This window comes from Roseateles sp. GW821-FHT09G03 (genome assembly GCF_059416045.1).
This window is the reverse complement of sequence record NZ_JBWKOK010000001.1, coordinates 1208934-1264638: the sequence shown is the minus strand read 5'-3', so window position 1 is coordinate 1264638 and position 55705 is coordinate 1208934. Positions and strand designations below refer to the sequence as shown.

The 55705-nt window shown below is 67.1% G+C and carries 50 protein-coding genes (1 of these 50 running past the window's edge); 21 read left to right on the top strand and 29 right to left on the bottom strand.

Features of this window, described 5'->3' with window-relative positions:
• From AC07OZ_RS05620 to AC07OZ_RS05610, 3 genes are all read left to right on the top strand, one after another.
• Positions 1 to 238, top strand: partial view of a hypothetical protein gene (locus AC07OZ_RS05620; RefSeq protein ID WP_495466167.1) — the 3' end only. It extends 683 nt beyond the left edge of the window; the window shows 238 of its 921 coding nt (coding positions 684–921); its start codon lies off the left edge, out of view; its stop codon occupies positions 236 to 238.
• 52 nt (positions 239 to 290) lie between these two features.
• Positions 291 to 584: a hypothetical protein gene (locus tag AC07OZ_RS05615; RefSeq protein WP_495466166.1), complete on the top strand. Its 294-nt coding sequence runs from the start codon at positions 291 to 293 to the stop codon at positions 582 to 584.
• A gap of 207 nt (positions 585 to 791) precedes the next feature.
• A complete protein-coding gene (locus tag AC07OZ_RS05610; RefSeq protein ID WP_495466165.1) occupies positions 792 to 1742 on the top strand; it encodes a hypothetical protein in 951 nt (316 codons plus the stop codon).
• 39 nt (positions 1743 to 1781) lie between these two features.
• On the opposite strand, the gene AC07OZ_RS05605 is transcribed toward AC07OZ_RS05610, so the two are convergent.
• The 6 genes from AC07OZ_RS05605 to AC07OZ_RS05580 form a co-directional block, all read right to left on the bottom strand.
• Positions 1782 to 2051: a UBP-type zinc finger domain-containing protein gene (locus AC07OZ_RS05605; RefSeq protein WP_495466164.1), complete on the bottom strand. Its 270-nt coding sequence runs from the start codon at positions 2049 to 2051 to the stop codon at positions 1782 to 1784.
• A 174-nt stretch (positions 2052 to 2225) separates the two neighbouring features.
• Entirely contained in the window at positions 2226 to 3032 is an 807-nt protein-coding gene (locus tag AC07OZ_RS05600) for a bestrophin-like domain (protein ID WP_495466163.1), read from the bottom strand.
• A complete protein-coding gene (locus AC07OZ_RS05595) occupies positions 3023 to 3697 on the bottom strand; it encodes a response regulator (RefSeq protein WP_495466162.1) in 675 nt (224 codons plus the stop codon). The genes AC07OZ_RS05600 and AC07OZ_RS05595 overlap by 10 nt, the downstream gene beginning before the upstream one ends.
• Before the next feature lie 40 nt (positions 3698 to 3737).
• Positions 3738 to 4505 carry a sensor histidine kinase gene (locus AC07OZ_RS05590; protein WP_495466161.1) on the bottom strand — a complete coding sequence of 256 codons (768 nt, stop codon included), beginning with the start codon at positions 4503 to 4505 and terminating at the stop codon, positions 3738 to 3740.
• 143 nt (positions 4506 to 4648) lie between these two features.
• The gene (locus AC07OZ_RS05585) at positions 4649 to 5284 is read right to left on the bottom strand and encodes a hypothetical protein (RefSeq protein ID WP_495466160.1); all 636 of its coding nucleotides are present in this window, start codon (positions 5282 to 5284) and stop codon (positions 4649 to 4651) included.
• Complete coding sequence (locus tag AC07OZ_RS05580) at positions 5281 to 6213, bottom strand: DUF2272 domain-containing protein (RefSeq protein ID WP_495466159.1); 933 nt, start codon at positions 6211 to 6213, stop codon at positions 5281 to 5283. The genes AC07OZ_RS05585 and AC07OZ_RS05580 overlap by 4 nt, the downstream gene beginning before the upstream one ends.
• Before the next feature lie 312 nt (positions 6214 to 6525).
• On the opposite strand from AC07OZ_RS05580, the gene AC07OZ_RS05575 reads away from it, so the two are divergent.
• The 3 genes from AC07OZ_RS05575 (at position 6526) to AC07OZ_RS05565 (ending at position 10395) form a co-directional block, all read left to right on the top strand.
• On the top strand, positions 6526 to 8073 hold the full coding sequence (locus tag AC07OZ_RS05575; protein ID WP_495466158.1) for a methyl-accepting chemotaxis protein: 1548 nt from the start codon (positions 6526 to 6528) through the stop codon (positions 8071 to 8073).
• Between the two features lie 77 nt (positions 8074 to 8150).
• On the top strand, positions 8151 to 8771 hold the full coding sequence (locus tag AC07OZ_RS05570; protein WP_495466157.1) for a hypothetical protein: 621 nt from the start codon (positions 8151 to 8153) through the stop codon (positions 8769 to 8771).
• A gap of 253 nt (positions 8772 to 9024) precedes the next feature.
• Positions 9025 to 10395, top strand: a complete 1371-nt coding sequence (locus AC07OZ_RS05565) for an MFS transporter (protein ID WP_495466156.1) — start codon at positions 9025 to 9027, stop codon at positions 10393 to 10395.
• 73 nt (positions 10396 to 10468) lie between these two features.
• Here the strand turns inward: AC07OZ_RS05565 and AC07OZ_RS05560 are convergent, their stop codons facing one another.
• Positions 10469 to 10870, bottom strand: coding sequence for an ankyrin repeat domain-containing protein (locus tag AC07OZ_RS05560; protein WP_495466155.1), 402 nt, complete (start codon positions 10868 to 10870; stop codon positions 10469 to 10471).
• A 385-nt stretch (positions 10871 to 11255) separates the two neighbouring features.
• Here AC07OZ_RS05560 and AC07OZ_RS05555 point away from each other — a divergent pair, with 385 nt between their 5' ends.
• Positions 11256 to 11633, top strand: a complete 378-nt coding sequence (locus AC07OZ_RS05555) for a hypothetical protein (RefSeq protein WP_495466154.1) — start codon at positions 11256 to 11258, stop codon at positions 11631 to 11633.
• Positions 11634 to 11741: 108 nt separating this feature from the next.
• Here the strand turns inward: AC07OZ_RS05555 and AC07OZ_RS05550 are convergent, their stop codons facing one another.
• Both AC07OZ_RS05550 and AC07OZ_RS05545 read right to left on the bottom strand, forming a co-directional pair.
• A complete protein-coding gene (locus AC07OZ_RS05550; protein ID WP_495466153.1) occupies positions 11742 to 13301 on the bottom strand; it encodes a hypothetical protein in 1560 nt (519 codons plus the stop codon).
• Positions 13302 to 13386: 85 nt separating this feature from the next.
• Positions 13387 to 15255 (bottom strand): DNA/RNA non-specific endonuclease, encoded by a 1869-nt coding sequence (locus tag AC07OZ_RS05545; protein WP_495466152.1) that lies wholly within the window; start codon positions 15253 to 15255, stop codon positions 13387 to 13389.
• Between the two features lie 297 nt (positions 15256 to 15552).
• On the opposite strand from AC07OZ_RS05545, the gene AC07OZ_RS05540 reads away from it, so the two are divergent.
• A complete protein-coding gene (locus AC07OZ_RS05540; RefSeq protein ID WP_495466151.1) occupies positions 15553 to 15693 on the top strand; it encodes a type II toxin-antitoxin system antitoxin SocA domain-containing protein in 141 nt (46 codons plus the stop codon).
• A 307-nt stretch (positions 15694 to 16000) separates the two neighbouring features.
• Here AC07OZ_RS05540 and AC07OZ_RS05535 read toward each other — a convergent pair whose 3' ends face one another.
• The 9 genes from AC07OZ_RS05535 to AC07OZ_RS05495 form a co-directional block, all read right to left on the bottom strand.
• Positions 16001 to 17158, bottom strand: a complete 1158-nt coding sequence (locus AC07OZ_RS05535) for a hypothetical protein (RefSeq protein WP_495466150.1) — start codon at positions 17156 to 17158, stop codon at positions 16001 to 16003.
• A gap of 174 nt (positions 17159 to 17332) precedes the next feature.
• Positions 17333 to 18451 carry a serine hydrolase domain-containing protein gene (locus tag AC07OZ_RS05530; protein WP_495466149.1) on the bottom strand — a complete coding sequence of 373 codons (1119 nt, stop codon included), beginning with the start codon at positions 18449 to 18451 and terminating at the stop codon, positions 17333 to 17335.
• A gap of 34 nt (positions 18452 to 18485) precedes the next feature.
• Positions 18486 to 19310, bottom strand: coding sequence for a helix-turn-helix transcriptional regulator (locus AC07OZ_RS05525; protein ID WP_495466148.1), 825 nt, complete (start codon positions 19308 to 19310; stop codon positions 18486 to 18488).
• A gap of 123 nt (positions 19311 to 19433) precedes the next feature.
• On the bottom strand, positions 19434 to 20645 hold the full coding sequence (locus AC07OZ_RS05520) for a hypothetical protein (RefSeq protein ID WP_495466147.1): 1212 nt from the start codon (positions 20643 to 20645) through the stop codon (positions 19434 to 19436).
• A gap of 182 nt (positions 20646 to 20827) precedes the next feature.
• Positions 20828 to 22336 carry a hypothetical protein gene (locus tag AC07OZ_RS05515; RefSeq protein ID WP_495466146.1) on the bottom strand — a complete coding sequence of 503 codons (1509 nt, stop codon included), beginning with the start codon at positions 22334 to 22336 and terminating at the stop codon, positions 20828 to 20830.
• A gap of 204 nt (positions 22337 to 22540) precedes the next feature.
• Positions 22541 to 22831, bottom strand: a complete 291-nt coding sequence (locus tag AC07OZ_RS05510) for a hypothetical protein (RefSeq protein WP_495466145.1) — start codon at positions 22829 to 22831, stop codon at positions 22541 to 22543.
• Between the two features lie 241 nt (positions 22832 to 23072).
• Positions 23073 to 23318: a hypothetical protein gene (locus AC07OZ_RS05505; RefSeq protein ID WP_495466144.1), complete on the bottom strand. Its 246-nt coding sequence runs from the start codon at positions 23316 to 23318 to the stop codon at positions 23073 to 23075.
• Between the two features lie 52 nt (positions 23319 to 23370).
• The gene (locus AC07OZ_RS05500; protein ID WP_495466143.1) at positions 23371 to 24777 is read right to left on the bottom strand and encodes a S8 family serine peptidase; all 1407 of its coding nucleotides are present in this window, start codon (positions 24775 to 24777) and stop codon (positions 23371 to 23373) included.
• 268 nt (positions 24778 to 25045) lie between these two features.
• Positions 25046 to 25657 carry a hypothetical protein gene (locus AC07OZ_RS05495; RefSeq protein ID WP_495466142.1) on the bottom strand — a complete coding sequence of 204 codons (612 nt, stop codon included), beginning with the start codon at positions 25655 to 25657 and terminating at the stop codon, positions 25046 to 25048.
• Positions 25658 to 25721: 64 nt separating this feature from the next.
• Here AC07OZ_RS05495 and AC07OZ_RS05490 point away from each other — a divergent pair, with 64 nt between their 5' ends.
• The gene (locus AC07OZ_RS05490; protein ID WP_495466141.1) at positions 25722 to 26177 is read left to right on the top strand and encodes a hypothetical protein; all 456 of its coding nucleotides are present in this window, start codon (positions 25722 to 25724) and stop codon (positions 26175 to 26177) included.
• A 13-nt stretch (positions 26178 to 26190) separates the two neighbouring features.
• Here AC07OZ_RS05490 and AC07OZ_RS05485 read toward each other — a convergent pair whose 3' ends face one another.
• Positions 26191 to 26565, bottom strand: coding sequence for a hypothetical protein (locus AC07OZ_RS05485; RefSeq protein WP_495466140.1), 375 nt, complete (start codon positions 26563 to 26565; stop codon positions 26191 to 26193).
• A 158-nt stretch (positions 26566 to 26723) separates the two neighbouring features.
• Between AC07OZ_RS05485 and AC07OZ_RS05480 the strand changes: the two genes are divergently transcribed.
• Genes AC07OZ_RS05480 through AC07OZ_RS05470 form a run of 3 tightly spaced genes read left to right on the top strand, consistent with a single transcriptional unit; the run spans position 26724 to position 28561 of the window.
• A complete protein-coding gene (locus AC07OZ_RS05480; RefSeq protein ID WP_495466139.1) occupies positions 26724 to 27524 on the top strand; it encodes a DUF4198 domain-containing protein in 801 nt (266 codons plus the stop codon).
• Positions 27521 to 28018, top strand: coding sequence for an EF-hand domain-containing protein (locus AC07OZ_RS05475; RefSeq protein ID WP_495466138.1), 498 nt, complete (start codon positions 27521 to 27523; stop codon positions 28016 to 28018). The genes AC07OZ_RS05480 and AC07OZ_RS05475 overlap by 4 nt, the downstream gene beginning before the upstream one ends.
• 9 nt (positions 28019 to 28027) lie before the next feature.
• On the top strand, positions 28028 to 28561 hold the full coding sequence (locus AC07OZ_RS05470; protein ID WP_495466137.1) for a hypothetical protein: 534 nt from the start codon (positions 28028 to 28030) through the stop codon (positions 28559 to 28561).
• Between the two features lie 20 nt (positions 28562 to 28581).
• Here the strand turns inward: AC07OZ_RS05470 and AC07OZ_RS05465 are convergent, their stop codons facing one another.
• From AC07OZ_RS05465 to AC07OZ_RS05455, 3 genes are read right to left on the bottom strand one after another with little or no spacing between them, the layout of a single operon-like run.
• The gene (locus AC07OZ_RS05465; RefSeq protein WP_495466136.1) at positions 28582 to 29205 is read right to left on the bottom strand and encodes a hypothetical protein; all 624 of its coding nucleotides are present in this window, start codon (positions 29203 to 29205) and stop codon (positions 28582 to 28584) included.
• Positions 29202 to 30014 (bottom strand): ethanolamine ammonia-lyase subunit EutC, encoded by an 813-nt coding sequence (gene eutC / locus AC07OZ_RS05460; protein ID WP_495466135.1) that lies wholly within the window; start codon positions 30012 to 30014, stop codon positions 29202 to 29204. Before eutC ends, AC07OZ_RS05465 begins: the two co-directional genes overlap by 4 nt.
• 8 nt (positions 30015 to 30022) lie before the next feature.
• Positions 30023 to 31453 (bottom strand): ethanolamine ammonia-lyase subunit EutB, encoded by a 1431-nt coding sequence (locus AC07OZ_RS05455; RefSeq protein ID WP_495466134.1) that lies wholly within the window; start codon positions 31451 to 31453, stop codon positions 30023 to 30025.
• A gap of 136 nt (positions 31454 to 31589) precedes the next feature.
• On the opposite strand from AC07OZ_RS05455, the gene AC07OZ_RS05450 reads away from it, so the two are divergent.
• Positions 31590 to 32192 (top strand): hypothetical protein, encoded by a 603-nt coding sequence (locus AC07OZ_RS05450; protein ID WP_495466133.1) that lies wholly within the window; start codon positions 31590 to 31592, stop codon positions 32190 to 32192.
• A gap of 75 nt (positions 32193 to 32267) precedes the next feature.
• On the opposite strand, the gene AC07OZ_RS05445 is transcribed toward AC07OZ_RS05450, so the two are convergent.
• Positions 32268 to 36110 (bottom strand): hypothetical protein, encoded by a 3843-nt coding sequence (locus tag AC07OZ_RS05445; RefSeq protein ID WP_495466132.1) that lies wholly within the window; start codon positions 36108 to 36110, stop codon positions 32268 to 32270.
• Between the two features lie 311 nt (positions 36111 to 36421).
• Complete coding sequence (locus AC07OZ_RS05440) at positions 36422 to 37513, bottom strand: pirin family protein (protein ID WP_495466131.1); 1092 nt, start codon at positions 37511 to 37513, stop codon at positions 36422 to 36424.
• A gap of 238 nt (positions 37514 to 37751) precedes the next feature.
• Between AC07OZ_RS05440 and AC07OZ_RS05435 the strand changes: the two genes are divergently transcribed.
• The 3 genes from AC07OZ_RS05435 (at position 37752) to AC07OZ_RS05425 (ending at position 42966) form a co-directional block, all read left to right on the top strand.
• Positions 37752 to 39698 (top strand): sensor domain-containing diguanylate cyclase, encoded by a 1947-nt coding sequence (locus tag AC07OZ_RS05435; RefSeq protein ID WP_495466130.1) that lies wholly within the window; start codon positions 37752 to 37754, stop codon positions 39696 to 39698.
• Positions 39699 to 39810: 112 nt separating this feature from the next.
• The gene (locus tag AC07OZ_RS05430; RefSeq protein WP_495466129.1) at positions 39811 to 41307 is read left to right on the top strand and encodes an ATPase domain-containing protein; all 1497 of its coding nucleotides are present in this window, start codon (positions 39811 to 39813) and stop codon (positions 41305 to 41307) included.
• Complete coding sequence (locus AC07OZ_RS05425; RefSeq protein WP_495466128.1) at positions 41308 to 42966, top strand: ATP-binding protein; 1659 nt, start codon at positions 41308 to 41310, stop codon at positions 42964 to 42966. It abuts the gene before it with no gap.
• Between the two features lie 91 nt (positions 42967 to 43057).
• On the opposite strand, the gene AC07OZ_RS05420 is transcribed toward AC07OZ_RS05425, so the two are convergent.
• Together AC07OZ_RS05420 and AC07OZ_RS05415 are read right to left on the bottom strand one after the other, a co-directional pair.
• Positions 43058 to 43756 carry a lysozyme inhibitor LprI family protein gene (locus AC07OZ_RS05420; RefSeq protein ID WP_495466127.1) on the bottom strand — a complete coding sequence of 233 codons (699 nt, stop codon included), beginning with the start codon at positions 43754 to 43756 and terminating at the stop codon, positions 43058 to 43060.
• Between the two features lie 87 nt (positions 43757 to 43843).
• Positions 43844 to 44185, bottom strand: coding sequence for a YciI family protein (locus AC07OZ_RS05415; RefSeq protein WP_495466126.1), 342 nt, complete (start codon positions 44183 to 44185; stop codon positions 43844 to 43846).
• A 212-nt stretch (positions 44186 to 44397) separates the two neighbouring features.
• Here AC07OZ_RS05415 and AC07OZ_RS05410 point away from each other — a divergent pair, with 212 nt between their 5' ends.
• From AC07OZ_RS05410 to AC07OZ_RS05395, 4 genes are all read left to right on the top strand, one after another.
• Positions 44398 to 44820, top strand: a complete 423-nt coding sequence (locus AC07OZ_RS05410) for a GNAT family N-acetyltransferase (RefSeq protein WP_495466489.1) — start codon at positions 44398 to 44400, stop codon at positions 44818 to 44820.
• On the top strand, positions 44817 to 45470 hold the full coding sequence (locus tag AC07OZ_RS05405; protein WP_495466125.1) for an AraC family transcriptional regulator: 654 nt from the start codon (positions 44817 to 44819) through the stop codon (positions 45468 to 45470). Before AC07OZ_RS05410 ends, AC07OZ_RS05405 begins: the two co-directional genes overlap by 4 nt.
• Before the next feature lie 43 nt (positions 45471 to 45513).
• The gene (locus AC07OZ_RS05400; protein ID WP_495466124.1) at positions 45514 to 46695 is read left to right on the top strand and encodes a hypothetical protein; all 1182 of its coding nucleotides are present in this window, start codon (positions 45514 to 45516) and stop codon (positions 46693 to 46695) included.
• A gap of 87 nt (positions 46696 to 46782) precedes the next feature.
• Entirely contained in the window at positions 46783 to 47835 is a 1053-nt protein-coding gene (locus AC07OZ_RS05395) for a hypothetical protein (RefSeq protein ID WP_495466123.1), read from the top strand.
• Positions 47836 to 47860: 25 nt separating this feature from the next.
• Here the strand turns inward: AC07OZ_RS05395 and AC07OZ_RS05390 are convergent, their stop codons facing one another.
• A complete protein-coding gene (locus AC07OZ_RS05390) occupies positions 47861 to 48895 on the bottom strand; it encodes a heme-binding protein (RefSeq protein WP_495466122.1) in 1035 nt (344 codons plus the stop codon).
• A gap of 206 nt (positions 48896 to 49101) precedes the next feature.
• Here AC07OZ_RS05390 and AC07OZ_RS05385 point away from each other — a divergent pair, with 206 nt between their 5' ends.
• Positions 49102 to 49824: a helix-turn-helix transcriptional regulator gene (locus tag AC07OZ_RS05385; RefSeq protein WP_495466121.1), complete on the top strand. Its 723-nt coding sequence runs from the start codon at positions 49102 to 49104 to the stop codon at positions 49822 to 49824.
• Between the two features lie 58 nt (positions 49825 to 49882).
• Here the strand turns inward: AC07OZ_RS05385 and AC07OZ_RS05380 are convergent, their stop codons facing one another.
• The gene (locus AC07OZ_RS05380) at positions 49883 to 52390 is read right to left on the bottom strand and encodes an ATP-binding protein (RefSeq protein ID WP_495466120.1); all 2508 of its coding nucleotides are present in this window, start codon (positions 52388 to 52390) and stop codon (positions 49883 to 49885) included.
• Between the two features lie 10 nt (positions 52391 to 52400).
• Entirely contained in the window at positions 52401 to 55547 is a 3147-nt protein-coding gene (locus tag AC07OZ_RS05375; protein ID WP_495466119.1) for a cytochrome P450, read from the bottom strand.
• Positions 55548 to 55705 lie beyond the last annotated feature (158 nt).

The following is a 55705-nucleotide window of genomic DNA, read 5'->3' as shown; positions in this document are numbered from 1 at the left end:
AGAGTTGGAAGAGAGGTTTGGTCCTGACGCCCTGTGGCGTTGCGTGGATTATGCGGCAGACCGCTTCCTCGAAACGTACGCGATGAAAGACACCCGCCGGATGCGGTTAGAAGATTTTCCAGCGTTACGGGCGTTGTATTTTGATCTTCAGGTTCGTTACGGTGAAAGTGACGAGGAGCTCTTTCGACATCTCTATGAATTTCTGAAGACACCGGACGAAGATGAAGAAGCGTCCTGATTGGCAGCATCGAATTGCATAATCGCTGATGAGACCAAACTGGAAGTTTCTGATGCGCGAGATTCCACCCTTCAAGCTGGTCCCCGAGCCCCTAAATGAAGAAGCGGCCGCGCTTGCGCCATTCCAATGGGCTGGAGACGACATTGGCAAGCGCCATCGAATCGGAGGGCGCCCTGACTTCATTCAGCCGCCGAACGTTCCGAAGTGCTCCTGCGGCAAAGACATGACGTTCTATGCGCAGCTCGACTCGATCAATGACGAGTTCGTTCTCGCTGACTGCGGGATGATCTACGTTTTTGTCTGCTTCGATTGCTTCGAAACGAAGTCGGTATTGCAATCGTATTGAGCAGACGATCAGCGAAGACCGTTCGACCATGCCGGTGGTCGGCCCTCTGATTGAAGGTCTGGCGCAATGCGTGGCAGCCAAGACTTGGCAAAGAGGTCGCCAGACCGTGCTCACTTGACCAGTCCAACAACTGCCATCTGGTCGACGTCATTCCCATGTGCAGCTTTGACGAGATCACGCTTGTTGGCGAGTTGAAGGCGCTTTCCCATGAAGCTCGGCGCCCACCCCGCACGTCTCGCGGAGGAACTAGGGATGTCCGTCCTCGCTGGCTGGTGCACGATCCACCTGCACAGGGAGGAGACCAAGATGGCTCGTTCAATCATCCGCATGCGGGCGTGGGCCTTGGCAATCGCCGTGGCATCCATGGTCGCCCCTGCCTGGGCCGCGCTCACCGTGGGCAAGGACGCCGCTTGCGGCAAGGATCAGTGGGTCACAGGCCTCAAGGGGAAAGCCGGTCTCTGGATCGATGCCGTCGGGCCGACCTGCGCCGGCTGGAACGAGCGGACCCACCTTCCCGTCGATGGACGGGCAGGCCGCCCCGTTGGCGGAAACGGCGGCGGGGTGGTCACGCAGAGCTGTCCCGCGGGCTCTGCCGTCAGCGCGTGGGAAGTCGCGAAGGTGCTTCAGGGAGACGCCGCGTTTGCCGACAGAGTGACCCTGCAGTGCAGCACGCTCGCACCGCCGCAGACGGTGACCGGCTCGGCCATCGCTTTCGGAGGAAGCAACAACCTCCCGCGTGGCAAAGGCAGACCGAACAAGGGCAGGTGCCCGGCCGGCGAATTGGCGACCTCGTTGTCGGTCTGGACCTCCAGCGACGGGCGCTTCGTGACGGACGTGAACATGAGGTGCGCCCGCGCGCCGCGCGCGTATTCGCAGATGTCGACGCAGCGCGCGGCGGATGGCTCCCTCACCGTCTTCGCTCCGGAACTGAAGCTCAAGAGCGGCGACAGCGTCCAGCTCGACTGGTGCCGGGAGTGGGCGACCAATTGCGGCAAGCCGGCCGCGGACGCGTATTGCGCATCGAAGGGCTTGGGGCCATCGAGCAATGAAGTCGCCAAGCCGAACTACGGTCTGACCGTCGTGATCTCCGATCAGCGGATCTGCAATGGCCGCGACTGCACGTCTTTCCAGCAACTCACCTGCGGTCCCCGCCCTTAGGAGAGGACAGCCGAGACAGGATTCGGGGAAGGAGCATCGCTACAGGTACTTCGGGATCGGGCCATCCTGTGGTGTCGTGTCCGCGCCCAGGTCCACGATGGTCTTGTCGACGAAGCACCATCCCCATCCCTCTGGCGGGTCGTAGCCCTCGATGATGGGATGCTGGGTCGCGGTGAAGTGGGCTCGCGCATGCCGATGGGGCGAGTCATCGCAGCATCCGACGTGCCCACAGGTGCGGCAGATGCGCAGATGCACCCATTCGCTGCCCATCTTGAGGCATTCCTCGCAGCCTCGCGCGCTGGGAATCACCGTTCGAATGCTGTCCCGGTGTGTGCAAGTACGTGCCACTGTGGTCTCCTCAGAGTCGCCTTTGAACTGCGAGGTGATCCTAGCAGTGGCCCCTGGCGTCGGAGCTCTCTAGGCCCACTTGGGTTGTCCACCATCGGGAAACACTGCGTTCCACGATCGGGACCGGCGAGACCGCTACCGCCCTGCCACCGGCAGACTCCTCGCATCCCACCGCTGCATATTGGTGAGCGCGTTCTCGATCGGATCCGAGGTGACGCGTTCCGCGCCGAGGAAGGGTCTGTCCATGGCCGCCACGAAGTGGAAGACGAGTCCCAATGCGAGGGCGAGCACCACGATCGCGCTTCGACTGCAGGCGGTCACCGGCAGCACCGCCACCGGCGCCAAGGTGAGCAGCGAGCTCACCAGCACCACCACCCACAGCGTCACCGGCACCTTCCCATTGCTCGCCTCCAGCCTGGCGCGGCGTTGCGTCAGCAGGTCGTTCACCTGTCCCCACATCTGGTCGAGCAACGCCGACTCCGCCGCGGTCGTCGGATGCAGGTTGCCGAGCGACCGGTAGACGTCGTCGAACGCATCCAGCGTCGGCTGGCTGGGCTGGTCATGCTGCATCGCTTCCCACTCCTTGCCGATCACGCTGCGGCCATAGCCGCGCAGCCGCTCGCGCGCGAGTTTCGATTCCGGCGTGTCGTAGATCGCCAGCGAGCGCCCCAACTGCGCCATCGCTGTCGCCTCGCGGCTCACCGCCTGCTCCGCCGCGCTGAACGAGTCCCACACCGACACTGCCGAGAACGCCAGCAGCAGCGAGTTGATCGTCGCGATCACGCCCAGCGACGCGAGCGCGACGTTCCTGTCCGACTCCGACGCGCGCTCACGCCATCGCCGCGGGAACAGCGCCTGCGCCCCCAGCCCGATCACCACCCATGCCAGCACCAGCGACAGCCCCAGCACCCAGTTCGGCCAGTCATAAACGATCAGCGGCATGACAGGGCTCCCTCGCTCAGGCCTTCGCTCAGCGCATACCGCGTCATGCCCGCCACGCCGCGCACGCCCAGCTTGCGCGTCACGTTCTCGCGGTGCGTCGCGACCGTCTTCGCGCTCAGCTTGAGCCGGTCCGCGATCTCCTGCGTGCTCAGGTCTTCGGCGAAGAGCTGGACGATCTCGCGCTCGCGCGCCGTCAGCGCCGGGCCCGCCGGAATCGGCGTGCCCGCCTCCGGCAACCGGTGCCTCGCGCGGATCTCATCCACCAGACCGCCCATCAGGCCGGGGCTCAGATAGATCCGACCGCCGGCCACCTCGCGCACCGCGCGCAGCAGCTCCTCGCTCGACGCATCCTTGAGCACGTAGCCCGATGCGCCCGCCTGCAGCGCCGTCACCACGCTGCGCTGATCCCCGTGCATCGACAGGCAGATCGCCTGCACCGACGGATGGTGGGCGCGGACGCGCCGCGTCGCCTCGATGCCGTTGAGCCCGGGCATCGCGATGTCCGTGATCAGCAGATCCGGCTGCAGGTGGCGCACGAGCTTGACGGCGGCGGCGCCGTCCTCGGCCAGCCCGACGACGTCCAGCCCCGCGTCCCGGGACAGGAGCGCGCGCAGGCCTTCGCGCACGAGTTGATGGTCGTCCGCGAGGACGATGCGAAGCGTCATGGTGTTCTCCCTGAAGATGAACGTGGAGGAAGGCGGCGGGTCACGCGGGATCCAGCGGAATCAGCAAGGTCGCGCAGGTGCCGCGGCCGGGCTCCGAGCGCAGCACCAGCGCGCCGCCCAGCGCCTGCAGCTGCGCGCGCGCGCCGCTCAGGCCGAGCCCGCGCGCGTCGGTGTCGCCCCGGCCGGTGGGGAAGCCGCGCCCGTCGTCGCGCACGCGGACGCTCAGCCACCCGCCGTCGACCTTCGACTCGATGTCGACGCGGGAGGCCGAGGCGTGTTTCTGGACATTCAGGCAGAGCTCCCGCACCACGCGGCAGGCGACGGCGCGATGCGCGGCCGGGATCTCGCACGTCCCCGGGACCCCCATCGCGCTGCCGTCGACGTGGATAGACAACGGTCCCATCAGTCCCAGCTCCGCCGCCAGGGCCTTCAGCGCCGTCGGCAGGTCGCCGTGCCAGTCCGGCGGTGCCAGCGCGAAGGTCAGCGTGCGGACCGTCATCGACAGTTCGCCGAGCAGCGCGGTGACCTGCGCCAGCGCCGGGTCCGTGCCGGCGGTCTCGGCCGCGCCCTGGCGCCACTCCCCGAACGCCAGCCGCAGCCGGACGATCAAGCCGCCGACCTGGTCGTGCAGCAGCTGGGCGACGCGCTCGCGCTCGCGCAGCTCGGCGTCGGCGTGTGCTTCCGCGAGCGTCATCTGCAGCCGGGTCAGCCGCTCCAGCCGGTGCTCGCGGGTGAGCCTGCCGGTCGGGCCGCCGGCGCGGGGCCGGGCCGGCGGCTGGGAAGGGGGACGGTGAGGGGTGAGGTTCATGCGAGCTCCCTGTGCGCCTGTGCGGCGTCGTCGTGTGGATACCGACCCGGGGGATCGGTGCCGCAGACGGTAGGCGGCGCAGCCTGGCGCGACCTTCCGGAAACCTTCCGGCGGCTCCGGAAGGTGCCGGAAGGTCTGGCGGCTCATGGGCGCGGACAGTGCGGACGCTCGTGCGGCGTGCGACGGCTGAGGTCGTAGCAGCTCTTCAGGTAGTCGATGTTGGCGCCCAGGTCCGGCAGCGGCCGTCCGATGCCTTTCCAGTGCTCGGCCAGCGCCTTGCGCAGCGGGTCGACGGCCGCCATGTAGTCGTCAGGGAAGGGCACGACCTCGTAGACCAGCGGGAACTCGATGTACTCCAGCTTCACCAGCGCGCCGAGCTGCTCGTAATGGAAGTGCACGGCGGCGAAGTTCTCCATGTCCTGGCTCAGGTAGAGATCCTCGCCCGAACCGGCCAGGCGGATCAGCTCCTGCGCTTTCGGTCCGATCTCGGGCAGCAGCTCGCGCTGGAACGCGCGGGCACGCAGCCGGATGCGCTCGTCGCGCTCCAGCAGGTGGGCCACGTGTTGCAGCGATTGCAGCCGCTCGGTCAGGTTGGCGCGCTTGCTGTCGTCCACCCATTCGACGAGCTGGGTCACCGAGATCAGCACGCCGACGATGACGCTCAACCCCGTCGCGAGCCCGACCGCCGCCTGCCAGTAGCCGAGCACCGCCGCCCGGCGGTCGCGCGGCATCCTGACGCTGGCGGACTCGCTCGAGGAGTCGCTCGGGGACTCGATCAAGGCAGCGCTCCCTTCTGGCGCAGGACGACGGTCCAGGCACGGTCCGGCGTCGCGATCAGCCGCCCGCCGGCATCCAGTGGCGTACGCGTCCAGCTGACGCTCTCGCTGACGTTGCCGCCGATGGCGCCCAGCTCGCCGCCGTCCACCTGCACGACCAGGTCGCAGTGCCAGGTCCAGATGCGGCCGCGCAACGCGCGGGGCAGGGCGCTCCATTGGGCGAAGGTGGCCGGCGCGTCGGGCTGGGCGTCGCGGGGCGCGCAGATGAGGTCGCCCGGCCGCGGCGGCGTGACGGCGGCGTCGCGGGCCTCGAGGCCCGGACGGCTGCCGTCCAGCGCCGCGCGGATGTAGTGCCAGTGAAGCTCGCTGGCCTCGAACTGGCGGTCGCCGAAGCCGGCGTTGCGCATCAGCCAGGAGATGAAGACCGCGCTCCAGGGCCGCAGCGAGCCGTCGTCGAAACGCGTGCGCTGGAGCGGATAGTCGGGGCCCTTCACCCCGATCCAGTACAGCAGCACGCGGGCGTGGAGGTAGGGCTCGGCTTCCTGCCGGCGCGGCGCGTCGAGCCGGCGCTCGGTGAGGTTGGTCGAGGCATCCCAGCGGCCCCGGCCCCAGAGCTCCCACTCCTGCAACGCGAGCGCGAGCAGGCGCTCGGTCGAGGGCGTCGGCGGCGCCGTCTCGCCGCCCAGGCCGGCCGTCATGCTGGCGTCCGGACCCGTGGAGGGATGCGGCGGCTCCACTTCATACATCGGCGCCGGGTCTTCGAGCGGCCATGGCGGCGGCGTCGCGAGCGGCCTGGTCTGCGCGCAGCCCTGCAGCCAGAGCGCGACGAGCGCGAGCAGCGCCAGCAGCATGGCGTGCGAGAGATCGCGAGGCAGCGGAACGTGGCGGAACGATGCGTGGCGGAACACCCGCCGGGGCGGACGCTGTGACATGGGGCCTCCTGCGTCGCGGAACGGGGACGCGGAATGGGGACGCGGAAGGCTCATCGTCGGAGCGGCCCGGCGCGCGGGGCATCGGAGGAAAACTGAGCTTGGGGATCCGGATTTCCGGAACCTGCCGTTGGCGACGCCGGCGCCACTGCGCACGCGGCGACTATCTCCAAAGAGGTAGGGGGCCGGGTCTTGCCTGATCTAAATCAAGGAATCTCGCCCGAATCGGGCGTTCCGCGCCCACGCGGTGCGAAGGGCCCTCAGGGATCCCAAGTTGGTGCCGATGCCATGGACAACCACAAGCAGGGAGTTTCCATGTCTTCGTTTTTCAATCTCAGGATCGGCGCGCGTCTGGCCGTCGCATTCGGTCTGATGGTCCTGCTCATGCTGCTGATGGCGGGCGCCTCGCACGGCGGGCTGACGTCGGTCGATGGTCGGGTGGGACAGGTGATCGGCGACCGGTACGTGAAAGTGCGCTCGGTCGGCCGGATCTTCGACGAGCTGAACCTGCAGGCCCGCAATGCGCGCAACGTGCTGCTGCTGGACACGGCGCAGGAGCGAGAGGTGGAGCTGGTTTCGATCCGCGAGTCCCGCGAGCGCGCGGCGAAGGTCTACGACGAGCTGGTGCCGACGATCCACGACACGAAGGCCAAGGCCTTTCTCGAGGAATCGTTGACGATGCGCAAGACGTATGCGGAGGCGCTGGATGCCTTCTTCGCGCAAGTCAAGTCGGAGGACATGGACGGCGCGAAGCTGGTGCTGATGCAGAAGCTGCGTCCGGCGCAACTGGCGTATGTGACGTCGCTCGGCAAGCTGGTGGAGCGGCAGGAGCAGCTGATGGAGGAGTCCGGGGCCATGGCCAAGGAAGCGGTGCGGGAGACGACGCTGGTGCTGTGGATCGCGGTGATCGTCGGCGTGGTGGCAGGTGTTGCCTTCGGGGTGATGGCGACGCGGTCGGTGACGCGGCCGCTGGCGGACGTGCGGCGCGCGATGGAGGCCGTGGCCGGCGGCGACCTGACGACGGATGTGAGCGTGACGCGTCGCGATGAACTGGGGGATCTGCAGCAGAGCTTGGCGCGCATGGTGGAGGGCCTGCGCGGGCTGGTGCGCGAGGTGCGCAGCGGCGTGGACTCGGTGACGACGGCGTCGAGCCAGATCGCGGCGGGGAATCTGGATCTGTCGAGCCGGACCGAGGAACAGGCGAGCAGCCTGCAGCAGACGGCGAGCTCGATGGAGGAGATCACCGGGACCGTGCACCAGGCGGCGGACAGCGCGCGTCAGGCGACGGCGCTGGCGCAGGAGGCGTCGGGATCGGCGCATCGCGGTGGGGAGGTGATCGGGCGCGTGGTGGCGACGATGGAAGCGATCACGGACAGCAGCCGGCGCATTGAAGACATCATCGGTGTGATCGATGGGATCGCGTTCCAGACGAACATCCTCGCGCTGAACGCCGCGGTCGAAGCGGCGAGGGCGGGTGAGCATGGCCGTGGATTCGCGGTGGTGGCCGGCGAGGTGCGCGCGCTGGCGCAGCGCAGCGCGAGCGCGGCGCGCGAGATCAAGACGCTGATCGGCACGTCAGGCGTGTCGGTGGCGACGGGTGGGCGCGAGGTGGCGGCAGCCGGCGAGACGATGCGAGAGATCGTCGAGCAGATCCGCCGAGTGAGCGAGCTGGTGAATGAGATCTCCGGCGCGGCGAGTGAGCAGAGCCGCGGGATCGAGCAGATCAATCAGGCCATCACGCAAATGGATCAGGTGACGCAGCAGAACGCGGCGTTGGTCGAAGAAAGCGCCGCAGCCGCCAACAGCCTCGAAGCGCAGGCGCAGAGGTTGGCGGAGTCGGTGGCGTCGTTCAAAGTGGCGTGAGGAGACCGGGCGCGACGCGGCTGATAGCCGCCGGTCGTCCAGATTGAACGCTCCCGAAGCTGCAACATCAGAGATTCATGTCCATCCCAACCAGATTCCTCTACATCGGTGCTGCTGGCGAGCACCACGTCATGTCGGAGTGCTTCCGTCACAACATGGAGGCCTTCAAGCTCCCGATTGACAAAGGCTTCGATCTCGTCGTCACGCGGGCCAGCCAACATATCGGGATCGGTGCCCCGGCGGACGCTCCGGCCGTCGATCGTCCAATCCTTCTTCAGGTGAAATCTGTCCAGATCACCGATCCTCCGCGGCAGGAAAAGGATCGTGTTGTCTGGCCGTTCAGCTTTCCGATCAAGCCGGAAGACGTGGATCTGATCTGCAACGTACCGAATTCGGCGCTGGTGTGCGTCGTATTCATGCTCGATACGAACGACTACTCCAGCGGCAGAACGGCCTATGCGTGGTGGATTCCAAGCGCCGCGGTCGCAGCCATGAAGTCCAAGGGGTACTTTCTGACGAATCCAAAGAATCCGGAGAAGTTGCAGCTGATGGGAGAGTTGCGCAAGAACAAGCAGCTCTACGTCACGATGCTTCGAGCGAGCAAGACGTCTGCAGGAACTGCAACTGGCTACACCGTGAAGGCCAGTCAGTTTGACTTCGCCAAGCTGTGTGCAGAAGCGCTGCACGACTTGCCCTGAATGCTTGCGATGAGGGGATCGATGTAAAAGGGCGTCGCCTCCGCCCAGTGTTGCTCCTGCACGCCGGGCTGTGCGGTCTGCGGCGTGCCTCGCCCTCCATTCGGGTGTCGTCGAGGCGCCGAGCCAATCGTCGTGCGTCCTCCGGAATCTTGCGCCAAGGTGTTGGCCGATGATAGTGAACGGTCCACCCGGGGCGGCGCAGTCCAAAGCTCCGTGGGGCCGCCTCATTCCCCCTTCAGAGCAGCAGTCCGCGATGTCGCCCGACGATCAGCAACGAGAAAAACAAGGCCTTGACCCTCGCGGACGCAGCGCGCTGCTGGCGGTCCTGCTAGGCGTCATGCTCTCCACGCTGGACACGGCCATTGCCAACGTCGCGCTGCCGACCATCGCCGCCGACCTGCAATCGCATGCCGCCGACGCCATCTGGGTCATCAATGCCTATCAGCTCGCGGTCGTCGCCACGATGCTGCCGTTCGCCGCGCTGGGGGATGGCATCGGCCCGCGGCGTGTTTTTCTCGGGGGGCTGGTGCTGTTCACCGCCGCGTCGGGGCTGTGCATGGCCGCGACCAGCGTCGAGCTGCTGGCGGCCGCGCGAGCCTTCCAGGGCATAGGCGCGGGCGCGATGATGAGCGTGAACATCGCGCTGATCCGCCAGATCTTCCCGCCGACCCGGCTGGGCCGCGGCGTGGGCCTCAATGCGCTGGTGGGGAGCATTGGCTTCGTGGTCGGGCCGACGGTGGCCTCGCTCCTGCTGTCCGCGGCCAGTTGGCCCTGGCTGTTCGGCATCAACGTCCCCCTGGGCCTGCTGGCGATCGCCTGTGCCTGGCCGACCTTGCCGAGCAGCCCACCCCGTCCGCACGGCTTCGACGTGGGCACTGCGGTCCTGACAGCCGCCAGCTTCGCGGCATTGATCTTTGCCCTGGGCTCCATGGCGCAGTTGGCCGCCTGGACGCAGGTAATGCCCGCGGTGGTGGTGACGATGGTCGCCGGCGCGCTCCTGCTGCATCGCGAGCGCGGTCACGCCACGCCCATGCTGCCGGTGGACCTGTTGCGCAGGCCCATGTTTGCGCTGTCGGCGGTGACCGCGGTCTGCGCATTCGCCACCCAGGGCTTGGCCTTCGTCTCGCTGCCGTTTTATTTCGAGCAGGTCCTGCACCGCGACGCTGCGAACGCGGGGTACCTCATGACGTCGTGGCCGGTGGTCGTCGCGATCACCGCGCCGCTGGCCGGCCGGCTGTCGGACCGGCATGCGCCGGGGCTGCTGGGCGGCATCGGCCTGGCGCTGTTGGCGATCGGCATGTGCGCATTGGCGCTGCAGTCCCACGATCCCTCGCTGCCGATGCTGGTGCTGTGGATGGCGGTGTGCGGCGCGGGCTTCGGCTTCTTCCAGGCACCCAACCTGACGGCGCTGATGTCCAGCGCGCCTGCGCACCGCAGCGGCGGTGCCAGCGGCGTCATCGGTGTGGTGCGGCTGCTCGGACAGGCCAGCGGCGCCGCGCTGGTCGCCTTGTGCTTCCATCTGGCCGGCCTGCGTGACGGCCCGACCGTCGCGCTGGCGCTGGGCGGTGTGACCGCGGGGCTGGCGGCGGTGGCAAGTTTTGCGCGTTTGAGGGTTCGCGGCTGACTGGCAGCCCGATGCCGTCACTCCAACTAGGCGCCGACATCATCCGCCTCAGAGGCGTTCCCAAAGACGCGAGTCAAAGACCGTCGATTTGGCCACGCACCCAATCGGCCATTTCTTCCTTGTCGAACTCCAACAGGTAGTCGACAAGGTCTTGGTCGTGAGGGCCCTTGGCAAACGGATCGGCGCCTGCTGCGACCAGCCAGCTGAACAGTTCCTTGTAGCCGAGTGACGCCACCTGGAACAGGACGGGCTCGCTGAACGAGTCCTTTGTGTTGATGTCTGACCCGCGTGCATGAAGCCATGCCACGGCGGCCTGATCGTTCTCCACGGCGAGGAAATGAAGCACCGTCTCGCCGATGCCATTCCTGAGGTGGATCAGTTCGGGCTGAGCAGCGACGAGGGCGGTGGACCGCTCGTATTCCCCTGCATAAAGGGCATTTCGAAGCTCATACCAATCGGGATCAGTGTCGGACATAGGCGCCGAGCATAAGGCCGCCTCCAACACAGCGGGACTGGTGCCGACTGACAAGCCCTGACCCTCATGGGGGATGCCATCCCCCTCGCCCCCACTAAGGGAGGAATGGCTGGAAGTCTTTGATATGGATCAAAGAACGAAGTCCCGATCGGACGCAGCATGGATCCCGGTGATTCAACCCGCCACAGACTTCGGCGCCGGTCCTAGGACTGGTGTCTGGCTCCTGATCATCTGGTCATGGGCGAGATGGGCCTATCCGCGAGGACGGCCTCACGTTGGGTCTGTCGTGAGTTGAACATCTCGCCCACCTCTCCGGTCGATCCGAAGGTATGTCGCCTTCAACGTCGGAGCCGGTGGTGTCCAGCATTGACCGGGGTAGTACGACATGGGAAGTTTCCAACGAGCACGCATCGACGAGTCCGACAAGCCGATGAGCCAGCGCCATCCGCTCGCGGGCTGCGATCAGCAGACGCTGATCCACCTGCAGCACGGCTGGGGCATGACGGAGCCGCAGATCTTCGGACCGCGCATCGGCTCCGATGCGATCTGCCTGCGCGCGGATCTGACGACGGGCTCGGCGCTGGCCAATCTCCGCGCTCTGCTGGTCAGCGGCGCGTCGATGCTGGCCATGCTCGCCGACAACAGCGCGGAGGGTGATCCAGCCAAGCACGTGGCTAACGCAGTGAAGGAGTCGCTGCGTGAAGGGCTGGGTATGCTCGGCGCGAGTCTTCCCACTTCTACTACGCGACTTGACGGAGGCTGATGGTCGTCAAGCCGGTGCTCGGCATTTTCAATGGGCCTCTCTTCTTCGGTGGATCGGCTCTCTTAGCCTCGCACGCAATATCGAACTCGGTCTTTCTTTTCCGAGCAATTAATCAACGTTCAGCCCCTCGCGAGACATCAACTCGGCAATTGGAATCAGATAGCTCATGCCCGCGGACGTTGAGCCGGCATATCCCATTGCCTGTAGCCTGTTCTTGGCATCTACGAACGGCGCACCGGCATCCCCGACCCCGGTGACCTTCGGACTCACTTCTATCAATCCGGATCCCAAGTCCCGTAAGGTCATCTCCACCGCTGACACCACGGCCGTCTTCGGCTGGCCGTAGACATGCACCTCGTCTCCAATTCGAAGCACCGAAATGTCCTTGCTCAAAGCCCCGTTTGTCGCTGTCACCCCATCCTCTAGCTTGGCCAATGCGACCGATGGATCCCCTCTGCCAAGCGGGAGAATCCTCACGATCCTCGCAACAGGTTTTCGATCTTGTTTGCCTGCGCCAAAGAACACAGGAGCATTGCTGCCGGAACCATTGGCGAAGAGACCAGGCAGAAGAAGAAATCGTGCGCCGTTGGTGTCCTTAACCACAGCCGTCACTTTCACCGCGAGATTGCCGTCGGAACTCCAAACCAGCGAACCTGGCCCAATCTCTTCTGCCGCCTTCTGTACCGCCAGGGTTGGGGTGGTAGCGACCCGCGTGGCGGGCGGAAGTTTGCCAACGGAGACCAGGTACAGATCCTTGTAATAGTCAAAGCCGTTGATGTTGCCAGGGATGCAATTGGGATCCAGTGCGAGCATGTTCGCCGCCAGACGCCAGACCTCGACGAACACTGGCGTTCTGCCGTCTAGCAGCGGCCGTATTTCCAATCCCGCAGCCTTGAGGAGTTGGATCTCCTCAGCTAAAAGTTTTCCCGGAGGCCTGCCGCCATCCCGCACAGTCTTGTACCAGCCCCAAGCCCGTATCCATCGTGCGAACTCGTTGACCGGTACCTCGTTCCGCAGCTTCTCGTCCTTGGCGAGACCTGCCCATATGAACGTTGCGGCAATCGTCGCCGCAGCTGCATCATCGCTGCTCAACCGGCCGGTAGAGAAGTACCGAAGCGACGAAATCGACTCGTTGGAGTGAGTCGGTGCCTGGGGCCAACTCACGGCAGCTTCAACCAGTCCTGACGTCTGCCCTATGCTGCGGGCCTCGATCGTTAGCGACGCCTCGTTACTAGGACTCACCCAACGGCGAAGCTGGGCGAGGATGGCTCCAATGTCAAATCCAGAGATCTTTAGGTCCAACTGCTGCGTGCCCGCCGGAAGACTTGGGCCTTCGCTCGGTAGCCCCTTGGCGCGTACGTAGACATCCGGTCGTTCGGTCTTCACTGAGTCGTCGCGACTGCCTGCGTCGTTCTCCGCACGCAAGTCGGAGCTCATTCGGTGGTGGTTTGCCAACACGAGTCCTCCGAACGCGGCTCCGCGCGCAGCGTCCACCTTACCGTCAGAGAAATACATCGTCTCAGCGATATAGAGCCGACGTTCGAACCAGACCTGGTAGAGCTCCTGCAGAAAGAACCAGATGACGGCGATCAACACAATGCTGTAGGCCACTTTAGCCAGTGACCAGTTCACCAGAAACTCCGGCATCTTGAAGCCCTGCTTGCTCACATCGAACCTATCGAGGGTGATCGATCGGCGACCGTACGTGGTTTATCTGAGTCACGTTGGACACTGTCTTCAGACATGAAATGCTTTATGGAAAGAACATACCGTTCTCGACCAATCGCGCCTGTTCGACACCAAGCGCTTGTGGGAACTTCGTGTCGATAGCGTGCAACGCTGGCCCGAGACGCAGACCGGTCTTTTCCTCGACCTTTGAAAGAGGAACCTGGTACCACCGGAACTCGCTCAGTTCCAGGGATTCGGGCTTGATCTTCTTGAGCAGATCCTTCTGGGTCAGGATGAACGCTCGGGCCTTAGCCTCGCCGTCTTCGGCATCGACGTAGAAGACGATCTTCCAGTACTCGGAGGGAAGCAGAGCCCCACGATATGGCTGATCCGCATCCGCCAAGACTGGACCTGCCATGACACTCACACGCAAGTCTTTGAGGTCTACCTCGTCTAGGATCGCATTCTCGAGTTGCCCCCACTTTCCTTTGAGCTTCGACTGGTTGAATGCCTGATGCTGTGGCGTCATGTTCGTGAAATAAAAGCTATCGATGTTGGCCTGTCTGGCCTCGGCTGGCGCGCCCCATACCAGATCGTCGCGGCGCGCCACGTGTCCACGATCCAGATCGTTTCCAGCGTATAGCTCGTCGCCGAACTGGAATGCATCCAACCCGTCACGAGTGTCCTTCTTGAATGAAATTCCTTTGCGACTGAGGCTCTTCTTTGCTGCGCCGTCAATGTTCCAGGCCACGCATCGTGGCAAGCAACGGCTCTTGCTCAGCCACACAGTGAAGTGGCAGTAGTCGATCCAGTCCCCGCCATTCAGACCCACCAAATCATTGACGGTCGCCTTGGTGAACTTCGGTCGTGGCACCGCGAAGTCCAGGAACCCTTCCTGAAACCCGGTCCAAAGCGCCTCGGCTGAATCGATCGAGACTGCTCGCAGGGCCTGCAGAGACGGGGTATCGGAGAGTGGCTCGAGTTCCAGTTTCTCAAAGACGCTCTGCGCGTAGCAGGCCAACGCGAACTCTCCTTCGGATCCTTCAGCGTCGCCGCCGAAGTGCAAGCCCAGCATCGTCGACGTAACCTTGTCGCCTTTGTCAACCGCCAGCCATGCCGCGCCTGAATCACCGCCCTTGGAAATCTCATTGGCTGCGGCTGGATGTTTGGGAGAAGGCTCGATCTCGAACCCTCCGATCGTCTGATCCGGCATGTCGTCATAGGGCATCCTGAACAACGCGTCGACTCGCGTCACCACACCGTAGGTCACGTCTGTGGTGCGGCCGCTCTTGACCACCAAGTCACCCAATTCCGGTTTTCCGATCGCCTTGACTGGAACACCCAGGTCGAGAATATTCGCATCCAGGCGACGCCCTTCGACCGAGGCCACGGCGCAGTCGCCAGCGAGACCGAGATGACTGCGCAGGAGTTTTCCGATGCCGTTACGTGAAACGCGATCGTCATCGAACGGTCCAGGCTGCACGATTTGATCGCCCACTTTTCCTGTCGCACCGCAGAGAACGTGCCAGTTGCTCAGGAGAACAGGCGCATGGGACGCTCTGTCCGTCACGATGGCGCCCAAGGTTCCAGCTGTCGATGCGATGTGCCCGACGCTCACCCCGGGTCGCAGCGGATCGATACGCTTCTTACGCTCGGTCTTTGCCTGAGGCGCAACGACAACATAGCCCGCTTGATAGACACGCTGGACGACGTCCGTGGGAATGGAGACCCCTTCGAAATCGATCGTCGCTGGAATGGCCGCAACACCTTCGGCCGCCAGTGCTTGCGGGACAACCTTCCGGTCCACGCTGAATTGCAGCGCAGGCTCAGTCGTGCGCTTTCCTCCAGTCACCTTGTATCCGACGCCTACCCCCGTGACATTGGGGAGATTGAGCAAAGCATCACCCTTTGCACGAATGAGCCTCTTGATTCGATCGAGCTCGGAATTGCTCATCTTGTTCTTTGCCGACTTCGGAGCCATCGTTGTCGTCTTTGGGCGCGGATCTTTCGACGTCTTGCTCCCTCGCTGCTTTGCCGTAACCATAAGTCTCTCCCTTGGTCAGACTGTCACCGTCGGAAGTCTGCCGTGTCAGCTGAGGGTAGGCATCCACAAGGCATAGGAGATCTAACCTTCAAGGGACAATCACTCTCTCATTACTCACGCCAAGGAACGAATTTCCGAAGATCTCCGATATAGATCAGAGATCGACCCCAAGGCGAACAACTCGACCCGATTAAGCTGCAGAAGCTGGTGTACTACCCCAACGGCTGGTATGCGGGCTTCACGGGACAGTCACTCATCGACGGAAAAGTGGAGGCATGGGTGTTTGGCCCTGTCATTCCGGCGCTCTACTATGAGTTCCGAGATCTCGGCGCGGAGCCGATCACCTGAGGGCTCGTGAGTGGAGCTCCGCCGCAGGCCTCGTGGTCGTTCCGCCACCCCGCGATGAGGAACTTCGGCGATTCCTGACGAACGTCTGGAAGAGCTATGGCGGTTATACCGGCCTCAAGTTGTCGGAGTTCACCCACGCGCGAGGCTGACCGTGGGATCTAACGCGGCAGATCGCGGGTGGCGCCCGTGACATCGACATCCCGTTTTCGGTCATCCAAAAGCATTTCGCGAAGGTTGTCGAAAGGGCGGCTCAGCTGACATGAGCGATGACCGCGCCATAGCAAGCTTGCAGGCGCCCGTCTCGTCGCTATTTCGAAGACCACTTCATCTCCGCCTTGGTCGCCACGTCCGCGGGCTGCACTACAAAGTCGGCGACGAGCGTCCAGGCGGCGTTCTTCTTACGATCCTTGTCCTGGCTCGCCCCCTCGATGACGATCAGGAAATCGCCATACGGATTCGCGGCATCACGCCGTTCGACGAAACGTTTGTTCAGGTCTTCCCAGTGTTCGGCCAGGTATCGACCTGCCGCCGCGGTTCCCCTGTCGGTGAAGCCGCCGATCCAGAAGTACACGCAGGCGCCCGACCCGCCGCCGGTGTCGCTGGCGTGGCGGACGATCACGCCGTAGTCGCGAGAGCTCTCCGGGCTCTCCAGCCATCGCTGGACACTCCAGTTGCGAGGATGCAAGGTGGTGAATTCAGGATCCGATCCCGGCACCCCGACCAGGCGTGACTGCCAGTTCCCCGGCAGCAGGCTGGTGCGAATGGAGAGCGCGTCGCCGATCGGCGTCATCTCGACCCGCAGCCATCCGGCAAACTGCCGCCGCAGCAGTTCGGCTTCCTTGGTGAAGCCCAGGCCCAGCATCATCTTGAACGGCGCCGTCTCCGGCTTCTGGTCGCGGTCTTCGTCGACCGGCTTGAGCTGAGGGGCGGCGAGCCCCGCCTTGCGGAACAGCTTCAGGATGGCCCGCCCCGCCTCCACGTCGTAGCGATTCACCCAGTGCCGGGCCTTGTACAGCCGGTGGTGCGGGGCGCGTTCCAGCGCAGCATCGGAATCGTCCACCAGCCCCCGAAGCATCTTCCTCAACGGATCCGTCTGCGCAATGATCTCCGCGTCCTCGGGACGTTCAGAGGCGCCCTTGCCGAAGAACTTCTCGATCTTCGGGCGCTTGGTCGTCGACCAGACCGAATACTGGACGAACAGCTTGATGAGCTCGTAGAGCGTGACGATCACCAGCGAGCTCGAAAGACCCGCCGCGATGACGCCATAGATGGTGGACGTCTTCGTGAGCGCGACCTTGGTCGCCATCGCCCCGAGCGGCGCGCCAGGCGTCAATCCGGAGAGGACAAAGGTCTCGGGTTCGAAGACGCTTCCGACTCCCCACAGTGAACCGAGCCCGATCACCAGCAGCGCCCCCAGGGCGCCCAGCTTGGGCTTCGAAACGTCCGGCCGCACCTCTTCGCTCATGGATCCCCTCCGACTTGTCTTCGAAAGGGAAGGGCTACGCAAGGCGGATGCCAAGCTGGGATTTGCGAGGACGGAGAGCCAGTTGCCGCATCAGCGCGCGCGTCCGATGCCCGAGTGTCAAGTTTTTCGGCTCATCAACCTGTATGAGAAGCGGCGCCTGGCAAAGCCTGACCCTCAAGGGCGGAGGTCGTTCCCACTGCACACGTGCCGCTCCAGCAGCGCTGTCATGAATTCGACACTCTGCTGATGCATGCCGCGCTGGTTGTAGTGCGTGCGCGTGAGCACCGCGACCGCGTCCAGCGTCGGCAGGACCAGCACATGGTTGCCCCCGTTCCCCGACATCAACCACGCGCCGACGCGACCGCATCGCAGCTCGTAGTCACGCCGCCAGAACAGCTCGCCGTACTGCATCGGACCCGGTGGGGATCGCCGCACGGTCAGCAGTGACGCGACCTGTTCAGGCGCCAGCACCTGGCCGTCCGGCCCGGCGCCTTGGCGAAGCAGCAGCTGTGCGAGCGAGGCCCAATCGCGCGTGCGCAGGCGCAGGCCGCCGCCGGTCATCGTCTCGCCGCTGGGCGAGCGCGCCCATTGCCAGCTCGCAATCCCCAACGGGGCGAAGAGTCGCTGTTGCGCATAGGCTTCCAGCCCGCCCGGCGCGCGGCGTTCCAGCACCTGACCCAGCAGGAACACGCCCGCCGTGCAATAGGCGAAGGGCGCCAGGCCCTGCGCGTCGCGCGCCACGGCGCGCGTGGGCAAGTCAGTGGCCCAACGCAGCCAGCGCTGCTGCGGGTACATGTTCTCTTCGTTGCCGGGACTGTCGGGCAGGTTGTCGTCGCAGTCGAGCGCGGAGGACATGGTGAGGAGGTCCTCCACCACGATGCCGCGCTTGACGGGGCCATCGTTCGCGAAGGGCTGCGCGTCCGCGAGTTCCGCGAAGACAGGCATCTCGCGCCTCAGCAGCCCATCCTGCACGGCCGCGGCCACGAGCAGGCCGGTGACCGGCTTGCCGACGGAACGCGTGTCGTGCAGCGTCCGGGCATCCGCGCCGCGGGCGTACAACTCGACCAACACCCGGCCATGGCGCTGCAGCAGCACGCTGGTCGCGCCTGGCAGTGTCTCCAGCGCGGAGTGATCTTGTGCGATGAGCGCAGCGTCCGCAGGGGCCAGGTCTTGCGTCGCGCAGGCGCCCAGGAGCGCCACCAGCATTGAAGGCAAGACGCAACGGCGCAACCGGGCGCCGGCCACGAGGCAGACAAGGCAGAAACGGAGGAGGAAGGAGTGGGGCATGGTCATGCCGCGCATGTTCTCCGGCCCCGCGGAGCGGCGTCTAGAACGTTTTGAACCCGGCCCGCCATGCGGCCGGAGTACAGCGGTATTCCGCCCGGAACAGCCGCGTGAAGTGGCTCTGGTCCGAGAAGCCCAGCTGCGTGGCGACCTCGGCGATCGACAGGCCCTCTTTCAAACGTTGCGCCGCCCGGTTCAGCTGCGTGCGCCGCTGCAACTGGCCCGGCGAGATCCCGTAGTGGCGTCGGAAGGCCCGCGCCAGGGACACCGGATGAACGCCCGCCGCCTGCGCGAGCGCGGAGAGCCGCAGCGGCTGCTCGCATTCCTCCAGCAACTGCTCCATGCAGCGCCGCAGCCAGAGAGGTTCGCGCGTTTCGTCGCCCGCCTGCGCGGCCGCGTCGCCCCGCGCGACGGTCGTGCGCGTGAGCAGGCAGAGGCGCTGGCAAGCGTCCTCCGCGTCCAGCAGGCTCCCCAGGTCCGAAGACAGCGGCTGCATCGCCAGACCCAGCGCCGCCTGCTGAGGCGCACCGAGCAGCCGCCGGGCGCCGCCATCGTCCAGGCCGAGCGCCTTTGCCTGACCGGCCTTCACGCTCAGCGCGAGGAAGCGTCCGCCCGCGCCCGCGAAGGTATCGACATGCCGCGTGCCCGGCGGATTCCACAACACATCGCCGGGCGCCAGCAGCGTGCTCACGCCGCGGGCGCTGCTGCGGTAGCGCCCCTCGAGCACCACGATGAAATGCCCGTCCTCGTGCTCGTGCGGTGCCACCTCATGCTCGGGATTGAGCGCCAGCAGCCGCGCCATGCTGAAGCCCGCGACATCGCATCGCGCGTCGAAGTGGCCGTAGAACTGCATGTGCTTCAGGCGCATGGGAGGTCGGGGCGAAGTGGAAAGCCTCCATCTTGCAGCAGTTGCGGCCCGATCAGGCCATCGCGCAGAGGGCGATACGTGGCGCGGCAGCGTGCGCCGGAAGCCTCGCGGCTAACGCCGCGCTCAGCCGCCCTGCGCCAGGCGTCGATTGACCGCCGCCAGCAATTGATCCAGCCCGCGCTGCACCTGCGCTGTGCCCCCTTCCTCGCTGGCGATCGTGCCGATGCGGGGATCGGGCGCCACGTCCAGCAGGACGACCCTGCCTTCGCGCGTGAACGCCAGGTCGACCTCGCCGGCGTGCTGGCAGAGCTCCGGCACCCGTGGCTGCAGCGTCTGCAGGTTGTCCCTCAAGGCCGTGAGGTCCACGTTCTTGCCCGCCAGCTTGCGCACGACGGCGTCCGCCTGTTGAGCTCCCAGCATCGGGCTGGCCAGCACCTTGGGCTTCTTGGACTCGACCTTGTCGATGGCCTCCATCCACATGCCGCCCCCGGTCATGACCGGCATCGGCGTGCCCTGGCGCGCCAGCGCTTGTGGCGGCGGGCCCTCGATGACCCGGCCCACCGGGAAACCCAGGTCCGCGAGCGTCTTGATCGTGGCCTTCTCGCGATTCACCGCCTCGGCCGTGCCGGGGTTGCGCGCCTGCAGCCAGCCGACGGCCGAGCCCGCCGGCTGGAACCACTGCTTGTCCATGCCGCCCGGCACGTCCTGGGCGTCGATGTGCGTGGGCAGGGGCGGGGCGGTTGCCGCGCTCGCGGCTGCAGTCGGCGTCGTCGGACTCGTCGGACTCGTCGGGGCAACAGTCGCCGCCGGAATGCTGGTTGCTGTCGCAGTCGCTGTGGCGATGGTGCTTGAGCCCGTCGTCACCGCAGCCTGCTGATGCTGCGCAGTCGATGTCGAGACGTCGGAGGCCGGGCGCTGTGTCGTCGTCAGCGCCAGCGTGTCGACCTGGGCGCTGACCTGCGGCTGTGGCCGCGAGGAAAGGACCGTCGGATTGCCGATCCGCGAGGGGAGCGATGGAAGGTTCGCTGGCGTCTGGGGCAGGACGGAGGTCGAGGCGCTAGAGATGGAAGCCGTGGGCGTCGCCGACGCCGGCCGGCTCAACTGGTCCTGCAGGCGGCGCCGTGGCGGTGGCGTCGCGGTGCCGATCGCCGGAGCCGTTGCGGCTGGGGACGACTGCGAGAAGATGCCACTGCTGAGGATGGCGGAAACGTGTCCCCGCCGCGGTTGGGCGGAGGCGCTCGACGTGGCGGATCCTGAGCCGTCCTGCGCGGTCGGCGCCGTCTGCGTGTTGGCGGCAGGGTCGCGCTGACCGGAGCGGATGGGAGAGCTTTGCATGCGTGGTCGACCGGAAGTGTCGTGCCGACGCTAGGCGCCGCCGCGATTCCCCGGGCCGACGACGCGAATCGATGTCCGCGACTGCGAAGTCCGACGACTTGCCGCGAATCGACCTGTCGCGACAGGCGCTGGAGGAGGGCCATGTCGAGGTCGGATTCCTTCCCGCTCGCCGCCCGCGGCCGTCATCCCGCGTGAGGGATCCAGCTCCTGATGAGGTCCTGCGATCCCTGGGGAAAGCTGGAGAGCAGCGCCTCCACCTTCAGCTTCGCCGCGCGATTGGTGCGGATGAAAATGGCTTCCTGCTTCTCCAGCTGCCAGAGGCTTTGTCGGATGGCGATGAGGCTCTTGCCCCGCAATGCGCCGTAGAGGCGGACGATGCGGGCCGAGTTGAAGGGGTTGATCATCTCGCCCAGCGGATCGAGCAGCAGCGCTCGTCCGACGAATTCATCGATGCAGTCTTCAAAGATCAGCATGGGTTCGTGCGGTCCCGTCTTCCTGGCGCGCCTCCTGTGGTCACGCTTCATCATGAAGAAGTCGTCTTGCATGTCCCTGAATGCGAGCCCGAACAAGACGTTCTGCAGTTCCGTGACCTGCTTGCTCTCGCTGTAGTGGAACGCCACCATCCTGTCCAGCGCACCTTGTTCGCGCAACTCACGAACCCGCGCGTGGTCCATGGCGTAGAAGGCGCGGTATTCCGTCTTGTAACGCGCCAGGGCCAGGGCCATGAGGTTGTGATCGCTCCTCTCCCCGAGCCCAGCCGTCTCCTCTTCGCTGCCATCGACGCTGTGCTGGACTTCGTGCTTCAGCGTTTCATAGAGGTAGGACCTTGCCGAGGCTTCGTTCTCATGCACGACGACGGCGATGGCGCCGTCCAAGGCCCAGCCCTTGGTTCGGCGGCTCGCTTCCACGCCGATGTGTGGATCGTTGGCCAGCACGGTGTAGTCGTCGATCTGATAGCCGGGATTGGCGGTGGAAAGGATGTCGCAAGGATCCTGCGCGCTCTCCGCCTTGGGGTACAGAAGGACGTATTCCTCCAGGACTTGAATGGCTCTCTCGTCCGCGGCCCGATCGCCTTCCGAGAGCACGTCGTAGTTTTCCTCGAGTACGGTGACGGCGTAGATCTTCTTGGCTCCCGAGAGGGCGTATTCGCAGGAGTTCTTCAAGACGGTGTCGCCGCTCCGCAGCCCTTCGTCCAGCATCCTGCGCAGCAGCGCGCGTGCCTCCAGGTTTCTTGCCAGCGTGCGACTGCGTTTCGCTTCCTTCTCATCGGGGCGGCGCACGGGCGCCAGTATCGGATCCATCAATCCCTGGTGCTTCCGGAGTTCCAGTTCCTCCTTCAATGCCTGGCGATGCACCTCGGACATCTTCGACCGGATGGATTGCTGGAACAGCGTGGCGTAGGAGTAGTGGTCGGTGTCTATGGACTCGCCATCGATCGAGACCCGGATCCTCTGGACCGGCATGTCGCCGCGCGGGGTGTTGGCGGTGTCTCGCCGCTGATGCGTGTTCCCGAACGCGGTCTGGATGGCGCGTCTCTGCGCCTGCACGCGTGGCGAGTCGTCAATGCCTTCCCGCAGCGAGCGTTGCGGGTCCGAGGCGGTCGCTTGAACTGTCTGGAGCGGCGCGTCCTCTCGGGATGCGGCGGCGCGGTGCAGCGGTGCCCGACGAGCGTCGGATCGGTGGGTCTTCATCTGTCGGCTCCCGGTGGCGGCACGGTCGTCCGTCCGACCCATGCCCGTCCACGTTAAGGACGGCCGGTGCCGACAACGATCGGTGAAATGCCGGGTTTGCGATTCCGGAATGCCGAGATCGCCAGCGGGTCGGGCAGACCACGGCATGGCCTCGGTGCGGCATCGAATCGAAAGATTCTCCGGGCCAGTCGAACGACGCTGGAACTAGCGGTCATTGACGCAACGCGTCGTCGCCCACAGCGCTTCGAAGAGTTCTGCCGAGATCGCCGCTACGGTGCCGTATTCACGCTTGACGATTTCGTCCTCGTCCCACGTTCCCTCCGGAAGAATGCCATGCGAATCGGCTGGGAACGCTTCGCTGTATCTGAGCGCGGTCCCATCGGCACGGACTTCGAGATAACGGAGCCAGTACCCATCCACTCCGATCTCCGAGTACCCCAGGTACTCGTCGACTCCCAAGGTATTTCCGCTTGAGCAATAGAGGCGATGGAACATGTCGTTGAAGGCAGTGGTCTGTCGGCGGGGAGGGTAGCCGCGGATTCCGGCGGCGCGATGGCTGGGCGTGCGCGTTCAGCGCGTGGGTGCGTCCACCTGATACCAGGCTGTCCGTGGCGAGCGCAGCGGCGGCGACTTCGCTGCCCATCCGGAAAATGACCTGTCCCAGATGCCAGGCTCGTCTGCCTGCGCTGCAAGGTCGAACGTGAAGTCGGCCTGCCGGCCGACCTGTTTCCGGGCGCTACTGAACGTCCGCATCCGACGGCGGCAACTGCACGCCTTGCTCCAGCTCCACGCTCATCACGCCCGTCACGCCTTGCAGCACGGAGAGCGCCTGCCCCGAGAAATGTCCGGTGATCACGCCGGTGAGTGGCATCACCTGCGAGACCTTGAGCCCGGCGCTGCCGAGCTGTTTCGCCACGTCGTGGATGCGCGGCATGGCGTCGTCGTCCACCGTGACGACCACGGGTTTGGAAGTGTTGGACACGGCGGCAGTCCTGGAGTTCGAAGGGTCCCAGCTTACACCTGGGGCCCCACCGTCACTGCGGGGCCTGCACCAGCCCCGAGCCCACGTCGGCCGCCGACGCGCTGGCAAGCGCGCGGGCGTTCTGCGTGAGCTTGGTCCACAGCGCCGCGCCGGTGGCGCCCGTCGCCTGGCACCACAGCGCCGCGATGCCGGCCACATGAGGCGTGGCCATGCTCGTGCCGGAGATGGTGTTGTAGCGCGCAGGCATGGGCCACGAGGAATACACGGCCACGCCCGGCCCGGCGATGTTGACCTTGCCGCCCTCGCCGGTGACGAGGCTGCTCCGCGCGGAGAAGTCGGCCACCGCCAGCCTCGCATCCAGCGCCGCCACGGCCATGGCGGCGTCGGCATTCGCAGGCGCCGAAACGAAGCCGAAGTTGCCGTTCTGACGCCTGGCGTTGTTGCCCGCCGCCGCGACGACCAGCGTGCCTGCCTTCAGCGCCCGCCGGATGGGCACCTCGTACTGCTGCACCTTCTGGTTGATATTGCCGCCCAGCGACATGGAGACGACCTGGCAGCCCTTGCTCATCGCCCATTCGATGCCGGCGACGATGGCGCTGGTGGCGCCGGAGCCCTGGTTGTTGAGCACCTTGCCCACGTGGATCTGCGCGTTGTAGGCACAGCCGTAACGGCGCGACCCGATCGGACGCTGCGGGCCGCAGGCGGTGCCCACGCAGTGGGTGCCATGCCCGTGGCCGTCCTGCACGGCCTGGCCGGGCACGAAGGATTGCGACACGATGGGACGCCCCTGGAAGTCGGGATGGCGCAGGTCGAAGCCGGTGTCCAGCACGGCGACCTTGACGCCCTGGCCCGAGTAGCGCGAGGTGTGCACGCGCGTGGCCTGCAGGCCCCAGGTGAACTGGTTGTTGTCCGCCAGCAGGGCGGCCATCTCCTCGGCCCCGCCCAACTCGGACGAGCCTTTGCCGGCGAGCTGGTCGTACAACGCGTTCACGGCGTCGCGATAGCCCTTGAGGTATTGCAGGGACGGGTCGTCCAAGCCCAGCGCGTACACGAGGTACTCGGGCTCGATGGCGAGGATGGGGCTGGACTCGTCCATCGCGGAGGCGGCCAGCGACTGCAGGCGTTCGTCATCGGCGTTCACGACGACGATGCCGGTTTTGCGGAAGTGCATGACGTCGGCATCCGCCAGTTCGTGGCCGGAGATGGCGGCGTCGGTGTAATCGGCCGACGAGGCGAAGCTCTTGACGCCGGCGAACTTGCTCATCGTGGACTTGACGATGCCGGCGTCCTCGATGGCAGGGTGCTTGAAGATGATGATGTAGCGCCCGGTCGTCTGGGCCTGACCGCCGCCGGGGTCGCCCGGATCGGGCATGGCGGTCATCGCGGGCGGCGGTTCGACGGGGGCGACATCCTCCGGGATGCGCTCGGCGGGAGAGGAACGGGACTTTCTTGAGGCCATGGCACGAGCCCTCCAGGGTTGATGAGCGACCCCTGGTTGACGGGGCCTGGGCCCAGGATGCGCCGCGTGCCGGTGCCCGGCATCCATCGCGTTGTGGAGCGCGTCATGCCGCCGTGTCCATGAATCGGGGGGCGATCCCGGTTTGAATCAGGGCCGCCTCCGCATCAGTCATCCCACGAGCAATGGATCGAGCAAGAACCGGCGGCCGCATTAACGGGGAGGCCTTCAGTCGAAGGCATTCGATCCAGCATCCATCCTCGCCAGCAATTCATGCGACCTGGATGATGAGTCCGGTTCCTTGACGGCGCGCCGTTGCTACCGCGTTTCGAGCAGCATTCAAAGCCCTGGCTTCGACATCGGCTGACACCAGGTCCGCGGCGAACGCGTCATCCAGGAGCATCACCTCCTGGGCGGACCAATAGGCCAGGTGATAGACGCCGTCGGCGGAGCGGTAAGGAAGCAGGCTCGAGTCGCGACCCACGGCGCGACCCGTGAACAGGAAGCTCCAGAGCTCGAATGCGGTACTGCAGGGGCTGGCTTCCCTCGAGGTGCCGAACATGCCTCTGAAATGGCGCGCTGGCAGCAGTGACGGATCGGCGGCCCGCATCAGGTCCGGGCGCTGCTGATCGCAGAACATGCCGAAGTAGGTGTCGAGCAGACGATCGACGGCGATCGCCTCAGCTTCGCTCGCAGCGCCAAGCGCGCTGCCGCCACGGGCTTGAACGGCCTCCAAGAGAGGAAGGATCGTGGGCTCGATGTCATCGGGGAAATCGGCAGCCGTTTCATTGCACCAGGCTTCAAAGGCTTCCAGCGGCCCCGATAGAAATTCGTCGGCGAGACCGGATGGATGGCAATGCCAGAATTGTATGTAGATGCCCATGGTCGGCGAGTCTAGTCATCTTGCGCGAGGTCGACTTCGCTGCGAATCCGGATGCCCAGCCACCATGAAAATTGGCTTCGCCAGACTTCGCGGATACTCCCGCACAGCCGTCGCGCGCACCCCCATGACACTTCGCCGCCTTCGCTTCGCCGTTCTCTCCGTCCTGATGGTCGTGGTCTTCCTGGCCGTGAGCGCTAGTCTGATCTATCTCGCGCAACACACCGCTGCGACTGGGATCATCAGTCTTCGAAGAGGCGGGCAGATCACTGCAGCGAGTCATCCGATTCAGTTCTGGACGATGGTGACGATCACGTGGCTCTTCGGCGTTCTCTGCCTGGCAAGCACGCCGTTGATGGCTCGGCGCGCCTGGAAGACTTCCGCGAAAGATCAGGGCGAGTTCGAACGCGAGATTCCAGGCATCTACGGCAAGACCCGCCGGTCGTTGACCGTGGCCTTGTGGGTCCTCGTGATCCCGGTCGTGCTGCTGGTGGCGCGCGACTATCTCCTGTCGAGTCGATGAGCCGCTTCCCGGCTCATTCCGACAGCTTGCCCCGCACCGACATCACCGCCAGCGCGTGCCGCGCGGCGACGTCCAGTTCCGCCCACTCGGGCAACGCGAGCGCGGCGGCGGTATCGACAATCGTCTGGGGCGTCGTCGCCACGACGCGATCGACGGCTTCGAGGACGCGCATCAAGGCCTCCGCCTCCTCCTCGGTGTAAGCCGGCGCAGGGTAGGGCAGCGCAAGGCACGCCTCCGGATGGAGGTCGTACCACTGATTGATCACCTCGTTGAGGTCGAACGGAGGCGGGTCGGATTCGATCGCCACCACCATCTCGACCCAATCGAGCACGTCGTTGCGAATGCGCCGCTCGACCAGCTCCGGGGTGACTTCCACGTCGTCGCTCATCCGATGCTCCTTGTCGAGCCGCCAGTGTCTCGCGCTTCGGCGCAACACCTGGCACCGGCCGTCTTGCGAAGGGGATTTTCGTCTTTGTTGATAATAGTTCTCAATTGCGAGCAATTCTCATCTATAGTGCCGACCGACTCAACCCGGCACGAATCGCGATGTCCCTCTTCACGCTCAAAAAGATCGGTCTCTGCCTGACCCCGCTGCTGTTGTGCGCAGGCGCCCAGGCCCATTCGCCCTACCTCAAGCCCAACACCTTCAGCGCCGAGGAGCAGCGCAAGCACGTCACCGTCGAGGCCTCGTTCGCCGAAGGCGACCTGCGCCCCGACGTGGCGATGAAGTCCGACACCTTCCAGGTGATCGGTCCCGACGGCAAGAGGCAAGCCCTGACCCCGGCCGCGGTGCTGAAGGACGCCAGCTACCTAGAAGTGCCGCTGGGCGCGGGCAACGGCACCTACCTCGTGTCGTCGGGCGTGCGCAAGGGGCGCCTGGCCAAGGGCGTGTTGCGCCAGGGCAAGGTCGTGTTCTCCGAACGCGCCGAAGACGCGCAGCCCGGCGACAAGCCGATCGACGTGCAGAGCATCACCCGGGCCGACGTGTACGTCACCCGCGGCCGCCCCGGCGCGGTGGACTTCGATACCGAGGGCGTCGAGATCTTCCCGGTGACCAAGCCCTATGAGCTCTATGCCGGCGAGCCCGTCACCGTGCGCGTGCGCGAGAACCGCAAGCCGCTGGCCGGCGAGACCCTGACCGTCATCGCCGACGGCCAGAACTACGTCAGCCAGAAGCAGGCCGAGCTGGACTTCAGCACCAACGCCGCCGGCGAAGTGAGCTTCAAGCCGAAGACGGCGGGCCTCTACCTGTTGCAGGTGCGCGTTCGCCGCGCCTCGCCCGACAACCCCGCGCTGTGGATCAGCACCACGGCCACCCTGACCATCGAAGTGCAGCCTCAGCCATGAAGACCACCTTCCAACGTTCCCTGTTCGTGAGCCTGCTGGGCCTGGCCTCGCTGCCCGCCCTGGCCGCCTCGCATTCCTCCACGACCTTCATCGCCGAGCAGGACATCAACGGCGACGGCAAGGTGCTGCTCGCCGAATTCAAGCTGGGCCGCGAGGTCGAGTTCGTGCGCATCGACTTCAATGCCGATGGCCAGCTGAGCGAAGCCGAATACCTCGGCGAATTCGAAGGCCGCCTGATGCAGCGCATCGGCAAGATCGCCGATCCGGAGAAGCGCCGCGAGGAGCTGCAGCGCCAGATGCGTCAGGCCAAGGTCCGCTTCGGCGTGCTCGACAAGGACAAGAGCGACGGCATCAGCCTGGAAGAGTTCCAGGCGGCCGGCCTGAGCATGTTCAACCTGCACGACCGCAACAAGGACGGCGTGGTGGACGAGGCCGACGTGAAGATCGCCGAGGAAGAGAAGAAGGCGGGCAAGGAGAGTTTCGTTTCGCCTTAAGCTGGAGCGATGCAACGGATCGTTCAAATCAAACGGCGGCCGCCTCTGGACAGCATCGTCTGCGTTCTTCTTGTCGACGCTCCTGGAGTGATCGTCGCCTCGGAGATCTCGGATTCGCTGGATCCGGATGGGTATTGCTTCCTGCACAAGTCGGACATCGTGGAGATCGAGGACGACTTCGAGCGCCTCGATTTCCATGTCGCGGCGGCGTCCGTCTGGGACCGCGTCGAGCCGGACACTTCGGGACTCGACCTCCAGGGTGGCTACTTCGAGTTGATGCAATCGATGTCGCGAGAGCAGTCCCTGGTCGCCCTCCACCTGGAAGTGGCCGATCCGGACATCTGCTTTGTGGGCGCCGTGCGTCGCGTGCTCTCGGACAGGATCGGATTCACCAATCTGTCCGCGAATGGGATCTGGGTGCCTGAGACCCAGGCGATCAAGATCGGTGAGATCACGAAGATCGAACTGTCAACGCGCTATTTGCGGTCGTTGCAGGGGGTGATCGCTGCCCGCAGCGCTCTTGGCGTTTCAGGGGCAGGGTAGCGCCGTCGTGCCGCCCCGAGTCACACGCGCCGGGCCGCATGGGACAAGACCGTCGACGGCGCTTCGGCGCGACTCTTCGCACCCCAGATGTAGTAGGACGGAATCCGCTTCTTGAAGCCGGAGCGATAGATTCCCAAGCCTTCGGTCAAACGGACATTGCCCACGAACGGATCCTGCAGCGCCTTCGCCTTGATGAGCAATTCCAGCTCGGTGAATGACGTGCCGTTGTCGGCGGTCAGCAGGACTGCCGGCTTGCTTGTGTCCCGCGGTCCGAATGGCGAGAGATAAAGCGCACTGAGGTCGAGGACCGACTCGGCCTTCAGGAGGCCTTCCGGCCACGAAGCGTCGTACCACGACGCGTCCTCACGTCGCGCCACGGCGAAAGGCAGGTCGGGCCGAAGCACCTGAAGCTCCTTCTCCGACAGGGGATCCGTCCGGATGTGGACCGCATTCGCTTCGACGTAGTCGCGGGACGTCCGGTAGTAGGAGACGTTGCCGAGCAATGTAGCCATCGACCAGTTGTCCTTGTGAGGCCACCAAACGTCGTACATGACTTCGGCATCGTCGTAGGCGATGACCCGCATTCGATGGGGACCGTGGGGAAGCTCGAAGACGACGCCGAGGGCGATCTGGAACGGGGTCATGGTGTTTCTGGATGGAGCAGGAATGTCTGTCGACCTTCGATTGTCGGCGCCGAGTCGGCACTCTCATCCTTCAACGCAACACCTGTCATCTGCCGGGCCCGCGCCTCGTTGAGCAGCCATGCGAGGCGCGCCGCTGCGGCCTCCGGTGCTAGGCCTTCCGGCCGCACATTGGAGATGCAGTTGCGCTCCGCGTCCGTCCGCCCAGGTCGAGGCGCCCAGGTGACGTACACGCCCATGCTGTCGGGGGAACTCAGCCCCGGGCGTTCGCCGATCAGCACCACGACGAGCTTCGCTCCGAGCGCATGACCGATCGGATCGCCGATCGCCACGCGAGCCTGGCGGGCGATGGCCACGGGCGCCCAGCGCCAGTCGGTCGCGAGCAGCGGCCGGAGCGCCGCGATGAAGGCGAGGGCATGACGCTCGATCGCCAACGCGGACAGGCCGTCCGCCACGATCAGCGCCAGATCTGGCGGATCTTCCACTTCACGCGTGGCCAACAGCGCAGTCGACCGCTCGTCGAGCCTTCGCCCGAGATCCGGCCGCTGAAGGTAGGTGGCCCGATCACTCGCGGCACTGTGCAGATCCAGCGTTTCCAGCCCAGCCTCGTTCAATGAGGCAACGAGCGCCTCGTGGTCCAGCTCGCGATGCACCGCGTCCCGCGCCTGGGCGTGAGCGAGCTGGAACGCGAGATGCGCCGCCGTCGGCTGACTGACGCCCGCACGGCCCAGGCCGATGCGCGCAGGCGTGTGACGGCGCAGGGTGCTCCAAGGGTTGGGGATGATCGTGTCGCTCACGGTGTCGTCGCTCATGGCCGCGCTCACGACGAAGGCAGCAAGGCCGCGAAGGCCGGGGGCATGCCGTCCACCAGATGACCCGGTGCGCCGGGCCGCGCGATGCGCATGCGCTCGAGCCAGCGCTCGAACTCCGGCGCGGCGCGCAAGCCCAGTACCCGCCGCGCATACAGCGCGTCGTGGAAGGACGTCGTCTGGTAGTTGAGCATCACATCGTCCGAGCCCGGAATGCCCATGATGAAGTTGCATCCCGCCACGCCGAGCAGCGTGAGCAGCACGTCCATGTCGTTCTGGTCGGCCGCGGCGTGATTCGTGTAGCAGATGTCGCAGCCCATCGGCAGGCCGAGCAGCTTCGCGCAGAAGTGATCCTCCAATCCCGCCCGGATGATCTGCTTGCCGTCGTACAGGTACTCGGGGCCGATGAAACCGACCACGGTGTTCACGAGCAGCGGCTCGAAGTGCCGCGCCACCGCGTAGGTCCGGGCCTCGATGGTCTGCTGGTCGCAGCCGTGGTGCGCGCCGGCCGATAGCGCGCTGCCCTGGCCGGTCTCGAAGTACATGACGTGCCGGCCGCGCTGGCCGTCGTCGAAGAGGGTGCCTCGCTCCAGCGACAGCGCCGCCGCGCGTGCTTCGGCCAGCAGCTTCAGATCGACGCCGAAGCTGCGGTTGGTCGCCTCCGTGCCGCCGATGGACTGGAACACCAAGTCGACCGGCGCGCCGCGCTCGATGCACTGCAGCGTGTTGGTCACGTGCGTGAGCACGCAGCTCTGGGTGGGGATCTCGAAGCGCTCGATGACCTCCGCGAGCAGGCGCAGCAAGTGCGAGACCTGTGCCACGTTGTCGGTGGCGGGATTGATGCCGATGACCGCGTCGCCGCTGCCGTACATCAGGCCGTCCAGCACGCTGGCCGCAATGCCGCTGGCGTCGTCGGTCGGGTGGTTGGGCTGCAGGCGCGTGGACAGACGGCCCGACAGGCCCAGCGTGTTGCGGAATCGCGTGACGACCTCGCATTTGCGCGCCACCAGGATCAAGTCCTGGTTCCGCATGATCTTGCTCACCGCGGCCACGATCTCGGGCGTGAGTCCGAGAGTCAGGCGCGTCAGCGTGGCCGTGTCGGCCGCATCCGAAAGCAGCCACTCGCGCAGCCCGCCGACCGTCAGGTGCCCGATCACCTGGAACGCCGTGGCGTCGTGCGTGTCGACGATGAGTCGCGTGACCTCGTCGTCCTCATAGGGGACCAGCGCCTCGTTGAGGAAGGTCTTCAATGGCAGGTCGGCCAGGGCCATCTGCGCGGCGACGCGCTCCTGCTCGGACTCGGCGCAGACGCCAGCGAGCCGGTCGCCCGAGCGCTCCGGCGTGGCCTTGGCCATCAGCTCGCGCAGGCTGTCGAAACGGTAGCTGACGGCACCGGCGCTCGCGCCGTAGGGGGACGCGCTTGAGGCCTTGGAAACGTTCATCGCTGGCTCCTTGGGGCCAGCTTAACCCGGTCGTGTGACCGACTGAGGCCGAGGTCCGCTCCGGCCGGCCGCTGCCGCAGAGAAGCGACTGGCGCCACGGATAACATGACCCGCCTGTCGTCTCCGGATCGGATCCATGCGCAGTTTTGAGGAACTCCCCGCAAGTTGGAACTTGCAACCTGTTCTTGCATGCCGGACAGGCACGCTCTATCAGTTCAAGACGCCACGGGAGCTCCACGATCCGCACGGTTGGGGCATGAGCTTCCTCGTCCATTTCAACCGGGACGTGGCCGTCTCGGATTGGGTCGTCTTGCGCGAACGTGTGGCGCAAATCTTCAGCGCGGATGACGAGCTGAAGCGCGCCGTCACCTTCGTTCCCTATGCCGAGGTCGGCACGGATTTCGTCGTGCAATCCAAGCCGCCCTACGACGGCGGATACTTCCTGAACTCGCTGCACGAATGGACCACCTACGGCGAGACGTGCAGGCCGCCGGACGGCTGCGAATCAGCCTATGCAAGCCTTGAAACCGCCGTGGAGCGAGTGATCAGCGCCTTGCCTCCGGTCGACAGGCCACTGCTCGAGCCGATCATCCGCTCGACGTTCACCATGAACGCGGATTCCTGGTTGCAGTTCGTCGAGACAGAGGGCTGGACCCTCTACGAGCTGGAGATCTCGACGGAGCTCATCGATCGATTCCTCGTTGCGACTCAACCCTGTTCGAGCTCGAGTGGCCCCTGAACCAAGTCACCCTGGACGGCGAAGCAATGGCCTCCGAGCAGGCCGCTCCGTCCGCCCATCCGCCCCCACGACCCCTCAGAACGTGGCGATGGCGCCCAACGTGAACGAGCTGTCCGTCCGGTTTTCCCGGGTCTGTCCGCTGACGCCGGCGTAGACGTAGCCGCCGGGCATGACCAGCCAGGTCCCCGTCAGTTCCGCACGCAGGTATTGGCGGCTGACGCGCGGCGCCTGGATCTGGATGGCCGTGCCGGCCAGGCTCGCATCGACGAGCACGCGCCGCAGCGCCCCCGACTCGCGGCCCACGGCCAGTCGCCCGCCGAAGGTGAAGCGCGCGGTGCCCGGATCCTTGTCCGTCGAGCCCACGCCCAGACCGACTTCCATGCGGCCGCCGCCGGCCGACAGCTTGCCGAGATTCAACGCGGCCAGCGATCCCGAGTCCTCGGTCGTGGCATCGCGCTTGACCTGCTGCGTCTCGACGCGCGCGTACGGCACCAGCCGCACGTTCTCGTAGTTCATCGCCGTGCGCACGCCGATGCCGGCGAACATCTGGCGCGTGGAGGCGTCGGTCTTCAGCTGGCCCTGGCTCAGGCCGAGCGCCGCCAGAGGATCGTCACGGCTGCTGAGGGCCTTGCCGCCGCCGCCGCCGATCTGTCCGTCGAGGATCAGCCCGGCGCCCAGGCCGAGCTGGCCGTACGCCATGCCGAGCGTGTCCTTCACTTCGCCGGTGCCGCCGCTGTCGGAGCTGAGCTTCTGGTTGGATTGCGACAGCGCCACGCCGAAGCCGTTGGTGCCGTCGTTCATCACGTCGAAGCCGATCGTGATCTGGTGGCGGTCGCGCGTGCGCGCCGCCGAGGAGGCACCGTCCGCGGCCCAGCGGCTCTTGCCGCCGCTGTAGTCGACCCAAAGCCCGCGCTGCCGCGATTCCGGGGCGGACAGGTGCCGGGACACCGAGTCCTGCAGGCGCTGGCCGGCCGACGGCAAGGCGGCTGCGACGGCCCCGTGGATCTCGCCGCTGAGCGAGCGCATCGTGCCCATCAGCGTCGCGTTGTCGAGCCCGGCGATCGTGTTGGACAGGGTCGTCTGCGCTGGGGTCGCGGTGGCGGCGTCCTGCGCCGCCGTGATCTTGTCCAGCGCCGCGGCGACTGACTGCGTGTTCAGGTTGGCGCCCTGGCCCTGGGCGAGCGCCAGGTAGGCCGTCGGCACGACCAGCAGGTCGACGCCGTTGGCGGAATAGAGCGCCCGCAGCCGCGTGCCCGCCGTCAGTCCGGTGGGTTGCGAGAGGGCGCCGAAGGTCGTCGCGTCCAGCCCGCCCTGCGCGTCGACGATATGGAATCGCTGCCCCAGCGTCGGCACATACGGCGTATAGGTGCCGAGACCGGAAATGCCAACGAGATTGACCGTGAGCTGCGCGCCGTTCGCGCTGAACTTGCTGCCGGCACCGGTCAGCACGAGCTGATCGTGGTGTCCCGCGCCGTTGCCCGGCGTCGCGCCGTTGATGTCGACTTCGAACGTCGATCCGGGTGCCAGGCTGACGCTGGCGCCCACCGTCATCACGCCAGGGGAATTGCCCGGCGACAACTTGCCGCCCGAGGCGACCGTCACCGGTCCGGCGATCGTGCCGCTGCCTTGCAGCACGGCGCCGCTGCGCACGTCCACGCCGCCGGCCAGACTGCCGTTCACCTGCAGCGTCGACGCGGCCAGGATGGTCAGTCCCGTGTAGGCCTGCGCGTTGCCGACGGTCCACTGCCCGCCGTTGAGCCGCACGCCGCCGCTGCCGCTGATCGCGCCGTTGAAGGACGCGGCCGTCGTGTCGATCGTGAGGGTCCTGCTGCCGAGCACCACGCTGCCGCTGCCCGCGAGGGACCGCACGCTGGCGCCGGCGGTGGTGCCGGAGATGTCGAGCGTGCCGCCGTTCGTGAGGCCGCTGGACGCGGCGATGCTGCCCGTGCCCGTCAGCGCCAGGGTCGCGCCGCTGGCGATCAAGGTGCCGCCGGTGAAGGTGTTGACGCCGGACAGCGACTGCGTGCCGCCGGCCACGGCCAGACCGCCGCTGCCGACGATCGTGCCTGCATAGCCGCCGCTGGCGTTGGCCAGCGTCAGGGTCTGAGCGCCCAGGGCGACCGTGCCGCCGCCGGTCAGGCTCTTCAGCGTCGCGCCGGCCGTCGTCGCGGAGATGTCGAAGCTGCCGTCGTTCGCGAGCCCGCTGGACGCGCCGATGCTGCCAGTGCCCGTCAGCGCCAGGGTCGCGCCGCTGGCGATCGAGGTGGCGCCGGCGAAGGTGTTGACGGCGGTCAGCGTCTGCGTGCCGCCGGCCACGGCCAGACCGCCGCTGCCGCCGATCGTGCCCGCATAGGTACCGCTGGCGTTCGCCAGCGTCAGGGTCTGAGCGCCCAGGGCGACCGTGCCGGCGCCGGTCAGGCTTTTCAGCGTCGCGCCTGCCGTCGTCGCGGAGATGTCGAAGCTGCCCTCGTTCGCGAGCCCGCTGGACGCGGCGATGCTGCCCGTGCCCGAGAGCGCCAGGGTCGCGCCGCTGGCGACCGAGGTGGCGCCGGTGAAGGTGTTGATACCGGACAGCGTCTGCGTGCCGCCGGCGACGGTCACGCCGCCGCTGCCGCCGATGACGCCGCCGAAGGTGTCCGCGGCATTCGTGAGGGTCAGGACTTGCCCGCCGAGCACCACGGCACCCGTGCCCGCCAGGCTGGTCAGCGTGGCGCCGGCGCTGGTCCCGGCGATGTCGAACACGCCGTTGTCCACCAGACGGCTCGAGGTGGCGATGCTGCCGGCGCCGGCCAGCGCCAGCGTGGCGCCGCTGCCGACCGTCGTCTGGCCGGTGTAGGTGTTGACGCCGGTCAGCGTGATCGAACCGCCGCTCGCGCCGGCGTTGACGAAGCTCATCGCGCCCGGCGTGCCGGTCGTCTGGTCGGACAGCACGCCGCTGAAGGTCGAGTTCAGACCGTTCTGGTCGATCGTCCCGCCCGTGCCCTTGATCGCCAGATTGGCGCTGTACACGGCGTTGTTGACGTCGGCCCGCAGCGTGCCGCCGTCGAACACCGGATTGACGGTGCCGTTCACCAGGTCGGAGCCGGTCACCGAGCCCGACGTGATGTCCGGCGGAGCGCTGGTGCCCGCCAGCGGATTGCCCGAGTAGGTCCCGATGGTGCTGGCCAGGAAGAAGTTCGGCGGGACGGCGGTGTCGTTCCAGTTGTAGTCCGCGAAGCTGACCTTGTAGGTCCCCGTCGTCGCGATGTTGAAGGTCGTGGTGAGCCAGGGCGTGACGCCGTCCGCCGTGTCGAAGAGGTAGGCCACATAGGTGTTGGGCGACGGACCGGCCGTGTCCCCCGGACCGCCCGCCCGGGCCAGGGACTCGAGGTACTCCAGTCCGTTGCCCGACAGCGAGAAGAGCGCGCCGTCATTGAAGCCGTGATCGGTGACGTTGAGCGCCCAGGAGAACGAATACGTCCCGGCGTTGAGCGTCATCGTCTGCGTCAGCACGGAGAAATTGGTGACGCTGCCGCCGAAATTCGGGTTGTGGTTGAGCAGCGCATCGACGGTCCCGTTGGTCAGCCCCAGCGCGGCGTCCGCGGCGGAGGCCCCGTTGATGGTGCTGCTGACCGGACTCAGCCGCCACATGCCCTGGCCGGTCGGCGGCGTCAAGGTGAACGGCGTGCCCTTGCTGAGCGTCGTGAACGGCGTCGTCTGGTAGGTGACGTTGTTGCCGATGCCGGTCCAGCCGGTGGAGAAGTCCAGGGTGGTCTGCGCATGGGCCGCGCCGGGTAACGCGCCGAAGGCGCCAAGGGCGCCGAGGGCGGCGAGGTACAGCAGGTTCAAGCGCGGAAGCTGTCGCTGCCGGCGCACGTTGCGCACCGCAGCGGCATTGAAAGACGGCCGCGCACGGCTCGGGCTGAGACTGTCACCCATGAGTCTTCTCCAATGTTCAGTGATTCGAGTCGGACGGCCTGGATCACTTGCAGGGGCATCGCCGCATCCGTCGAGGCGGATGTCGTACTGCGTATGCACTGCCGTGGAGATCTCTTGGGCCGTGACGGCAATCAGTCTTGCATGAACCTTTGATTCGGCTCCTCGGAAAAGACCGATGAACAAGGTGGTATGCGCTGAATTGCCGAAAATCAAATGAACCGGCCATTCGCCGGGCACAACGCAACGGGTGTGCCGGGCGCGATTCGCCCATGAAGGGGTCAGGACTTGTTTCGGCGCGTCGACCGGACGATTCAGTCCCGCGATGGCGGCCGCTCGGTCCGCCCGTCCGCATGCCGCGCGAAGCGGTCCTCCTGGTTGCCGTGCACCGGCGCCGCATCCGGCCACGGCCAGCCGCCGAATTCGGTGCGACGGTAGTCCTCGAACGCCTGGCGCAGCTCCTGCTCGGTGTTCATGACGAAGGGGCCGTACTGCGCCACCGGCTCGCCGATGGGGCGGCCCTGCAGCATCAGCAGCTCAGCGGGTTCATCGCCATTGGTCAGCACGACGGCGTCGCCGGCGCGCACTTCGATGGAGGAGCCGACCGGCACGGCCTGACCCTCGACGGTGATCCGGCTGCCGGCGAAGAAATACAGCTTGCGTCGAGTGCCATCGCCCAGCGCCGCCGGCAGCGTCCATTGCGCACCCGGTTCCAGGCGCAACGTCCACATCGCCAGGTCCGCATGCAGCCGCGAGCCCCACGAGTCCGGCGGCGGCGCGAGCGGCTTGGACACGCCGCCCTGGCTGTCGCCGTTGCCATCGCGCTTTCCGGCAAGCGGCAGATCGCTCGCAATCACCACGACTTCGGTGGCGCGTCCCGCGTCGTCGACAAAGCTGTGCCGCGGGATGTCCTGCGACCAGAACATCGTGAAGTGCGGCTCCACCATCTTGCTGTCCGCCGGCAGGTTGAGCCAGATCTGGAACAGCTCCAGCGGATTGGGCCGGTCGGTGTGCAGCAGGGGGAACATCTCCGCGTGGACGATGCCCTTGCCGGCCGTCAGCCACTGCACGTCGCCACCGCCGAAACGCGCGCCGGCGCCCAGCGAGTCGGCATGGTCGATGCGCCCCTTGCGGACGATGGTCACCGTCTCGAAGCCGCGGTGCGGATGGGCCGGGAAGCCGGGCACCTGCTGGCCGTGGTACATGCTCCAGCCGTCCTGGCGGGAGAAGTCCGAGCCCATCTTCCGTCCCGCCAGCAGCGACGCGTCCGGTCCGTGGCGCCCGTTGCCGCGCGGATAGGCGTCGTCATGGTGGACACAGAACAGGAAGGGGTCGATTGTCTCCCAGGGCATGCCGAGCGGCTGGACGGAGAGGACGGACGAGGAGGGCAAGTCGTTGGCTGTCATGGTGTCATGGCGCTTTCACGGATATCCCGCCACGCTAACGCGATCCGGCCTTCCTCGCTCAAGGGCAGGTATTTATGACGAGCTGCCGAGGAAAACCGGCCGCGTCAGTCGTCACCCTACATGAGCTTCATCCTCCGCTGGATAGCGCGGCGCACGGCGCGGACGTACAACGTCCATCCTGGACCCAGGCCCTGGGTGGGGGTTTCCCGCCGATGGCCCGCTGGAAGGACGCCTTGCCGTGCAGCATCAACGAACGATCGTCGCGACCTCACTGACCCGCCTGCGCCGCTGGCTGGCCGCCGGCAATCTGGCGCTGGGACTGATGCTCTGCGCGGCGGCCGGGTTGAGCCTGTACAACGCCCGCGAAGGCGACGAAGACGCCGCGCGACTGACCGCCGAGAACCTGGCCACGAGCATGAGCAGCGAAGTGGCGGCCGAGCTGCGGCTCATCGACAACGCCCTGGCCACGGTGGCCGAGCGGTACGCGAAGACGCCTCGCGAAGCGGACCGGTCCGACGTCCTGGCGCAGATGGTCGCCGAGCAGCAGGTGCTGCTCAAGCACGTGAGCGCGGTGCGCGTGGTCGACGCGACCGGTGTGGTGGTCGCCGACGAGGGCGCCTCCGCGGCGCCGGTCCACCTGGGTGACCGGTCCTACTTCGAGCGCGCGAGGGCGCGCGACGCCACCGTGGTGTCCGAGCCGCTGCGCAGCCGCACGGCGGGCCTGTGGTGCATCGTGGTCGCGCGCCGCCTGATCAACGGCGACGGCGGCTTCGACGGCGTCGTGCTGACGGAGGTGACCTCGGAGCACTTCGCGCAGCGCTTCGCCGCCATGGAGCTCGGGCGGTCCGGCGCCATGTCGATGCGCATGAACGACAACTTCCTGATGGTGGCCCGTCATTCCGCGTCCGAGCCCCGATCCCTCAAGGGGCTGGGCGAGGCGACCGTCTCCAGGGCCCTGCGCGAGAGCATGCAGCGGAATGCGGACCACGGGTGGTATGTGAGCCCGACGGCCCTGGACAAGGTGGACCGCATCACCGCCTACCACCGCGTGCCGGGTTATCCGTTCACGGTCTATGCCGGTCTGAGCACCCAGGAGTATCTCGGCGCCTGGTACCGCCAGGCCGCCGAACTCTCGGGCCTCGTGGCGCTGATGATCGCGTTGATCGGCGGCATCTCGGTGCTGCTCTATCGCGGGCAGAAGCGCGAGCATGAAGGCCGGCTGGCGGCGGACCGTACCGCGCGCGAGCAGTCGCTGATGCTGGAGAACGACCTGGTGGGCATGGTGCGCCTCAAGTCGCGCGTGATCCTCTGGGACAACCGGGCCCTCGCGCGCATCCTCGGCTACGGCCCGGGTGAATTGCGCGGCATGTCGATGCGCGACCTCTACCTGGACCAGGCCACCTTCGACCACATCGGCCGGGCCGGCTACGGCGCCCTGCGCGCCGGCGAACGCTTCCGCACCCAGGTGCAGATGCGCAAGAAGGACGGCGCCGCGCTGTGGATCGATCTCAGCGGCATGCTGGTCTCCGAGGACGAAAGCCTGTGGATGCTGGTGGACATCGACGCGCTCAAACAGAGCGAGGAGAAGGCCTACGGCATGGCCTTCCGCGATGCCCTGACGGGTCTGCCGAACCGGCGCCTGTTCGAGGAGAAGCTCGCCGACGCCCAGGCGACCGCGCTGCGGGCGGACACGGGACTCGCGGTCTGCTACCTGGACCTGGACGGCTTCAAGCCCGTCAACGATCGCCATGGGCACGAGGCCGGCGACGAGGTGCTCAAGGCGGTCGGCGCGCGGCTGCAGCAGACATTGCGCGCCAACGACATCGTGGCCCGCCTGGGCGGCGACGAGTTCGCGGTCGTGCTCGTCGCCAGCAGTGACGTGGGCAGCGCGCGCGCCGTGCTTCAACGATGCCTGGCCGAAATCGAGCGGCCGATCGAGGTCGCCGGCGGGCACCGGGTCTCCGTGAGCGCGAGCATCGGCATCGTCCTGGCGCGAGGATCCTGCGAGACCGCCGCGATCATGCGCGGCGCCGACGAGGCCATGTACGTGGCCAAGCGCGCCGGCAAGGGGCGCATCCAGATCGGATCGACGGTGTCGGCGACCGTGGGGTCCGCGGCGTCCGCGGCGTCTGCGTTTACGCCGCTGTCGGCGGTGCCCGCCCGGAAACCGTTCCTCGTCGCCTGACGTCGCGGCAGGCTGGGCACGGCAATTGCCGTGGCGCGGGATCCGACCTTTCCGGACCGCCTGCGCGGGTGCCTGGACGGGCCCCCACTCTTTCGCCCGCACCGTCCGATCCATGTCCCAGACACGCTGTTCCACCGGCATCTCCGGCCTCGATGACATCCTCCAGGGCGGCCTCCCGCCCGGCCACCTCTACCTCTTCGAAGGAGAGCCGGGTACCGGCAAGACCACCCTCGGCATGCATTTCCTGCTGGCCGGGCTCGCCGTCGGTGAGACGGGGCTGTACGTCACGCTGTCCGAGACCGGCACGGAATTGAAGGAGGTTGCCCGGTCGCATGGCTGGGACCTCGACGCGGCCGGCCTGGAGGTCTTCGAGCTGGTCAGCGCGGAGCAACTCGGTCCGGAGGCCGAGCAGTCGATCATCCATCCCGCGGAGCTGGAGCTGAACCAGACCGTGCAGGGCGTGATGGCGCGGATCGAGGCGACCCGCCCGAAGCGCGTGGTCTTCGACAGCCTGTCGGAGATGCGCCTGCTGGCGCAGGACCCGCTGCGCTACCGGCGCCAGGTGCTGGCGCTGAAGCACTTCTTCGCCCACCACGACTGCACGGTGCTGATGCTGGACGACCTGAGCGCGGCCACCGGCGACATGCAGCTGCGCAGCATCGCCCACGGGGTCGTGTGGCTGCAGCAGATCGTGGGCGAGTACGGCGCCGACAAGCGCTTCCTGCGCGTGGCGAAGATGCGGGGCATCGGCTTCCGCAGCGGCGAGCACGACTTCACCCTCAAGACCGGCGGGCTGGAAGTGTTCCCGCGCCTGGTCGCGGCCGAGCACCACAAGACCTTCACGCCGGAGAACGTCAGCAGCGGCAACGCCGCCTTCGACGCCGCGCTGGGCGGCGGGCTGGCGCGCGGCAGCAACACGCTGTTCGTCGGGCCCTCCGGCGTCGGCAAGACGACCACGGCCATCGCCTGCGTCCATGCGGCCCTGCGGCGCGGCGAGCGGGCGGCCTACTACCTCTTCGACGAAGGCCTGGGCACGCTGCTGCCGCGCGCGAAGACGCTGGGCTACGACCTGCGGGACTACATCGACGACGAGCAGTTCCTCCTCAGCGCCCTGGATCCCGCGGAGGTCACCGCCGGCGAATTCGCATCGCGCGTCCGCCGCTCGGTCGAGCAGGACGGCGTCCGCACGGTGGTGATCGACAGCCTCAACGCCTACCTGCAGGCCATGCCCGGCGGCAAGTTCCTGATGCTGCAGATGCATGAGCTGCTGACCTACCTCAACCAGCGCGGCGTGATGACCATCCTGGTGCTGGGCCAGCACGGCATCCTCGGCCAGGGCCGGATCGACATCGACCTGAGCTACCTGAGCGACGCGGTCGTGCTGTTCCGCTATTTCGAGGCGCGCGGCAACCTGCTCAAGGCGATCTCGGTGGCCAAGAGCCGCACCAACAAGCATGCGAACACCATCCACGAATTCCGCCTCGGCGACGAGGGCGTGGAGATCGGCGTGGCGCTGACGGACTTCGAGGGCGTGGTGTCGGGCGTGTCCCGCTATGCCGGGGATATCGCGCTGCTGAGCGACCGCGATGACGATCGGCAGCGACGCTGAATGAGCGGTGCCTTCGAATCCCGCGTGATCATCCTGGCGCCGTTCGGCCGGGATGCCCAGGTGATCGTCGAGGTGGTGACCGGCATGGCGCCGGCCCAGCCCGTCCACACGCCGGAGCAGCTGCTCGAGGCGCTGAACGAGGGCGCCGCCGCGGCCGTCGTCACCGAGGAAGCCCTGTCCATCGCTCCGGGCAGCCCGGTACACCTCTGGCTGAGCCAGCAGCCGTCGTGGTCGGACTTCCCCTTCGTGGTCCTCACCAGCAAACGCACCGGGCGGCGCCCGCCCAACGCGGCGACCTCGCTGCATCTGATGGGCAACGTCATCCTGCTGGAGCGGCCGCTGAGTCCGGATACGCTGCAGACCGCGGTGGAGGCCGCCGTGCGCGCCCGGGCGCGGCAGTACGCGAACCGGGCGATGCTCGCCGAACTGGCGGTCGCGCATGATGCGGTGGAGCGGCTCAACCGCGAGCTCGAGGACCGCATCGAGAGCCGCACGCGCGAGCTCTCGACGGCCAACAACCGGCTCATGAACGAGATCGCCGAGCGCGAGCGGGCGCAGGCGGCGCTGCTGCAGGTCCAGAAGATGGAGGCCATGGGGCACCTGACGGGCGGCATCGCGCACGACTTCAACAACCTGCTGCACGTCATCGGCACCAACCTCGACCTGCTGGCGCGTCTGGACTGCCCGCCGCCGGCCGGGCGCATCGTGGAAGGCGCGCGGCGGACGGTGAAGCGCGGCGCGCGCTTGACCGAGCAGCTGCTGTCCTTCGCCCGCAACCAGTCGCTGGTGCCGCAGGCCACCGACATCCATGCGTCGATCAACGGCATGCAGGAGCTGCTGCTGACGTCGGTGGGCTCGCGCGTGCGGATCGCGCTGGAGCTGGCGCATCCGCACCCGGTCGTGCTGCTGGATCCCAACCAGCTGGAAATGGCCGTGCTGAATCTGGCGCTCAATGCGCGCGATGCGATGAAGGAGGGGGGCACCATCGCCATCACCACGCGAGAGGCGGAATGCGAGCGGGAGGGTCAGGTCGTGCCCTGCGTGCGGGTGACGGTGGCCGACAGCGGCGCCGGCATCCCCCCGTCGATCATCGAGCGGGTGTTCGAGCCCTTCTTCACCACCAAGGCGATGGGGAGTGGCACGGGCCTGGGGCTGGCGCAGGTCTACGGCTTCGCGAAGCAGTCGGGCGGACAGGTGAGCATCGAGAGCGCGCCGGGGCGGGGGACGCAGGTCCACCTCACGTTCCCGCTGGCGGCGGCGTCGTTGGCGGAGGAGCCGGAGGCGGATCGATCGAGCCTGGTCACGCCGCGCCAGGACATCCTGGTGGTCGAGGACGACGACGAGGTGCGGCATTCCATCGTCCAGAGCCTGGAGCTGCTGGGCCACGGGGTGACGGCGGTGTCCAACGGCGCGGAGGCGCTGCGCACGCTGGGCGAGCGTCGGCCGAGCCTGCTGATCGTGGACTACGTGATGCCGGGCATGAACGGCGGGGAGCTGATCCGCCGGGTGCAGGACGCCTGGCCCACGATCCCCATCATCCTGGCGACCGGGTATGCCGACATGGACAAGGTCGGTCAGGTGCTGGGCGCCAGGTCCATCCTGAAGAAGCCGTTCCGCGTGGATGCGCTGGCGGAGGCGGTGCACTTGGCGGTGGCGTGACGGGTTTCCAGCGCAGGCCCGTCGATCACCTCCGCGGGCGGCGCGTCCCGACCTCCGTTACGTGCCGACCTTCGTCACGTTCCGACCTTCGTCACGTCCCGTCTGGCACGTGCGACAGCACTTCCCTGCGGCGTTTGCGGGTCATGTCGATCCGGCACAGGATCGTGACCTCGCCGGTGTAGGCGTAGCTCATGCCGTCGTGCAGGGGCAGGAAGTTGCATTCGGCATCCCTGTGGACCCGCCAGGTCTGTTCCGCGGCACGAAAGGCCTCCTGGGCCACCTGGGCGTAGTCGGCAGGGGTGTAGTCCGCGAAGGCTTTCGCCAGGTAGGCGTCCATCCGGCGTTCAACGCGCTGGAGGGCCCGCTCGGCCTGCGCGAGCAGGTCATCGCACTGCTCATCCATCCCCCGGCTGCCGGAGGGGCAGGATGACAACGCGGCGATGCGCTGCTCGTAGAGCGTCTCCAGACAGGTCGCGTCGCGGCAGTCGTTGCGGGTGGCGAGCCAGCGTTTCTGTTCAGCCACCACCTTCTCGGGCACCTTCAGGTCGTCGCTGTCGTCCGCGGGGCGGCCGCGGGACAGGTAGGCCGTCTGCAGCAGGTCGTCGAGCTCCGACAGCGAGGGGTCGCCGCAGATCAGGCGCTCGATCCGGCTGCCGGCCTTCTTGCAGTCGAAGCTTGCCGCTTCGGCCTGCCGGGGCACCGTGATGGCGGTCATCGTCAGGGTCAGGCCAGCCATCAGCAGAAGCGTGTCTCGCAGGTGTCGACGATGGAGCGCGCGGCCACTGGTCATTCTTCTTCCTCCGTGTTTCAGCAACGGCGCGGAGGATAGTGGAGGCGACGTTAAGAAGACGTCTTCGCCGCCGGGCGCTGCGGGAAGTCAGGACGCCGGATCGAAGAAGAACACGCGAAGCTCCTGTTGGCAGCGGCAGCCCTTGGCGATGCGCGCGGCCCAATCGATGGCCGCTTCGCGCGAGGGCAGTTCCAGGACGCAGAAGCCGCCGTTGAGCGTGGGTGCCCAGGGGTAGCCCCCTTCGGCGACTGTGCCGTCGGCGGCGACGAGCACCGGCGGAACGCTTTCGTCGATGCCGCCGCCGAAGACATAGACGCCGGCCGCCTTCGCCTCTTCGATCACCGCATGCGAGTCACGGACCACGGCGTCCCATTCACCGTCGGGGACGACCATCGCGGCGCTGGGGAAGGAGATGAGGTACTTGGACATGGGGGCTCCGATCTGTCGGAGTCACGATCATGCCCAAGAACGGAGGGCAGTCCATCCGTACCGTCGGCGAGGACGCTCGACAGTCGATGGGTGGATTCGCAAGGCAGGAATGATGTTGAAATCGCGACGTCATTCAACCTGCCATCCTGCATCGCCACGTGCCCACCTCCACCTTCACCTTCCACAAGGGCGAGCTCCACATCTCCACCGAAATGTCGGACCTGGACATCGACCTGATCCACGCGTTCCTCACGAACGAGTCGTCGTGGGCAAAGGGCATCTCGCGTCAGGTCGTCGAACGATCCATCGCGCACTCGCTGTGCTTCGGCGGCTTCGTCGATGGCGCTCAGGTGGCGTTCGCCCGCGTCATCACGGACCGCGCGACCTTCGCGAACCTGGTCGATGTCTTCGTCCTGCCGGCGCATCGCGGCAAGGGCTACAGCAAGCGACTGATGGCAGCGGTGATGGCTCATGCCGATCTCCAGGGACTTCGGCGCTTCACGCTGGCGACCGGCGATGCGCATGCGCTCTACGCGCCCTTCGGTTTCACGCCGCCGTTGAAGCCGGCGACGCTGATGGAGCGCTACTTCCCCGGCTTGTATGAGTCGCGGTCCGGCGGGACACTGAACGGATGACGACCGCCATCTCCGTTCATCGCGCGCTCGAGCGGATGGAACGCCACCGCCATCACCATGCCTACGTCGCCCTCGTGCTCGCCGGCGGCTATGTGGAGGCGGGCGACCGCGGCCGGCTCCGCGTCGAGGCCGGTCAGGCCGTGTTTCATGGCGAGCACGAGTCGCATCAGAACGAGTTCTTCCGCGCCGGCGCGCGGGTACTGAATCTGCCCGCATCCGGAGGAGAGTTCAGCGATGCCTTCGGGCATGTCGACGACGCCGACGCGATCGCCCGGCTTGCCGAGCGCGATCCGCGCGAAGCCGCTGCGTTGTTGCGGCGGACCTTCCGTCCTTCGGCCGTCCGGCTCAACGATTGGCCGGACCTGCTGGCCGCGGCGCTCGCGGCCGATCCGAACCTCGGCCTCGCCGACTGGGCCGATGCCATGGGCATCGCGCCGCAGTCGATCAGCCGGGGCTTCGGCCGCGCCTACGGCACCAGTCCCAAGCGCTACCGCCTGGAGCTGCGCGCGCTGCAGGCGCTGCGCCGGTTGCCGGGCTGGCAGGGATCAATGGCGGCGCTCGCCGCCGAGACCGGTTTCGCCGATCAGGCCCACCTGACGCGCGCCATCGTCGCGCTGACCGGACGCACGCCGACCCGGTGGGTGGGTTAACTCCGTTCAAGAACGGTCCGCCCCGCTTGCCTAGCATCGGGGCATGCAACGACGAACCTTCCTGACCGTGCCGCTGATCGCTTCGGCGGCGTCCGTGCTCTGCACTCTGCCTGCCGACGCCCGGCCCGACGCCCGAGCTGCCAGCCGCACCCGATGGCAAGTGCGTGCCTCCGAGGGCTTCGATGCGATCGCCTTCCTTGGCCCGCTGTCGGGCACGCAGCTCTACCTGGACTTCTACGCCGAGGATGCCGCCGCCTTCGCGCCGCGTCTGCCCGAGACCGTGCGCAACGACGTGGCCCGGCTGTGGAACGAGGCGACGAAGGACGGCTTCGGACTGCTCGGTCCCAACCTGCAGATGCTGTTCTCGGCCAACGGCAACGACGCATCGATCGCCACGCTGCTGACCGCGTTGCGATCGCGGCAGACGGCGATCCTGCCGAGCTACAAGGCCAGCAGCTACTGGAGCGAGGAGGACTGGGCCTGGTTCGACCGCGCGGCGCCGCGCATCGACGCGATCTTCAGCGCGATGCAGCGTGCCGGGTTCGCGGCCTTCCGCAAGGAACGGATCGGCAAGGACCTGGACCAGCGCATCGCCGAAGTGCAGCGCGCGCTGGCCGGCTTCGACGTGATCTCCTGGCAGGAGAAGCTGACTGGCCGGACCTTCGATCCCGAGATCCAGATCGTGCTGCTCCAGTTCTCCAAGCCGCACGGCATCAAGGTGCAAGGGCAGACCTTCCTGCAGGCGGCCGACTACGACACTGCCACCACGGTGCGCATCGCCGCGCACGAGATGCTCCACCCGCCGATGCCGATGGACGGCCCGGCCGCGACCGCCGCGCTCGCCGCCTTCGGACGCGACCCGCTGATCACGACGATCGTTCGCGATCACGATCCCCGCTGGGGGTACACGACGCTGCCGGGCCTGCTGAACGAGGACCTGTGTCAGGCCCTGGACCAACTGATCAGCGAGGCCCTCGGCGTGGCCCGCAACCCCGCCGACCGCTGGCGCAAGTCGGACGACGGCATCCACGTGATCGCCGCCGGGCTGTACGGACTCCTGCGTCAGGACCGGTGGGCGGAGAAGGGCGGTTCGATCGAGCGCTGGATCGCCGGCGCCGCCGCCGAAGGCCGGCTGGATCCCGACGTGTTCCACCCCGTCGCTGCGCGGGTGCTGGAGCGACCTGTCGATGCGCTGTGGCCGGTGACGACATCTCCGAATTCCTGAAGCGCGACTTCAGCCATGCACCGATGGCCGGCGGCGGCCGCTTGGGCCACCGTGCCAGCTTCGTGCGCATGTGCAGAGAGACGCTCCATGAAGATCCGCGATGCTCGCCCAGGCGTCGACGCCGCAGAGCCGACCGCTCAACGCCGGCCGGAGGGCGCCGTCTCCCGGGTGACCCTATCCCGAGCCTCGACCGGGCCGTTGCAGGCCTTCCAGGCGGCGATCGACGGATCGCCTCGCATGGTCGCTCAGAGACGGATCCTCGGGAGTCTGCAGGGCTATGGGCCATCCGGGCCCGGGAATGCCAGGCGCCAAGCCGCGCCGGAGGCGTCGTCCAGCCGCCCTGTCGCCCAGCGGGTCCTGGACCAGCAGTTGCAGAACGGCCGTCTCCATGTGATCGGCGAGGACCATCGGAAGTCCGAGAACTTGCGCGAACGGGAAGCGCAGGTCGCCCGCCAGCACGGTCTGGACTACATGACGGAGCCCGAGTTCGACATCCAGGGAACCCAGGAGCGCGGCGACCCGACCCCGCTGCGCATCCTCTTCGCCATGGCCTCGATCCGCGACCTGATCAATGGTTTCGATCCCATGGCGCCTAATTTCGACAGGGACCGCTACATCGCCAGTTTCCGATATCTCATCGAGTCGTCGGCGGGTGATTTCGCGCGTCATTCGCCGGCCCCGGATGCGCCCATCCGTGTGCTGTTCCGGGCGATGCAGGGCCACCTCGTCGCTTACAGGAGGGACGCCGCGCTGAGGGCCATCGAAGACATCTGCCAGATCGTCGACCCGGGCAAGGCCTTGGGCAGCGCGGCCGGATTGTCCGTGGGAAGAAGCATGGCGATGCACGACGCCGCGACGAACCAGCATGCGCGCGCCGTCATGTGGATGGTGGGTCATTCGCACGTCGCGGACATCGATCGGGACTACCCGGACGGACGCACCTATCTGCTCCTCGACGACGGCGTGCTGGACCCGCTGGTCCGGCAGGTTCAGATCGTCCGGGCGCAGGAGGACGTACCGGTCGGTGGACCGCAGGCGGGCCCGGTCATCGAGGAGATCGATGACGAAGAAGAGGAGCGCAAGGAGGGCGGAACAGGCGGCGGAAAGACCTCTGGCGCTGAGACCGAACAGGTCGATTGACAGATGCCCGTGCCGGCCCGCCGCGCTACGGCGACACCTTCTCCAAGGTATTGATGCTGATGTGAGGCCATCGGATCAGCCCGCCGTTGGGGCTGTCCAGGAAGTCGAGCGACACATCCTGCAGGTACTGCAGCAGCAGGCGCGGATGGCCCTCCGGGTCCTGTTCCCGGAGTTCGTGGATCCAGAAGGTGGACACCATCCGGCGGACGTCGGCCTGCCGCGCGATGAAGGGGATGTTGTGGATGCCGCCGCTGTGGGTCGTCGTGTCCACGTGCAGGATCGTCGTCCTGGCGATGTCCAGGCCGTCGATGGCCAGCCGGAGCAGCGCCGACGGATCCACCGGATCGAAGCCGGGGAACTCCGGCGCGTCGACGGCCCCCTTGAACGGCTGGTCGTGGAAGGCCTTGTAGGGCGCGAGGTGGAGGTTGGCCGCGTCGTCGATGTCCGTGTCGGGGAGGTTGCCCGGCAGGCCGCTGACGCGCGGGATCAGCATCGCGGGGTCGGGGCGCTCGACGATGTCCGAGGTGCCCAGCGCGAGCACCGAGCTGCCGTGCGGCACGCTGGCCAGCCGGCCCACGTCGACCTCCTCGTCCACCTGGTTGGTCATGAACAGCCACAGGCCAGGCTCATGGTGGATCGCCAGGTTCGCGCCGCCGGCCAGGCCGCTCACCGGCAGGTCGGCCGCGGCCACCTGATGCACGACCTGCTCGTAGTCCAGGGTGACGAGGAACTGGTCCCGCGCGGCGGCCGGCGTCGCCGCGCCCATGCCGCCGCCGCTGATGCCGCCAACACCGTCGATGCCGGCAATGCCGCGATTGGGAACGGCCTTGTCCACCAGTGTGAAGGCGAGCGTCTCGTCGAACTGGTTGAGCTGAAGCCGGAACGGCGGCCCCGACGGCGCGGCGAAGGGCAGCGCGATCATGTTCCAACCGCGGCCAGCGCTCTTCCAGGTGCCGGGCAGCGGCGCCAGCGGGCCGAGTTGCGGATCCAGCGCCACGGCGGGCGCGACCCGGCGCCTCCCCGTGGACAGCGCCTGTCGGACCTGCGGTGGGAGTCTCATTGCGCGTTCCTCGATGCGGGCGACGGGCCCGGTGCGAGGGCATTGGGCTCGATGCCCGGAAACTCCGCATCCACTCCCCGCAGGACGTGGCCGCATGCCCAGAGCCACGGCGTGGGGCCTCTTTTTAGAACGTTTAAGGAGACTTCATCCGGGCACAAGGACTCTTGAGCCGCGCCGCGCGACAGTGCGGTCAACAGGAGGCGGCCATGAACAACCTTGACCAGGGAATCCCGCAGAACCAGTACCGGAGGCGCTCGTCCGACCGGCACGGCGTGTCCGGCGCCGCGGAGGCCGGCATGGCGCTGGCCCTGTTCGACGAGATCGAATGCGGACTCATCGTCAGCGACGAGCAGGGGCTCATCCAGTTCGCCAATCACGCCGCGCAGCAGGAACTGGCGACGCAGCACGTGCTCCAGCGCAGCGGCGGGCTGCTGCGCTGCACGGCGAGCGGCTCCGGCGAGCTGGAAGCCGCCATGCACGAGGCGGCGGCCCGCGGGCGCCGCTGCCTGGTCCGGCTGATCGGCGGGGGCGACGAGCTGATGGTGTCGGTGCTGCCGCTTCAGATCGCGGGCGCGGCCACCCGCCACGTGCTGATCATCCTGGGCCGGCGTCAACCGTGCTCCGACCTCGCCCTGGAGCTGCTGGCCAGCAGCTACGGCCTGACCCTGGCCGAGCGCAAGGTGCTGGGCGCCCTGATCCGGCAGGCGACGCCGCGCGAGATCGCGTCTGCGCACGCGGTGAAGCTCTGCACGGTGCGCACGCAGATCCTGTCGATCCGCGCGAAGTTCGGTTCCCGCAGCATCGAGGGGCTGCTGTTGCGCGCCGCGCAGGTGCCGCCGGTGACCGGGGCCTTGCGGCTGGCGGGCCGGGCCTGCGCCGAATCGTCCCGCATGGAGGACGCCATGGAGCCCGACATGCAGGCGGCATGATCGACGAGGACGATGACCGTAGCGGTAGCGGTGAGGGGGTCAGGCCTTGCGGCTGATGTCAGGTCCGCGCGCCGCGACCCGCCAGGGCGGACTCCAGCGACGACGCCAGCAGGGATTCCTCGACATGCCGCCCATGCAGCATCCACAGGTGCTGATCCGCGATCGGCACGGCGCCGCTCATCAGGCGCAGCGCTTCCTCGCGCGCCCGCGCCGCGAGGCGGTCGCGGCGGCCCTCGCGCTTGCGGTGGAACTCGTCCACCGCGCCGAGCACGCGAGCGGCCAGCTGGTGCTGTTCGCGTGCCGCGGCGAGCCAGGCGAAGATGTCGCCGCGGTGGAAGAACAGCCCGCAGCTGCGCAGGGCCCGCGCCACGTCCGGGAGCGCGGCGCAGGCCATGTCGAGGCGGCCGGCCGCCGTCCGGGCCGCCAGCAGCGCCGCCAGCGCCTCGGCCCGGGGCAGTCCGTCGTGCGGGCCCGGCGGAATGCGGCGCAGCAGTTCGAGCAGGCCCTCTTCGGCCGCCTCGGGCTGGCCCGTCTGCAACTGGATCCACGCGCGATCGGACAGCAGGTTGTAGCAGTAGCGCCGGTAGCCGTAGAGCTCGGCGATGTCGAGCGCCTCGCGGTTGAACGCCAGGGCCTGCTCGAAGCGGCCGCGAGCATCGGCCAGCAGTCCCTCCAGCCGCAGCCGACGCATCACGTCCGCGGCGGGGCTCTGCTCCGATTCGACCAGGCGCGCCCGCGTCAGCGCCTGCTCGGCAGCGTCCAGCTCGTCGAGGGTCAGATGCGCCTCGGCCAGCTGGCGCCGACAGGCGTGGACGCGACGGACGCGGCCGAGCTGCTCGAACATGCCCTCGGCGCGCGCGAGCACCTCGACGCAGCGCCGGCCCGGCAGACGGCCGTCCTTGCCGACCCGGCCCACCCACTGCCAGTACTGGGCCGCCAGGCCGGGGTCGGTGTCGGCGGTGACGAAACGCTCGACGTTCAGGAGGTTCTCCAGCACCTCGGGGACGGGGCCCGAGGTGGCGAGCACGACGCTGGAATCGGTGGCCAGGGACAGCGCCACTGCGCCTTCACCCGGTGTCGCGATGGCATGGGCCAGCGCCACGCGCAGGTTCGCCACCTCGTCCAGTTGTCGGTCCGAATCGCGCTCCTTGACCGCCTGCTTGAACGCGGCCCGCATCGCATGCGCATGGCGTTGCCGGATCAGCCCGATCTCGTCCAGGGCCTGCATCTGCTCGACGGCGTACTCGCGCATGGTCTCGAGCATCTGGTAGCGCGGACGCGCGCTGTGCTGCGCCATCACGAGCAGCGACCGGTCGAGCAGGATGTCCAGCTGTTCGAGCAGCCAGTCCTCGTCCTCCTCGGCCGTCTCGCGGACCACGGGCAGCGCCGTGTCCATGCAGAAGCCGCCATGGAAGATGCCCAGGCGGCGCAGGACGCGCTGCGTCTCGGGCGCCAGCAGCTTGAAGCTCCAGTCGAGGGCCGCGCGCAGCGTCTGGTGCCGGCGCATCGGCACACGGATCCCGCCGCCCAGCATCCGCAAGCGCTCGACGAGGCGCGCGCGCACGCCGGCCAGCCCCAGTAGCGGCACCCGCGCCGCGGCCAGCTCGATGGCCAGCGCGATGCCGTCGAGCTCGCGGCAGATGTGGACGATGGTGTCCAGGTCGTCGCCCCGGGGCGCGAAGTCGGGCTGCCGGCTGCAGACGCGTTCGATGAACAACTGGACCGCACCATGCTCCAGCGCGTCGGAGGGTTCCGCGCCGGAAGCGGGCACGCTCAAGGGGCCGAGACGGTAGAGCTGCTCGCCCTCGACATGCAGCGGTTCCTGGCTGGTGACCAGCAGGCGCAGTCTGGGCGCGTCGCGCAGCAGCGCGCGCGCCAGCGGGGCGACCCCGGCCAGCAGGTGCTCGCAGTTGTCGAGCACGACGAGGAACTCGCTGTTCTGCGTGGCACGGACCAGTTCGGCGAGCGCGCCGGTCTGTCCCGGCAGTTGCATCCCGAGCGTCTGCGCCACCACGGCTGGCACGAGCGCGGGATCCTGCGTCGCGGCGAGTTCGACGATCCAGGCGCCGCCCGGGAACCGGTCGATCAGGCGCTGGGCGACGAAACTCGCCAGGCTGGTCTTGCCGATGCCGCCGGCGCCGCACAGGGTCACCAGCGGCGCGCGCTCCAGGGCCGATGAGACGGCCTCGATGTCGGCCTCGCGGCCGAACAGCGCGGGCATCACGGCCGGCACGTTGCCGCGCCGCAGGCCGGGCTGACGGTCCAGCAGGGGCTCTTGCGCCGAGGCGGTGAACTGGTAGCCTCGGCCGGTCACGGTCGTGATGGCGCCGTTGCCCAGCAGCTTGCGCAGGGTCGAGATCTGCACGGCGAGGTTGTTGTCCTCGACCACGTTGCCGGCCCACACGGTGCGGAACAGCTCGTCCTTGCCGACCAGCCGGTCGCGCGCCGCGGCCAGCACCACCAGGACATCGAAGGCCCGCGCGCCCAGCGTCAACGGCAATCCGTCGGCCAGCAGCAATCGCTCGGCGGGACGAAGCTCGAATCGACCGAAGACCAGGCGCTGCATGCACGGAGTCCTATGTCATGACCACCTCGAGACGGTCGAGGGACCGGAAGTAGAAATTCTTGAACCACTCCGGCGGCTCGTCCGGGTGAAGACGGAGTCCGGGCTGGGCGGCCATGAGGGCGCGCATCGCCGGCTCCGCGATGAGTTTCTGCAGTTGTATGCCCATGCACTCGTGAACGCCATGGCCGAAACCCAGGTGTGGCCTGGACAGGCGACGCCCGGGCTTGAACACGTCGGCGTCCTGGCCGTAGACGCGCTCGTCACGGTTGGCCGACGCCAGCACGCCGAAGACCCGTTCACCCGCCCGGATCTGCTGCCCGCCGATCTCGACGTCCCGCTTGGCGAAGCGGTCGATCACCGAGAGCGCATGCTCGCAGCGGCGCATCTCCTCGAGACAAGGAGCCAGCAGGGCCGGGTCCGCCTGGACCCGCTGCCACCAGGCGGCGTCGTCGAGCAGCAGTCGCCGGATCCCGGTGGCGAGCAGGAACTCCACCGACATGTAGCCCGCGACGGTCATGCTCACCAGGCTCTTCGCCGCCACCTCGCCGGTCAGGGGGCCTTGGCCGTCCGCCTGGATGAGCGGCGCCAGATGCCACAGGAAGCTGCCCTCGAAGCCCTGCGTGGAACGCGCCTTCTTCAGCAGGGCCACGAGCAGGCCGCCGAGCTCCAGCCCGGCCGCCCCGCCGGCTTTCTGCTCGGCGGCGGTCAACGTGCGGTCGTGAAGCTTCATCACCTTCCGCGCGAGGTCGTCCAGGTGCACGCGCTCCGCTTCCGGGATGCCGGCGCCGCCCAGGATGTCGAAGTAGACGTTGCGCGGCACCGGCCGCGCGAAGACGTCCACCAGATTGAAGGTCTTCTCCGGCAGCTTCTGGATCGACGCAAGCGTCGTCGCGATCGAGCGGTCGACCATCGCCTTGGCATTGGCCGTCACCTTGAACCAGGCCGAGGCGATCAGGTTGCGCACTTCGCCGTGATCCGTCTCGTCGAGCTGGAAGAGGCCTTGCGCCTTGTGGTCCGTGATCTCGTGGGCGCTGAAGTTGTCGCCCTCATCGCACACGCGCAGGACGTCGTCGTAGCGGAAGACGAACCAGCCGTCGAGCGGCAGGGGAGCGCGAAAAACCGGTGCGGTCTTCCTGAAGCTGGCGAAGGTCGGGTAGGGGTTCTCGATGAATTCCGGCGCCTTCGTGTTGAAGCTGAGTGCCGGTTGGGGAGCGGGCACAACCGGGACATTCTTCTGCCCCGGGTTTGGCGCAGGCGCCGGTGTCGGCGCCACCTCGTCGACGAACCGGTCGATGTTGCGCAGCGCGGCCAGGCCGGGCATGAACAGGTAGAGGCTGCCCCGCGTGAAGGTGAACTGCGGCAGCCGCAACCGCAAGGACGGTCCGTCGGCCCTCGGGATCTCGAATTCGTGCTGGCCGTTCTCGGGCGTGCCGGCGAAGGGGTCGCGCGTGCCGCGCAGCCCGGGCGCGAAGCGGTCGCCGTTGATCCACTGGCGCTGGATGAACTCGAACTGCCGCTCGAGGTCGGCGCAGAAGAACAGGCCGAACAGACCGTGCTCCTCCTTGCCGCCTGCCGTGCGCTTGTAGGGCATGCCCCGCCGCATCAGGCGACGGGCGTACCGGGCCCCGGCAATGCGCGACGTGCGCGCATTGACGCGGCGGATATGGGCCCCCACGGGACACCGCAGGCCCTCGTGATCCATCGGCGTGTCCGGAAACTCGTGGGACGGGGCGTAGTCGAAATCGTTGCGGCCGTGCTGGGAGACCTGGGCCGGTGACTGGTCCGGATGCAGACTGACGGGAGCGCCGTTGAACCAGCGCCCCATCATCTTGGCGGCCAGCCAGTCGGCCTTGACCGACAGGCGCGCCGCTTCCGATTCGAGGGCTTCCTGGAAGCCGGGCGGGTCCAGCGCGATGACACGGACGGCGCAGAAGGTCCCGTTGCTGGCGAGCGCCGCCGGCAGCTGGCCGAGGGACGACCCGCCGTAGATGTTCCTGTACTCGGCGCCGAGCAGGAACTCGCCCGCCGTGGACGCCGGTTGAAGGTCGTTGCGCGTGGGCGTGGCGAGTCCGGCCACGCGGGGTTCCGCAATGCCGTCGGCAAACTTCAGCCCGGGCAGATCTCGCGGGTGAATGAGCTCCTGCTTGTCGACGAGCCGCAGTCCACCGGCGGACAGCGAGTCGAGGAGTGACTTGGCGGCGATATCGAACGCGTCCTTGCCCTCCGTGTCCTGCTGGTACAGCGACACCATCAGGTGGGTGTCCAGCGCCTGTCCGCGCCCGCCCAGCCACCAGTGGTCGGGATCATTGAGACCGGTGTCGAAGTTGTCGGCCGCCCGTTCCAGCGCCCCCTGCAGGAAGGCCGCGGGAAACGGATCGAGCCACTTCCGCCCCAGGCCCAGGGCGGCCATGCCGGCGGCGGTCAGGCCGACGTTCAGCATCAGGGGCGGTCTTGCGTCGGCGCTCCAGATCTGCGCCGAGGTCACCCGGAGTGCATCCGCCGTTGCCTGTGCCTTGTCCTTCGCATCCGCATCTGGAGCCGCCTCCGCAGGTCCGGGCGGCGTGGCCCTCGCGGCCAGCCAGGCGCGAGCGGCGCCCGGGTCCCGCACCTCCAGCAGGAAATGCGTGGCGCGTTCGGCGCGATAGCCCTTCAGGATGTTGCCTTGCACATCCCAGAGCTGGACCGGGGTCGCCGCGCGATCGGGCTTCGGCAGCGGCAGCGCCGTGCGGGGACCGACGATCTCCAGCACGGTCTTGTCGCGATACGCCGAGTAGAGGTTCCACTCCGGGACCTGGGGCAGCACCCGGTTGTGTTCCTCGACGAACGCGAGGAACTCCGCCGGGTGTTCCCTGATCGGGATGAGGTGCTCGGTGCCCTGGGTGTAGCTGAGCAGCTTGTCGAAGACATCGCCGATCTCGATCGCGAAGTCGAGCACGTAGGGCGTCAGCGGCCCGTCGAACTCCGTGATCACCTGCAGGGCCGAGAAGTCATGCGTCGGCAGGAAACGCGCGAAGTGCACGAAGCCCAGTTCATCGAGTCCGGCATCGATCGTCGGCTGCGCCTCCCGGATGGCTTGCAGCAGGGCGCCCATCTCCTTCGGCGACCGGAGCTTGAGCACCAGATTCAAGCCGTGACTGACCTGTGTCGACGTTGCCATGGGCCCTCCCTTTGCCTCTCAGTGAGCGTGCCCGCAATCTACCGACTCAACCGGGGTCGTCCATCATCAATACGAATGAAGGCGGAGAGGAGGGCGGAGAGGAGGGCGGAGAGGAGGGCGGAGAGGAGGGCGGAGAGGAGGGCGGAGAGGAGGGCGGA

What these genes read in the sequence shown, in the direction of transcription:
- AC07OZ_RS05525 (WP_495466148.1), bottom strand. Translation starts at nt 19,310, where the DNA reads ATGCGCCTGAAGCACATGCAGTTCTACGGCCACTTCGACGCGCGATGC.
- AC07OZ_RS05515 (WP_495466146.1), bottom strand. Translation starts at nt 22,336, where the DNA reads ATGAAGACCCACCGATCCGACGCTCGTCGGGCACCGCTGCACCGCGCC.
- AC07OZ_RS05490 (WP_495466141.1), top strand. Translation starts at nt 25,722, where the DNA reads ATGAAAATTGGCTTCGCCAGACTTCGCGGATACTCCCGCACAGCCGTC.
- AC07OZ_RS05535 (WP_495466150.1), bottom strand. Translation starts at nt 17,158, where the DNA reads ATGAGCGAAGAGGTGCGGCCGGACGTTTCGAAGCCCAAGCTGGGCGCC.
- AC07OZ_RS05475 (WP_495466138.1), top strand. Translation starts at nt 27,521, where the DNA reads ATGAAGACCACCTTCCAACGTTCCCTGTTCGTGAGCCTGCTGGGCCTG.
- AC07OZ_RS05445 (WP_495466132.1), bottom strand. Translation starts at nt 36,110, where the DNA reads ATGGGTGACAGTCTCAGCCCGAGCCGTGCGCGGCCGTCTTTCAATGCC.
- eutC (WP_495466135.1), bottom strand. Translation starts at nt 30,014, where the DNA reads ATGAGCGACGACACCGTGAGCGACACGATCATCCCCAACCCTTGGAGC.
- AC07OZ_RS05575 (WP_495466158.1), top strand. Translation starts at nt 6,526, where the DNA reads ATGTCTTCGTTTTTCAATCTCAGGATCGGCGCGCGTCTGGCCGTCGCA.
- AC07OZ_RS05510 (WP_495466145.1), bottom strand. Translation starts at nt 22,831, where the DNA reads ATGTTCCATCGCCTCTATTGCTCAAGCGGAAATACCTTGGGAGTCGAC.
- AC07OZ_RS05410 (WP_495466489.1), top strand. Translation starts at nt 44,398, where the DNA reads ATGTCGGACCTGGACATCGACCTGATCCACGCGTTCCTCACGAACGAG.
- AC07OZ_RS05580 (WP_495466159.1), bottom strand. Translation starts at nt 6,213, where the DNA reads ATGTCACAGCGTCCGCCCCGGCGGGTGTTCCGCCACGCATCGTTCCGC.
- AC07OZ_RS05590 (WP_495466161.1), bottom strand. Translation starts at nt 4,505, where the DNA reads ATGAACCTCACCCCTCACCGTCCCCCTTCCCAGCCGCCGGCCCGGCCC.
- AC07OZ_RS05425 (WP_495466128.1), top strand. Translation starts at nt 41,308, where the DNA reads ATGAGCGGTGCCTTCGAATCCCGCGTGATCATCCTGGCGCCGTTCGGC.
- AC07OZ_RS05560 (WP_495466155.1), bottom strand. Translation starts at nt 10,870, where the DNA reads ATGTCCGACACTGATCCCGATTGGTATGAGCTTCGAAATGCCCTTTAT.
- AC07OZ_RS05530 (WP_495466149.1), bottom strand. Translation starts at nt 18,451, where the DNA reads ATGACCATGCCCCACTCCTTCCTCCTCCGTTTCTGCCTTGTCTGCCTC.
- AC07OZ_RS05450 (WP_495466133.1), top strand. Translation starts at nt 31,590, where the DNA reads ATGCGCAGTTTTGAGGAACTCCCCGCAAGTTGGAACTTGCAACCTGTT.
- AC07OZ_RS05600 (WP_495466163.1), bottom strand. Translation starts at nt 3,032, where the DNA reads ATGCCGCTGATCGTTTATGACTGGCCGAACTGGGTGCTGGGGCTGTCG.
- AC07OZ_RS05480 (WP_495466139.1), top strand. Translation starts at nt 26,724, where the DNA reads ATGTCCCTCTTCACGCTCAAAAAGATCGGTCTCTGCCTGACCCCGCTG.
- AC07OZ_RS05570 (WP_495466157.1), top strand. Translation starts at nt 8,151, where the DNA reads ATGTCCATCCCAACCAGATTCCTCTACATCGGTGCTGCTGGCGAGCAC.
- AC07OZ_RS05390 (WP_495466122.1), bottom strand. Translation starts at nt 48,895, where the DNA reads ATGAGACTCCCACCGCAGGTCCGACAGGCGCTGTCCACGGGGAGGCGC.
- AC07OZ_RS05415 (WP_495466126.1), bottom strand. Translation starts at nt 44,185, where the DNA reads ATGTCCAAGTACCTCATCTCCTTCCCCAGCGCCGCGATGGTCGTCCCC.
- AC07OZ_RS05610 (WP_495466165.1), top strand. Translation starts at nt 792, where the DNA reads ATGAAGCTCGGCGCCCACCCCGCACGTCTCGCGGAGGAACTAGGGATG.
- AC07OZ_RS05385 (WP_495466121.1), top strand. Translation starts at nt 49,102, where the DNA reads ATGAACAACCTTGACCAGGGAATCCCGCAGAACCAGTACCGGAGGCGC.
- AC07OZ_RS05395 (WP_495466123.1), top strand. Translation starts at nt 46,783, where the DNA reads ATGAAGATCCGCGATGCTCGCCCAGGCGTCGACGCCGCAGAGCCGACC.
- AC07OZ_RS05545 (WP_495466152.1), bottom strand. Translation starts at nt 15,255, where the DNA reads ATGAGCAATTCCGAGCTCGATCGAATCAAGAGGCTCATTCGTGCAAAG.
- AC07OZ_RS05380 (WP_495466120.1), bottom strand. Translation starts at nt 52,390, where the DNA reads ATGCAGCGCCTGGTCTTCGGTCGATTCGAGCTTCGTCCCGCCGAGCGA.
- AC07OZ_RS05400 (WP_495466124.1), top strand. Translation starts at nt 45,514, where the DNA reads ATGCAACGACGAACCTTCCTGACCGTGCCGCTGATCGCTTCGGCGGCG.
- AC07OZ_RS05500 (WP_495466143.1), bottom strand. Translation starts at nt 24,777, where the DNA reads ATGGCCTCAAGAAAGTCCCGTTCCTCTCCCGCCGAGCGCATCCCGGAG.
- AC07OZ_RS05495 (WP_495466142.1), bottom strand. Translation starts at nt 25,657, where the DNA reads ATGGGCATCTACATACAATTCTGGCATTGCCATCCATCCGGTCTCGCC.
- AC07OZ_RS05465 (WP_495466136.1), bottom strand. Translation starts at nt 29,205, where the DNA reads ATGACCCCGTTCCAGATCGCCCTCGGCGTCGTCTTCGAGCTTCCCCAC.
- AC07OZ_RS05470 (WP_495466137.1), top strand. Translation starts at nt 28,028, where the DNA reads ATGCAACGGATCGTTCAAATCAAACGGCGGCCGCCTCTGGACAGCATC.
- AC07OZ_RS05375 (WP_495466119.1), bottom strand. Translation starts at nt 55,547, where the DNA reads ATGGCAACGTCGACACAGGTCAGTCACGGCTTGAATCTGGTGCTCAAG.
- AC07OZ_RS05420 (WP_495466127.1), bottom strand. Translation starts at nt 43,756, where the DNA reads ATGACCAGTGGCCGCGCGCTCCATCGTCGACACCTGCGAGACACGCTT.
- AC07OZ_RS05615 (WP_495466166.1), top strand. Translation starts at nt 291, where the DNA reads ATGCGCGAGATTCCACCCTTCAAGCTGGTCCCCGAGCCCCTAAATGAA.
- AC07OZ_RS05455 (WP_495466134.1), bottom strand. Translation starts at nt 31,453, where the DNA reads ATGAACGTTTCCAAGGCCTCAAGCGCGTCCCCCTACGGCGCGAGCGCC.
- AC07OZ_RS05555 (WP_495466154.1), top strand. Translation starts at nt 11,256, where the DNA reads ATGGGAAGTTTCCAACGAGCACGCATCGACGAGTCCGACAAGCCGATG.
- AC07OZ_RS05405 (WP_495466125.1), top strand. Translation starts at nt 44,817, where the DNA reads ATGACGACCGCCATCTCCGTTCATCGCGCGCTCGAGCGGATGGAACGC.
- AC07OZ_RS05430 (WP_495466129.1), top strand. Translation starts at nt 39,811, where the DNA reads ATGTCCCAGACACGCTGTTCCACCGGCATCTCCGGCCTCGATGACATC.
- AC07OZ_RS05565 (WP_495466156.1), top strand. Translation starts at nt 9,025, where the DNA reads ATGTCGCCCGACGATCAGCAACGAGAAAAACAAGGCCTTGACCCTCGC.
- AC07OZ_RS05485 (WP_495466140.1), bottom strand. Translation starts at nt 26,565, where the DNA reads ATGAGCGACGACGTGGAAGTCACCCCGGAGCTGGTCGAGCGGCGCATT.
- AC07OZ_RS05595 (WP_495466162.1), bottom strand. Translation starts at nt 3,697, where the DNA reads ATGACGCTTCGCATCGTCCTCGCGGACGACCATCAACTCGTGCGCGAA.
- AC07OZ_RS05520 (WP_495466147.1), bottom strand. Translation starts at nt 20,645, where the DNA reads ATGCAAAGCTCTCCCATCCGCTCCGGTCAGCGCGACCCTGCCGCCAAC.
- AC07OZ_RS05440 (WP_495466131.1), bottom strand. Translation starts at nt 37,513, where the DNA reads ATGACAGCCAACGACTTGCCCTCCTCGTCCGTCCTCTCCGTCCAGCCG.